Origin of the sequence: Microvirga rosea, assembly GCF_020595095.1 — a bacterium.
Taxonomy (GTDB): Bacteria; Pseudomonadota; Alphaproteobacteria; order Rhizobiales; family Beijerinckiaceae; genus Microvirga; species Microvirga rosea.
Genome location: NZ_JAJDOP010000001.1, coordinates 624,062 through 681,174 on the forward strand (window position 1 = coordinate 624,062; position 57,113 = coordinate 681,174).

At 60.4% G+C, this 57,113-nt stretch carries 52 protein-coding genes and 2 tRNA genes (2 of these 54 running past the window's edge); 30 read left to right on the forward strand and 24 right to left on the reverse strand.

Features of this window, described 5'->3' with window-relative positions; all coding sequences use genetic code 11:
* Positions 1-52 carry the 3' end of a cytochrome b gene (locus tag LJD17_RS02980; protein WP_227382607.1) on the forward strand. 488 nt of this gene lie to the left of the window's left edge, so 52 of the gene's 540 nt are visible here — the last part of the coding sequence; its start codon lies off the left edge, out of view; its stop codon occupies positions 50-52.
* A gap of 63 nt (positions 53-115) precedes the next feature.
* On the opposite strand, the gene LJD17_RS02985 is transcribed toward LJD17_RS02980, so the two are convergent.
* From LJD17_RS02985 to LJD17_RS03000, 4 genes are all read right to left on the reverse strand, one after another.
* Positions 116-421: an antibiotic biosynthesis monooxygenase family protein gene (locus LJD17_RS02985; protein ID WP_227382609.1), complete on the reverse strand. Its 306-nt coding sequence runs from the start codon at positions 419-421 to the stop codon at positions 116-118.
* 127 nt (positions 422-548) lie between these two features.
* On the reverse strand, positions 549-2,897 hold the full coding sequence (locus LJD17_RS02990; RefSeq protein ID WP_227382612.1) for a calcium-binding protein: 2,349 nt from the start codon (positions 2,895-2,897) through the stop codon (positions 549-551).
* A gap of 516 nt (positions 2,898-3,413) precedes the next feature.
* Complete coding sequence (gene polA / locus LJD17_RS02995) at positions 3,414-6,452, reverse strand: DNA polymerase I (RefSeq protein WP_227382614.1); 3,039 nt, start codon at positions 6,450-6,452, stop codon at positions 3,414-3,416.
* Positions 6,453-6,588: 136 nt separating this feature from the next.
* Positions 6,589-7,167, reverse strand: a complete 579-nt coding sequence (locus tag LJD17_RS03000) for a hydrolase (RefSeq protein WP_227382615.1) — start codon at positions 7,165-7,167, stop codon at positions 6,589-6,591.
* An 86-nt stretch (positions 7,168-7,253) separates the two neighbouring features.
* Between LJD17_RS03000 and LJD17_RS03005 the strand changes: the two genes are divergently transcribed.
* Positions 7,254-7,874 carry a TetR/AcrR family transcriptional regulator gene (locus LJD17_RS03005; protein ID WP_227382617.1) on the forward strand — a complete coding sequence of 207 codons (621 nt, stop codon included), beginning with the start codon at positions 7,254-7,256 and terminating at the stop codon, positions 7,872-7,874.
* A gap of 6 nt (positions 7,875-7,880) precedes the next feature.
* On the opposite strand, the gene LJD17_RS03010 is transcribed toward LJD17_RS03005, so the two are convergent.
* Entirely contained in the window at positions 7,881-9,089 is a 1,209-nt protein-coding gene (locus LJD17_RS03010; RefSeq protein ID WP_227382620.1) for an ROK family protein, read from the reverse strand.
* A gap of 230 nt (positions 9,090-9,319) precedes the next feature.
* Between LJD17_RS03010 and xylF the strand changes: the two genes are divergently transcribed.
* The 4 genes from xylF to LJD17_RS03030 all read left to right on the forward strand — a co-directional run bounded on the left by xylF (position 9,320) and on the right by LJD17_RS03030 (position 13,558).
* Positions 9,320-10,366 carry a D-xylose ABC transporter substrate-binding protein gene (xylF, locus tag LJD17_RS03015; protein ID WP_227382621.1) on the forward strand — a complete coding sequence of 349 codons (1,047 nt, stop codon included), beginning with the start codon at positions 9,320-9,322 and terminating at the stop codon, positions 10,364-10,366.
* 170 nt (positions 10,367-10,536) lie between these two features.
* Positions 10,537-11,838 carry a sugar ABC transporter permease gene (locus LJD17_RS03020; protein WP_227382622.1) on the forward strand — a complete coding sequence of 434 codons (1,302 nt, stop codon included), beginning with the start codon at positions 10,537-10,539 and terminating at the stop codon, positions 11,836-11,838.
* An 11-nt stretch (positions 11,839-11,849) separates the two neighbouring features.
* Positions 11,850-12,629: an ATP-binding cassette domain-containing protein gene (locus tag LJD17_RS03025; protein ID WP_227382623.1), complete on the forward strand. Its 780-nt coding sequence runs from the start codon at positions 11,850-11,852 to the stop codon at positions 12,627-12,629.
* 176 nt (positions 12,630-12,805) lie between these two features.
* On the forward strand, positions 12,806-13,558 hold the full coding sequence (locus tag LJD17_RS03030) for an SDR family NAD(P)-dependent oxidoreductase (protein ID WP_227382626.1): 753 nt from the start codon (positions 12,806-12,808) through the stop codon (positions 13,556-13,558).
* A gap of 7 nt (positions 13,559-13,565) precedes the next feature.
* Here LJD17_RS03030 and LJD17_RS03035 read toward each other — a convergent pair whose 3' ends face one another.
* The 4 genes from LJD17_RS03035 to LJD17_RS03050 form a co-directional block, all read right to left on the reverse strand.
* Positions 13,566-14,885: an AmpG family muropeptide MFS transporter gene (locus LJD17_RS03035; protein WP_227382627.1), complete on the reverse strand. Its 1,320-nt coding sequence runs from the start codon at positions 14,883-14,885 to the stop codon at positions 13,566-13,568.
* A 77-nt stretch (positions 14,886-14,962) separates the two neighbouring features.
* On the reverse strand, positions 14,963-15,808 hold the full coding sequence (locus LJD17_RS03040) for an SGNH/GDSL hydrolase family protein (protein ID WP_455029919.1): 846 nt from the start codon (positions 15,806-15,808) through the stop codon (positions 14,963-14,965).
* Complete coding sequence (locus LJD17_RS03045; protein WP_227382630.1) at positions 15,718-16,881, reverse strand: OpgC family protein; 1,164 nt, start codon at positions 16,879-16,881, stop codon at positions 15,718-15,720. Before LJD17_RS03045 ends, LJD17_RS03040 begins: the two co-directional genes overlap by 91 nt.
* Before the next feature lie 204 nt (positions 16,882-17,085).
* On the reverse strand, positions 17,086-17,913 hold the full coding sequence (locus LJD17_RS03050) for an SIR2 family NAD-dependent protein deacylase (protein ID WP_319799666.1): 828 nt from the start codon (positions 17,911-17,913) through the stop codon (positions 17,086-17,088).
* Between the two features lie 146 nt (positions 17,914-18,059).
* On the opposite strand from LJD17_RS03050, the gene LJD17_RS03055 reads away from it, so the two are divergent.
* On the forward strand, positions 18,060-18,665 hold the full coding sequence (locus tag LJD17_RS03055) for an NUDIX domain-containing protein (RefSeq protein WP_227382632.1): 606 nt from the start codon (positions 18,060-18,062) through the stop codon (positions 18,663-18,665).
* Between the two features lie 3 nt (positions 18,666-18,668).
* Here the strand turns inward: LJD17_RS03055 and LJD17_RS03060 are convergent, their stop codons facing one another.
* From LJD17_RS03060 to LJD17_RS03070, 3 genes are all read right to left on the reverse strand, one after another.
* On the reverse strand, positions 18,669-19,589 hold the full coding sequence (locus LJD17_RS03060; protein ID WP_227382633.1) for a DUF533 domain-containing protein: 921 nt from the start codon (positions 19,587-19,589) through the stop codon (positions 18,669-18,671).
* Between the two features lie 86 nt (positions 19,590-19,675).
* Complete coding sequence (locus tag LJD17_RS03065; protein ID WP_227382634.1) at positions 19,676-20,212, reverse strand: hypothetical protein; 537 nt, start codon at positions 20,210-20,212, stop codon at positions 19,676-19,678.
* 205 nt (positions 20,213-20,417) lie between these two features.
* Positions 20,418-21,530 (reverse strand): S-(hydroxymethyl)glutathione dehydrogenase/class III alcohol dehydrogenase, encoded by a 1,113-nt coding sequence (locus LJD17_RS03070; RefSeq protein WP_227382635.1) that lies wholly within the window; start codon positions 21,528-21,530, stop codon positions 20,418-20,420.
* Between the two features lie 156 nt (positions 21,531-21,686).
* Between LJD17_RS03070 and LJD17_RS03075 the strand changes: the two genes are divergently transcribed.
* Entirely contained in the window at positions 21,687-22,331 is a 645-nt protein-coding gene (locus LJD17_RS03075) for an MBL fold metallo-hydrolase (protein WP_227382911.1), read from the forward strand.
* A 10-nt stretch (positions 22,332-22,341) separates the two neighbouring features.
* On the opposite strand, the gene LJD17_RS03080 is transcribed toward LJD17_RS03075, so the two are convergent.
* The 4 genes from LJD17_RS03080 to LJD17_RS03095 form a co-directional block, all read right to left on the reverse strand.
* On the reverse strand, positions 22,342-23,433 hold the full coding sequence (locus LJD17_RS03080; protein WP_227382637.1) for a thermonuclease family protein: 1,092 nt from the start codon (positions 23,431-23,433) through the stop codon (positions 22,342-22,344).
* Positions 23,426-24,145, reverse strand: a complete 720-nt coding sequence (locus LJD17_RS03085) for a hypothetical protein (protein WP_227382639.1) — start codon at positions 24,143-24,145, stop codon at positions 23,426-23,428. Before LJD17_RS03085 ends, LJD17_RS03080 begins: the two co-directional genes overlap by 8 nt.
* A 135-nt stretch (positions 24,146-24,280) precedes the next feature.
* On the reverse strand, positions 24,281-25,519 hold the full coding sequence (locus tag LJD17_RS03090) for a YeeE/YedE family protein (RefSeq protein WP_227382641.1): 1,239 nt from the start codon (positions 25,517-25,519) through the stop codon (positions 24,281-24,283).
* A gap of 123 nt (positions 25,520-25,642) precedes the next feature.
* Positions 25,643-26,881, reverse strand: a complete 1,239-nt coding sequence (locus LJD17_RS03095; RefSeq protein WP_227382643.1) for an MFS transporter — start codon at positions 26,879-26,881, stop codon at positions 25,643-25,645.
* Between the two features lie 195 nt (positions 26,882-27,076).
* Here LJD17_RS03095 and LJD17_RS03100 point away from each other — a divergent pair, with 195 nt between their 5' ends.
* From LJD17_RS03100 to minE, 6 genes are all read left to right on the forward strand, one after another.
* Positions 27,077-28,003, forward strand: coding sequence for a DMT family transporter (locus LJD17_RS03100; RefSeq protein WP_227382645.1), 927 nt, complete (start codon positions 27,077-27,079; stop codon positions 28,001-28,003).
* A gap of 69 nt (positions 28,004-28,072) precedes the next feature.
* The gene (locus LJD17_RS03105; RefSeq protein WP_227382647.1) at positions 28,073-29,704 is read left to right on the forward strand and encodes an SUMF1/EgtB/PvdO family nonheme iron enzyme; all 1,632 of its coding nucleotides are present in this window, start codon (positions 28,073-28,075) and stop codon (positions 29,702-29,704) included.
* A 16-nt stretch (positions 29,705-29,720) separates the two neighbouring features.
* Positions 29,721-30,206: a DUF4399 domain-containing protein gene (locus tag LJD17_RS03110; protein ID WP_227382649.1), complete on the forward strand. Its 486-nt coding sequence runs from the start codon at positions 29,721-29,723 to the stop codon at positions 30,204-30,206.
* A gap of 112 nt (positions 30,207-30,318) precedes the next feature.
* Positions 30,319-31,032: a septum site-determining protein MinC gene (gene minC, locus LJD17_RS03115; protein WP_227382651.1), complete on the forward strand. Its 714-nt coding sequence runs from the start codon at positions 30,319-30,321 to the stop codon at positions 31,030-31,032.
* Positions 31,033-31,054: 22 nt separating this feature from the next.
* A complete protein-coding gene (gene minD / locus LJD17_RS03120) occupies positions 31,055-31,870 on the forward strand; it encodes a septum site-determining protein MinD (RefSeq protein WP_227382653.1) in 816 nt (271 codons plus the stop codon).
* The gene (gene minE, locus LJD17_RS03125; RefSeq protein ID WP_227382655.1) at positions 31,867-32,130 is read left to right on the forward strand and encodes a cell division topological specificity factor MinE; all 264 of its coding nucleotides are present in this window, start codon (positions 31,867-31,869) and stop codon (positions 32,128-32,130) included. The genes minD and minE overlap by 4 nt, the downstream gene beginning before the upstream one ends.
* A 57-nt stretch (positions 32,131-32,187) precedes the next feature.
* Here minE and LJD17_RS03130 read toward each other — a convergent pair whose 3' ends face one another.
* The 4 genes from LJD17_RS03130 to LJD17_RS03145 form a co-directional block, all read right to left on the reverse strand.
* Positions 32,188-32,631, reverse strand: a complete 444-nt coding sequence (locus LJD17_RS03130) for a hypothetical protein (protein WP_227382657.1) — start codon at positions 32,629-32,631, stop codon at positions 32,188-32,190.
* A gap of 153 nt (positions 32,632-32,784) precedes the next feature.
* Positions 32,785-33,552 (reverse strand): sulfite exporter TauE/SafE family protein, encoded by a 768-nt coding sequence (locus LJD17_RS03135; protein WP_227382659.1) that lies wholly within the window; start codon positions 33,550-33,552, stop codon positions 32,785-32,787.
* 185 nt (positions 33,553-33,737) lie between these two features.
* A complete protein-coding gene (locus tag LJD17_RS03140; protein ID WP_227382662.1) occupies positions 33,738-35,153 on the reverse strand; it encodes a hypothetical protein in 1,416 nt (471 codons plus the stop codon).
* A 37-nt stretch (positions 35,154-35,190) separates the two neighbouring features.
* Positions 35,191-36,396, reverse strand: a complete 1,206-nt coding sequence (locus LJD17_RS03145) for a TAXI family TRAP transporter solute-binding subunit (protein ID WP_227382664.1) — start codon at positions 36,394-36,396, stop codon at positions 35,191-35,193.
* A 362-nt stretch (positions 36,397-36,758) separates the two neighbouring features.
* Here LJD17_RS03145 and LJD17_RS03150 point away from each other — a divergent pair, with 362 nt between their 5' ends.
* Positions 36,759-37,790 (forward strand): cysteine synthase A, encoded by a 1,032-nt coding sequence (locus LJD17_RS03150; RefSeq protein ID WP_227382666.1) that lies wholly within the window; start codon positions 36,759-36,761, stop codon positions 37,788-37,790.
* 27 nt (positions 37,791-37,817) lie between these two features.
* On the opposite strand, the gene LJD17_RS03155 is transcribed toward LJD17_RS03150, so the two are convergent.
* The gene (locus LJD17_RS03155) at positions 37,818-38,798 is read right to left on the reverse strand and encodes an aldo/keto reductase (RefSeq protein ID WP_227382668.1); all 981 of its coding nucleotides are present in this window, start codon (positions 38,796-38,798) and stop codon (positions 37,818-37,820) included.
* A gap of 281 nt (positions 38,799-39,079) precedes the next feature.
* On the opposite strand from LJD17_RS03155, the gene LJD17_RS03160 reads away from it, so the two are divergent.
* From LJD17_RS03160 to LJD17_RS03200, 9 genes are all read left to right on the forward strand, one after another.
* On the forward strand, positions 39,080-39,409 hold the full coding sequence (locus LJD17_RS03160) for a hypothetical protein (protein ID WP_227382669.1): 330 nt from the start codon (positions 39,080-39,082) through the stop codon (positions 39,407-39,409).
* 141 nt (positions 39,410-39,550) lie between these two features.
* Positions 39,551-40,231, forward strand: coding sequence for a TerC family protein (locus LJD17_RS03165; protein ID WP_227382671.1), 681 nt, complete (start codon positions 39,551-39,553; stop codon positions 40,229-40,231).
* A gap of 341 nt (positions 40,232-40,572) precedes the next feature.
* A complete protein-coding gene (locus LJD17_RS03170) occupies positions 40,573-42,372 on the forward strand; it encodes an adenylate/guanylate cyclase domain-containing protein (protein ID WP_227382673.1) in 1,800 nt (599 codons plus the stop codon).
* A 37-nt stretch (positions 42,373-42,409) separates the two neighbouring features.
* Entirely contained in the window at positions 42,410-42,706 is a 297-nt protein-coding gene (locus LJD17_RS03175; protein ID WP_227382674.1) for a hypothetical protein, read from the forward strand.
* Between the two features lie 2 nt (positions 42,707-42,708).
* Positions 42,709-43,920, forward strand: a complete 1,212-nt coding sequence (locus tag LJD17_RS03180) for a YcaO-like family protein (RefSeq protein ID WP_227382677.1) — start codon at positions 42,709-42,711, stop codon at positions 43,918-43,920.
* Positions 43,917-44,642, forward strand: a complete 726-nt coding sequence (locus LJD17_RS03185) for a TfuA-like protein (RefSeq protein ID WP_227382679.1) — start codon at positions 43,917-43,919, stop codon at positions 44,640-44,642. The genes LJD17_RS03180 and LJD17_RS03185 overlap by 4 nt, the downstream gene beginning before the upstream one ends.
* A 232-nt stretch (positions 44,643-44,874) precedes the next feature.
* A tRNA-Arg gene (locus LJD17_RS03190) sits at positions 44,875-44,951 on the forward strand.
* 568 nt (positions 44,952-45,519) lie between these two features.
* Positions 45,520-46,047, forward strand: coding sequence for a site-specific integrase (locus LJD17_RS03195; protein WP_227382681.1), 528 nt, complete (start codon positions 45,520-45,522; stop codon positions 46,045-46,047).
* 76 nt (positions 46,048-46,123) lie between these two features.
* Positions 46,124-47,074 carry a hypothetical protein gene (locus LJD17_RS03200; RefSeq protein ID WP_227382683.1) on the forward strand — a complete coding sequence of 317 codons (951 nt, stop codon included), beginning with the start codon at positions 46,124-46,126 and terminating at the stop codon, positions 47,072-47,074.
* A gap of 14 nt (positions 47,075-47,088) precedes the next feature.
* On the opposite strand, the gene LJD17_RS03205 is transcribed toward LJD17_RS03200, so the two are convergent.
* The gene (locus LJD17_RS03205; protein ID WP_227382685.1) at positions 47,089-48,570 is read right to left on the reverse strand and encodes a serine protease; all 1,482 of its coding nucleotides are present in this window, start codon (positions 48,568-48,570) and stop codon (positions 47,089-47,091) included.
* A 121-nt stretch (positions 48,571-48,691) separates the two neighbouring features.
* On the opposite strand from LJD17_RS03205, the gene LJD17_RS03210 reads away from it, so the two are divergent.
* Positions 48,692-48,958 carry a helix-turn-helix domain-containing protein gene (locus tag LJD17_RS03210; RefSeq protein ID WP_227382687.1) on the forward strand — a complete coding sequence of 89 codons (267 nt, stop codon included), beginning with the start codon at positions 48,692-48,694 and terminating at the stop codon, positions 48,956-48,958.
* A gap of 608 nt (positions 48,959-49,566) precedes the next feature.
* Here LJD17_RS03210 and LJD17_RS03215 read toward each other — a convergent pair.
* Positions 49,567-49,815, reverse strand: coding sequence for a DUF6894 family protein (locus LJD17_RS03215; RefSeq protein WP_227382689.1), 249 nt, complete (start codon positions 49,813-49,815; stop codon positions 49,567-49,569).
* Between the two features lie 307 nt (positions 49,816-50,122).
* Entirely contained in the window at positions 50,123-51,070 is a 948-nt protein-coding gene (locus LJD17_RS03220) for a lysozyme inhibitor LprI family protein (protein ID WP_227382691.1), read from the reverse strand.
* Positions 51,071-52,164: 1,094 nt separating this feature from the next.
* On the opposite strand from LJD17_RS03220, the gene LJD17_RS03225 reads away from it, so the two are divergent.
* From LJD17_RS03225 to LJD17_RS03245, 5 genes are all read left to right on the forward strand, one after another.
* Entirely contained in the window at positions 52,165-52,710 is a 546-nt protein-coding gene (locus LJD17_RS03225) for a recombinase family protein (RefSeq protein ID WP_227382912.1), read from the forward strand.
* Positions 52,711-53,140: 430 nt separating this feature from the next.
* Positions 53,141-55,003 carry a hypothetical protein gene (locus LJD17_RS03230; protein ID WP_227382692.1) on the forward strand — a complete coding sequence of 621 codons (1,863 nt, stop codon included), beginning with the start codon at positions 53,141-53,143 and terminating at the stop codon, positions 55,001-55,003.
* Positions 55,004-55,598: 595 nt separating this feature from the next.
* A tRNA-Arg gene (locus LJD17_RS03235) sits at positions 55,599-55,675 on the forward strand.
* A gap of 562 nt (positions 55,676-56,237) precedes the next feature.
* On the forward strand, positions 56,238-56,825 hold the full coding sequence (locus LJD17_RS03240; RefSeq protein WP_227382693.1) for a TetR/AcrR family transcriptional regulator: 588 nt from the start codon (positions 56,238-56,240) through the stop codon (positions 56,823-56,825).
* Between the two features lie 35 nt (positions 56,826-56,860).
* Positions 56,861-57,113 carry the 5' portion of a YciI family protein gene (locus tag LJD17_RS03245; RefSeq protein ID WP_227382694.1) on the forward strand. Its footprint extends 35 nt past the window's final position, so 253 of the gene's 288 nt are visible here — the first part of the coding sequence; the start codon lies at positions 56,861-56,863; the stop codon falls past the right edge of the window.

Consider the following 57,113-nt stretch of genomic DNA (forward strand, 5'->3'; position numbering starts at 1 on the left):
TATGCGGCGGGACGGAACCTTGGATCGTATGCTGCCTCGACTCGACCGATAGATGGCTCCCGGTTTTCTCCGTAACAGGCGGACCATAATTCCTGACAGGCGCAAAGCCATTTTATCACGAGGATACGAGGTCGAACGTGCCGACCTTGGCTTCCCGCACTGTCATGCCTTCGCATTGACGGTCCAGATCGTCGTAAACGGTTGCGGCAGACTGCTTGAACTTGATGAACGCATCGCGTGTCGTCCAGCGATCAATGGTCAGATACCGGTCCGGGATCAATTCGTCCCGTACCAGCTCCGTGCCGACATAGCCGGCTGCCTCCCGGAACAGGAGGGCCCAATCGCCATCGGGCCCATAAGCCTTCTCAAAGGTTGCACGATGAGAATTCGAAACGACAAACTCCCAGATGATGACGTGCATTCCGACGCGTCTCCTTCGTCGCCGTTTTCCTGCGAAAAGACAGGGAGGCACCTTAAAGAACGAAGCACAAAAAGTCAGGGCGCCCCGAAGGGCGCCCTGAGGGCATGAATATCGATCAGGTTGATCGTCAGATCACGAAGAAATCCTTATAGGTCATCTTCAGGCCCTGCGACAGCGTTGCAACAACATAGGCCTTGTGAGACCCGATGCCATCGTCGTCGTAATAAAGGACGCCCTTCTTGTTGTCGTAGATAAGACGATCATCCTTGTCGTGCGCCTTGGTTCCAACATGGAACATCTTGCTGGATAGCTGGGCCGGCTTATTGATCGTGCCTTTCGAGCCGACCTTGAAGTACTTGTTTTCCAGGTAAATGGAGTCGTCCTTCACACTGAAATCGACGATTTTGTCGGTATTGCGTGCCGTCTTCGGATTGGTATCGAACACGAAGATATCCCGGCCGGTGCCGCCGGTGAGGCGATCAGCACCGAGCCCGCCATGGAGCCGGTCATTCCCGCCATATCCGTTCAGGACGTCGTTGCCGGCGCCGCCATAAATAATATTGGGGCCGTCATTGCCGTTGAGGATATTGTTGCCGGCATTGCCTGTCAGAGTGATCGCGGCACTGCCGGATCCCGTGATGTTTTCGATGCCGACCAACTTGTTGAGGTCGTAGTTGATCGTAACGACCACCGTGTCCACGTCGCCGCTTCCACTGTCGTGTACGAAGTCGCTAGCGTTGTCGACATAGTAGGTGTCGTTACCGGCGCCGCCATCCATATCGTCGGCTCCGCCGCCGCCATTCATGACATCGTCGCCGCCGCCGCCGACCAGCGTGTTGTTGTTGCCGTTGCCGACGAGATTGTTGCTCAGGCCGTTCCCGGTCAGAGTGATCGCGTCCGGGCCGGTCGCAATCATGTTTTCCACATAGGCTTCGAGGACATGGGAAACAGAGGTGTTGATCGTATCGACGCCTCCATCCGCAGCACTGCTTTCCTGAACCGCGTCGCCGGCTTGGCTGACGACGAAGGTGTCGCTGCCCGCTCCACCAATCATCACGTCATTGTCTGTGCCGCCATCGAGGTAATCGTTGCCGGCTCCGCCGTCGAGCCTGTTGGTTCCGGCAGCACCGACTAGATGATCACCGAAGGCCGAACCGTTGATGTTCTCGAAGTTCTTATAGGTATCGCTGGCCGCATCGCCCGCCGACCCGCTCTGGCCCTCGGCCTCGTTGGCGAGATTGACGGCAACGCCGGCGGATGCGCCCTTGAAGGTAAGGGTATCGATACCCTCTCCGCCATCAAGCGAGTCGCCCGTATACTCAGATGGAGCATAAATGTCGTTGTGGCTGGTGCCGTTCACAGTCACCTTGCCCGTGCGGGCGTCAACGATAGTCGAGGAGATGATGCTTGGCGCAATGCCGTCCGTGATTGCCGGGTCATGCCATGATATGGAGAGACGCCCGTCTGCCATTTCGGAGATGACGGGAGTCGTTTGAGAGCCGTGGCTGTCGATCGTCGCACGATTATTCACCTTCATCGGATTGCCGGCTGCGCCGTCCGCGCCAATGACGCGAACGAAGACGTCGCCGTCATCCGTCCCGTCTTTGGCGATATAGGCAACTGCAAACCCACCGTCCTTTAAGGCGGTGACACTGGCGCAGTCGAAGTCGGAGTTCGGCTTCGCGCCCGCGACGGTGACGACGATGTCCTGGTTGTCCTGATCCTTGAGCGGATTGCCCGATGAATCATAAAGGTGAGCTTCAATTCCCGCAGCGCCTTTCTCGGTGATGATGGCGAACGTCCCGTTCGGCTGCCCGGTTTCAGGATCATTCAGGGCTACGACATCCGCGGAGGTCGCGCCGGTAATAGCTGTGGGCTTCACGGTGCTGGCGCCGTCATTGACGATCGCAAGCGACACAGCGGTGCCATTCTTCCAGGTCACAACATGCTTTGTGTTGCCGAGCCAGGCTACATCCGGGTTGCCGACCGAGGATCCTTCGGCAATGTCGACAGCGGTACCAAATTGGACGAGACGGATTGACGTCTTACCGGCAACCTTCTCGACATACGCCGTCGCCCAGGCATTCTGAGAGCCATCGGCGCTGATCTCGGCATCGTCGTAGACTGCGGTATCCGTCAGCGTGACTGCGTTGCTGTCGTCGCTGCCGTCGAATGTAAACTTTTGCGACTTTATGGTTCTCCCGGTGACCGGATTTTTCTCCGACCATTGAATCACAAAGCCGCCATCGGGATCATAAGAGTAAACATCGGAAAATTCCTGGTCGAGGGTCGACGCCTCGACGAAACGAATATCACCGTCCGCCGTCCCCTCGCCGTCATAAAGCTGGTAAGCGATCTGCTTGTTCTGACGCCAGGTCACCACATAGCCACCCGTGGCGAGCATCGTGACGCTGTCGCGTCCGACAGTGGTATCAGTGTCGATGGTATTCTCAGTGCCCCAAATTTTGAAAGTCATCTCTAGGATCTCCGGGAGGTCGAATGAAGGGAAAAGCGAGTGACTTGGTGCACTCGGCATGGGCGTGAAGAGCGGCAATGTCCAAGTGGCCGATATTCAAAATGATGCTAAGTATTCCTTTTGGAAACACGAAGGATTTTGCATCGCTTCACAAGCAACAGAAGCTACGGAACCATCAGTCAAATCTGGATAGGCTATAAAGTCGGCCCTAAAGGCTCACAACTCTCTGTTCAGGGAGGTAGGGTGACTGCGGCACATTACGTAGCGGCAGATACGTGACTGCCTTTTCTCGGATTTTTCGTGCTATAGAACGAAAATAACCGCAGCGTCTGCTTTCAGCGCCTGACAAAGCGCAAGACGCCATGTGCGCCAGGACACGGTTGCGCCGATGTCTTGCGGCGAGCGGGACGGCCGAACTTGGTCCCGTGCGTCTTCGCGCTCAAGATCAGGCGGATAATATCGAACGGCGCAAGTTCACATTCCTGCCGTTGGGTCAACGATGGTGACGCGCGTCCCTCAATGAGCCTCGTCCCAGTTCTGCGCGGCACGGGCTTCGACGGCGAGGGGAACCTTCAAGGTCACCGCCGGGAAGGGGGCCTCCGTCATGACCCGGGAGATCACCGGCAAGGTTGCGTCGATCTCGTCATCGGGGGCTTCGAACACCAGTTCGTCGTGGACCTGCAGCAGCATGCGCGCGGACAGGCGCTCGGCCTTGAGCGCATCCTCCATGCGGATCATGGCGCGGCGGATGATGTCGGCGGCGGTTCCCTGAATGGGCGCGTTGATCGCCTGCCGCTCCACGGCCGCGCGCTCGGAGGGGTTGCCGGACTTGATCTGCGGGTAATGGCAGACCCGTCCGAACAATGTCGTCACATAACCCTTCTCGCGGGTCGTTTTCTTGATGTCGTCCATATAGGCCCGGATGCCCGGGAAACGCTCGAAGTACTGCTTGATGAAGGCTGCCGCGTCCGCATTGGGGATGCCGAGGCGCACGGCGAGGCCGAAGGCGGAGATGCCGTAGATGATGCCGAAATTGATGGTCTTCGCCTGCCGGCGCAGATCCGACGTCATCTGGTCGAGGGGCACACCGAACATCGCCGAAGCCGTGGCGGCATGGATGTCCTGTCCCTTGGCGAAGGCTTCCTGCAACTGCGGGATGTCGGCCATGTGCGCCAGGATGCGCAGTTCGATCTGGCTGTAATCCGCCGAGATGATCTTGGAGCCTTCCGGCGCCACGAAAGCCTTGCGGATCTTGCGTCCCGCCTCCGTGCGGATTGGAATGTTCTGAAGGTTCGGTTCCGAGGACGACAGGCGCCCCGTCGTGGTCGAGGCGAGCGAGAAGGAGGTGTGCACCCGTTTGGTCTCGGGGTGCATATGCTCCTGCAGCGTATCCGTATAGGTGGATTTCAGCTTGGCGAGCTGACGCCATTCGAGGATCTTCTCGGGCAGCACGTGGCCCGCCTGGGCCAGTTCATCGAGCAGGGTCGCCGGGGTCGCCCATTGTCCCGAGGGCGTCTTCTTTGCGCCCGGCAATCCCATCTTGCCGAACAGGATGTCGCCGATCTGCTTTGGAGAGCCCAACGCGAATTTCTCACCGGCGATCTCGTGAATCTCGTCTTCGAGACGGGCGAGGCTCTGGGCGAAGTCGCCCGACAGGCGGCTGAGAATCTGCCGGTCCACCGCAATCCCGCGCATCTCCATGCGGGCAATCACGTCGACCAGGGGGCGCTCCAGGGTCTCGTAGACGGTGGACCGATGCTCCGCTGCGAGACGCGGCTTCAGCATCTGCCACAGGCGCAGGGTCACATCGGCGTCTTCCGCCGCATAGGCCGTGGCCTTGTCGATTTCCACCCGGTCGAAGCTCACCTTGTTGCGGCCCGTGCCGGCCACATCCGTGAAGCTGATGGGCGAATGGCCGAGATGGCGGCGTGAAAGCTCGTCCATGCCATGCGGGCCCTTGCCCGCGTCGAGCACGTAGGAGATCAGCATCGTATCGTCGAACGGTCGCAGATCGATGCCGTAGCGTTTGAACACCACCCAGTCGTATTTCAGGTTCTGGCCGATCTTGAGAACGGACGGATCCTCCAGCACGGGCTTGATGGCTGCGATCGCATCGTTGAGGGGAATCTGACCTGGGACGAGGCCGCCGCCGAAAAGGTCGGAATCGTTCCGGTGCTGCAGCGGCACATAGGCTGCCTTACCCGGCTCGAGCGCGAGCGAGAAACCCACGAGGTCCGCGAGATTGGCATCGAGCGCGCTCGTTTCCGTGTCGACGGCCAGAAAACCCTGGCTCTGTGCCTGCTCCATCCATTCCTTCAGTCGGTCGAGGCTCGTGACGGTCTCATAAGCATTGACGTCGATTGCCTGCGAGGAAGCCTCCGTCGCGCGCCTGCCGGCGAGCTGTGACGGAGTGCCAAGCCCGTCGACGGGTTTGCGCAGAGCGCTCGTTTCGGGAAGATCCAGCCCGGCAAAGGGATCGACGTCGCCAGACCCACCGCCTGCAAAGGGCACCTCGTTCTGTCCCGCCACGGGGCCGCCGCTGCGCTGCCAGGTGATTGCTTCGCCGCCCGGCATCAGGCGAGGGTCGGGCTCGATCTGCGTGGGGTCCACATCGTAGAGTTCGGCGACCCGGCGGGTCAGGGTGCTGAACTCCATGGCCTTCAGAAAGCCGATCAGTGCCTTCGGATCGGGCTCCGGCAACCGTAGCGCATCAAGCGCCACCGGAAGCGGGGCTTCGCAATCCAGCATCACCAGCTTCTTGGAGAGGCGTGCCGCCTCGGCATTGTTGATCAGGGTCTCGCGCCGCTTGGGCTGCTTGATCTCCTGGGCGCGCTCCAGAAGCGTTTCGAGGTCGCCGTATTCCTTGATGAGCTGCGCGGCCGTCTTGAGGCCGATGCCCGGGACGCCCGGCACATTGTCCGAGGTGTCTCCCATGAGCGCCAGCACGTCGCCGATCTTCTCGGGCGGAATGCCTTCCCACTTCTCGGTGACGGCGGCAACGTCGAGATTTCGCTCGGGGCGATAACCCGGCTTGCCCTTCTGGCCCGATTCGAAGTCATAAAACAGCACGAGCGGGTCGACGAGCTGCATCAGGTCCTTGTCGGAAGAGACGATCAGCACGTTGGCGCCCCGGGCCTTGGCCTCCTGGGTGTAGGTAGCGATCAGATCGTCCGCTTCGTATCTCGCCTGCTCGATGGGCTCGAGGCCGAAGGCCCGGATGGCCTCGCGCATGAGAGGCATCTGCACCTTCAGATCCTCGGGTGCATCCGGTCGATGGCCTTTGTAATCCTCGTAGAGTTCCTTCCGGAAGGACCCTTCCGATTTGTCGAGTACGATGGCCAGGTGCGTCGGCATGAACCCGGCCGCCCCGTCGCGCACGAATTGGAGAAGCTTCGAGACGAAAAGACGAACCGCCCCCGTTGGCATCCCGTCCGAGATGCGACTGTTGTACTTCGAGTCCTGGTTCATGGACTGGAAGTAGGCCCGGAAGATGAAGGACGAGCCGTCGACGAGAAACACGTGATCGCCGGCGGTAACGGGACGGGAGGAAGCCATTGGGTCTCGAAGGTGAAGGTCTCTTGTGAGAGAGAAATAAGGGCTTTGCGACCCGAAAGCTACGGCTCCGTCACTCGAGCGGCGTTTTCTTGCACCTTCCGGTGAACGGGTGGCCGGAGGGGCCACCCGAGCAGGATCAGGCCCCCAGCGCGGCAATGAGGTCCTGGGTCGATCGTACCCGTGCCACGCGCGGTAGGGTATTGCGCACGGCAAACTCATGCAGGTCGGGCCCGATGCTGCTCGATGCGTCATGAGCGACGAGCGTCCCATAGTTGAGCTGCCAGGCGTCCCGCGCCGTCGATTCGACTCCGAAATTCGTCATCAGGCCACCGATGATGACGGTCTCAACGCCCCGTCGGCGGAGCTGAAGATCGAGCTCGGTGCCGAAGAACGCGCTCCACTGTCGCTTCGTCACGACGATATCCGGTCGGAGCGCCGAGATCTCCGGCGGAAAGGTGCTCCAGTCTTCAGGCAATCCTCCGTCTGGAAGGATCATCGGGACGTCGGTCATGCCCCGAGGTCGATCGGCATAGCCTTCGGAGAACGTCACGCGCACCAGAGCCAGGACGCCGCCCGCCCGAGCCAGGCTTGTGGCAAGGGAGGCGGCGTTGGCGATGACCTGCTCCCGGGAATGAGGCGTCAAGGGCTGGGCGAGGGTGCCGTTTTGCACGTCGATGAGAATCAGGGCCGTGCTGTGGGGATCGAGCTTCAGCATGAGAGAGCTTTCCGGTATCGAAGGAGGAGAGAGCCTATCCCGGGCAGTTAAACATGAGGATAGGCTCATGTATTGGATATATGAGGATGTCCTCACAAAAAGCAAGCGAGAAGGTGGATCCAGGGGTGCGGGCGCCCCAGCGTCGCCGCGGCCGGGAACGGGTGGCCGCGCTTTTGAAGGCGGGCGAGGAGGTCTTCGCGGAAAAAGGCTTCGACGCCGCCACCATGACCGAAATCGCCGCCCGGGCCGGAGCCTCCATCGGCTCGCTCTATCAATTCTTTCCAACGAAGGAGCTGCTTGCCGATTCGCTTCAGAGTGCGAACGGGGAGGCGTTGTCCCAGATGCTGGGCGCCTTGGGGGACGTGGTGCGGGGTTTGAGCCCCGCGGAACTGGTTGACCGCCTGTTCCAGGACCTTGCCGGTTTTCTCGTGGCTCATCCGTCCTTCGTGGTCCTGTCCGACCGGCCTGCCGGCGACAAGGCTCAGAAAGCGGAGCGCCGGCAACGCATGCGCGGCCAGATTGCGACACTCCTCATGGCGATGGACCCACCTTTGCCATCCGGACGTGCTCAACGGTTGGCGGTGATCGTGCTTCACCTGATGCGGGTTTCGGTCGCCATCAGCGGCGAGGCCGAGCTTCCGGTTCGCGACGATGTCCTGCGCGATCTACGGGCGATGCTGGTTCGTCAGATCGAAGACGGGGCGTGATGGATTCTAGGCGGCCCTGAGCCGGGCGAGGTCCTGATCGAGTTCGCGCAGGGCCTGCATGACGACCCCCTCGGTCAGAAGATCCATGGAGGATTCGACCACCTGGATGGTCGTCAGGGAACGGAGGGCCGGAATGGTCTGATGTTCCAAAGCCGCTTCGAAGGAGGGGCTCAGGAGATCCATGGCACGCGTGCCGGGACCGCAAATCACGATATGATCCGGCTCGAGGGTCTGGATCAGGATGCTGGCGGCATCGCCCAAAACCTCACCCGCTTCCCGGAACAGGTGGAGCAAGGCCGTATCGCCCGCGCGGGCCTGGGCCACGAGGGCGCCCATGGCGTCCTCGGATGGGATCAGAATCGTCGGTGCCGGACGGTGGTCGATGAGCTGGGCATCGCGGTGGAGCGCATAATCGGCCAGGAAGGCCTCGATGCAGCCGCGCCCGCCGCAACGGCATTGGGGCCCGCTGCGCCGCAGGCGCACATGGCCGAACTCGCTGCCGCCCGATCGCGCTCCACGGTAAAGCTCGCCTTGAACGAGAAATCCGAGGCCGACACCGTCTCCGATCATCAGGCAGGCCGTCCGGCCGACGCGCAAGGCCGGATCGCGCTGGGCAATGGCGAAGGCCATCGCGCTTGCGTCGTTTTCGATCAGTACGGGCTTCCCGAGCCGCTGCCCCAGCCCTTCGGCAAGGGGCAGGTCACGGGTGCCGAGAACCGGGCTCCACGCGACAATCCCTTCTTTCGTATCCACATAGCCCTGGCAGGCGAGACCAACGGCTTTGACGTCCGGTGCGCCGGAATCTCTCGCGAAGGCCGTGATGGTTTCCGACAGCACGTCCATCAGCGCATCGGCCTCAAGATTGCGCAGGGGCCGCTCCACATGGCGGCTCGCCCGGTTGCGCCCGGCACTGTCCACGAGGCGAAGCTCGATCCGGTTGAACCCGGTCCATACCCCGATCACGAAACCCAGGCTGTCGGCAAAGAACAGGCGCACCTTCGGGCGCCCGCGGATCAGGCCGGAAAGGGCCTCGCTGCCTTCCTCGGTCACCAGGACGCCTTCATCCAGCAGGCTTGCCGTCAGTTCGGAAACGCTGGCCGGGCTCATGCCCAGATGATGGCCGATTTCGACCCGGGCAAGCGGTCCTTCCCGGCGCAGCGTATCGAGCAGGCGGCGGCGGGCGACTTCGCGGGGACTGAGGGAGCTACCGGACATGCAATCATATTTGTTCGTTTGTCGAATAAAACAATTCAAAAAGAGCACCCGTTCGACCAAATGATAAGCTCTTTCCCGCTTGAAAGCCTCCCTGGTCAGGATATTTATTTCCCTGCTCGAACAATACACGTGGCGAGCATGCGCGTGGAAGGCCGCCTCCAGAGACCGGAGGGGCGCCCCGCCATGACAATGAGGGCGTTGCGGGGACCGCTGCCCCAGGAGGGAATTTCATGTTGTCCAAGAAGCATCTACTCGTCAGCCTTGCGGCTCTCGCGCTATCGGCGAATGCCGCCTTCGCCCAGGGCAAAGGCCCGGTGGTCGGCGTAAGCTGGTCGAACTTCCAGGAAGAGCGCTGGAAGACCGACGAAGCCGCGATCAAGGCGGCGGTTGAAAAAGCCGGCGGCACCTATGTGTCCGCCGATGCGCAGTCGTCACCCGCCAAGCAGCTGACGGATATTGAAAGCCTGATCGCTCGCGGCGCAAAGGCGCTGATCGTCCTGGCGCAGGATTCAGACGCCATCCGCCCGGCCGTCGAGAAAGCGGTTGCCGAGGGAATTCCGGTGGTCGGCTACGACCGCCTCATCGAGATTCCCCAAGCCTTCTACCTGACCTTCGACAATGTCGAGGTCGGTCGCCTGCAGGCCCGCGAAGTTCTGAAGGTCAAGCCGGAAGGCAACTACGTCTTCATCAAGGGCTCCGGTGCCGACCCGAACGCCAACTTCCTGTTCCAGGGCGCGATGGAAGTGCTCAAGCCTGGCATCGATTCCGGCAAGATCAAGAATGTCGGCGAAGCTTATACGGATGGCTGGCTTCCAGCGAATGCGCAGCGGAACATGGAACAGTTCCTGACCAAGAACAACAACAAGGTCGATGCGGTCGTCGCCGCCAACGACGGCACGGCGGGCGGCGCCATCGCGGCTCTGGCCGCGCAGGGGCTGGCAGGCTCCGTGCCGGTTTCGGGCCAGGATGCGGACAAGGCCGCTCTCAACCGCGTCGCGCTCGGGACCCAGACCGTCTCCGTCTTCAAGGATGCCCGTGAACTCGGCCGCAACGCGGCGGAAATCGCCCTGCAGCTTGCCGGCGGCAAGAAGCTGAACGAGGTCCAGGGCTCCATGTCATGGAATCTCGGGCCGAAGAAGCAGAACATGACGGCGATCTTCCTCAAGCCCGTGGCGATCACGAAGGACAATCTCGACGTGGTCATCAATGCGGGCTGGGTGACGAAGGACGTGGTGTGCCAGGGCGTGAAGCCCGGATCCGTCAAGGTCTGTAACTGATCTAATCCATCATTCCGGGCCGCCGGCAGGCGAGACCGGAACCCATGACGCGCTGATCCTGTCCAGGGTGATGCCGCGTGAGCCGGGCGTTCCGAGAACGGCCACGGCAATGGGTTTCCCGTCTCCGCCTCGCGGGCCCGGAATGATTTTTCCATGAAGCGAGCGATGTCATGACAGCACCCGCCACCACGACTGCTCCACCCCAGAGTTCCTCGTCGGAGGGATCTCTCCTGTCGAAGCTCGAAATCGATGTCCGCATGCTGGGCATGCTCGGAGCGCTCGCGGTCATCTGGATCGGGTTCGACATTCTCTCGGGCGGACTTTTTCTCACGCCGCGCAACCTTTGGAACCTTTCTGTCCAAACGGCCTCCATCGCGGTCATGTCGACCGGCATGGTGCTGATCATCGTCACGCGCAACATCGATCTCTCGGTCGGCGCCATCCTTGGCCTTGTCGGGATGATCGTCGGCGTGGTTCAGGTGCAATGGCTCCCCGGATGGCTGGGTTTCGAGCATTGGCTGACCGCGCCGATCGCCGTGCTGATCGCCATTGCGGTCGGCGGAGCCATCGGGCTCTTTCAGGGTTGGCTCATCGCCTATCTGGGCATTCCGTCCTTCATCGTGACCTTGGGCGGCCTTCTCGTCTGGCGGGGCGCCGCCTGGTGGGTGACCGCGGGACAGACCATCGCGCCCATGGATACCCGCTTCAAGGCTTTCGGCGGCGGTGTCGAGGGGGCGCTCGGCGCGAACGCGACCTGGGTGATCGCCGCCATTGCCTGCGGGTTGATCGTCGTGGCGCTCGGCTTTGCGCGCCGTCGGCGGATCCGTTTCGGTTTTCCGGTCCGTCCGGGCTGGGCGGATGCGGTGATCGCCGTGCTGGCCTGCGGCGCCGTGCTGGGTGCGGCCGTCATCGCCAATTCCTATCCGCTGCCGGCCGGAACTGCGCGGCGATGGGCGGAAGCCAACGGCATCGCCTGGCCGGAAGGCGGGCTGATCATTCCCCATGGCGTCGCATTGCCGGTTCTGATCGCGGTCGTGGTCGGACTGTTCATGACGTTTCTCGCCAAGCGGCGGCGTTTCGGGCGCTATGTATTCGCCATCGGCGGCAATCCGGAGGCGGCGGAGCTGTCGGGCATCAACACGCGCTGGACCTTGATGAAAGTGTTCGGCCTCATGGGTCTCCTATGCGGGATCTCCGCCTGCATCTCCACCGCGCGGCTCAACGCAGCCACCAATGCGGCCGGGACTCTCGATGAGCTCTATGTCATTGCATCTGCGGTGATCGGCGGAACATCGCTCGCCGGCGGCATCGGCACCATCGCGGGTGCCATGCTCGGCGCCCTCGTGATGCAGTCCCTGCAATCGGGCATGGTGTTGCTGGGAGTGGATACGCCGCTGCAGAACATCGTCGTCGGCGCGGTTCTGGTGCTGGCCGTCTGGGTCGACAGCCTTTATCGCCGGCGCATCAAGTAAGGGAGCGCATCATGCCAAACACTGACACGGCCCCTCTCGTCGAGATGCGCAACATTTCCATCGCCTTCGGCGGCATCAAGGCCGTTGACGGCGTCTCGGTCGATCTCCGTCCCGGCGAGGTGGTGGGGTTGCTTGGCCACAACGGAGCCGGGAAATCGACGCTGATCAAGATTCTGTCCGGTGCCTACAGGCCCGATGCGGGCGAGATCTATGTGAACGGACAACACGCCGATATCGGCTCTCCGCGCGACGCCAAGCGTTACGGGATCGAGACGATCTATCAGACCTTGGCCCTTGCCGATAACATCGATGCCGCCGGAAACATCTTCCTCGGCCGTGAGGTCCTGACGCCCTACGGCACTTTGGACGATGCGACGATGGAGGCGGAAACCCGCAAGGTAATGTCGCGCCTGAACCCGCATTTCCGGCGGTTCAAGGAGCCCGTAAAGGCCCTGTCCGGCGGACAGCGGCAATCCGTGGCCATCGCCCGTGCCATCTACTTCAATGCACGTGTCCTGATCATGGACGAGCCGACCGCCGCCCTCGGTCCCGCCGAGACGCAGCAGGTGGCGGATCTCGTGCTTCAGCTGAAGAAGGAAGGAATCGGCATCTTCCTTATCAGTCACGATATCCACGACGTGTTCGGCCTTGCGGATCGTGTGAGCGTGATGAAGAACGGCAAGCTCGTCGGCACCGCGAGCGTTTCCGACGTGACCCAGGACGAGGTGCTCGGGATGATCATTCTCGGCAAATGTCCGGCGGGCGCGACGCCGGGGCCTGGAGCGAGCTGAGCACCGTGAACATGTCGGGCGAGAAAAGAAGCCGAGCCCGAAAGCCGACCTGTTGACGGCGGCGCATGCTCGCCTTCACCCTGATCCCGGTCACAGCCCAACGATCATTCCAGATCGGGAGAACCCGGCCGAACGGGGGATGATCCCGAAACGTTTTCTTGAAAAAGGTTCAATTCATGACCCAGACCGTCTACGGTTCCTTGAAGAACAAGACCGTCCTTATCACCGGCGGCGCCAGCGGCATCGGCGAGAGCATCGCAACGGCGTTCCATGCCCAAGGATCCAAGGTCGCGGTTCTGGACTACGATGCCGAAGCCGGGCAGGCGCTCGCCAGGCGCATGGGCGAGCGGGTCCATTTCGAGCATAGCGACGTGCGCGACATCCCGGCTCTTCAGGCAGCGATCCGGCGCGCGAGCGAGGCCCTGGGGCCGATCACGGTCCTTATTAACAATGCGGCGCGGGACGACCGGCATACGATCGATCAGGTGACGCCGGAATACTGGCGCGAGCGCTTTGCCACCAATCTGGATCACCAATTCTTCGCGACACAGGCCGTTCTGCCCGACATGGAAAAGGCCGGCGGCGGCTCGGTCATCAACATGGGCTCGACGAGCTATCTCGTCAGCGATGATTCCTTCGCGGCCTACAAGACGGCGAAATCCGCCGTGGTCGGTCTCACCCGCGCCCTGGCGCGGGAACTCGGGCCGAAGAACGTCCGCGTCAACTCCATCGTACCGGGCTGGATCATGACCCAGCGCCAGATCGACCTCTGGCTCACGCCGGAAGGCGAACAGGAACTCCTGAGGCGCCAGTGCGTGAAGCGCAAGCTCGTGCCCGAGGATATCGCGAAGGTGGCTCTCTTCCTGGCCTCGGAAGACGCCGACGCCATCACGGCGCAAAGCTACCTTGTGGATGGCGGATGGGTGTAGCGGCGCATCAGGCGCGGGATTGCGCCGGCGCGGGAGCCTCCTCCGGCACGCCCGCGTCCCTTTGAAGGGTATCCCGCCGCACCACGAAGCACAGGATGATCAGCGGGATGCCGATGGCGGCCGTGGCTGAAAACAGCAGCGGATAGCCGTAGGCGTCCACCACGGCGCCCGACGCCCCGCCGATCAGCTTGCCGGGAAGCGCATAAAGAGAGCTCAAGAGGGCATATTGTGTCGCCGCGAAGCCCGGCGCCGTCAGCCCCGACATATAGGCCACAAGAGCCGAGCCTGCGAAGCCGCCCGCGAAATTGTCGATGCTGATGGCCAGGATCAGCAGATCGAGCCGCGCACCCTCCATGGCGAGCCAGGAAAACATCAGGTTCGAGGAGGCGGCGATGAACGAGCCGATCAGCAGCGTCCACCAAAGGCCGAGACGCGTGACGGCGATGCCGCCCGCAAAAGCGCCGGCGATGCCGATCCAGACGCCGTAGAGCTTGGACACATTGGCGATATCGGCCTTCGAGAACCCAAGGTCGATGTAAAGGGGATTGGCCATGACGCCTGCCACGAAATCAGGCAGGCGGAAGCAGGCGACCAAAGCCAGGATCGGGATCAGGATCAGGCCCTTTCGCCTGAACATCTCCGTCAGAGGTTCGAGAATGGCGGCCGCAAACGGAAGGTGCTGTCGAGGAGCGCTCTCATCGGCCCGGGGAGCGATCATGGTGGCCGCAAGCCCAATCGTCATCAGCGCCGCCATCGTCAGATAGGCACTGCGCCAGTTCACGAACTCGGCAATGTAAAGAGCGCCGGCGCCGGCGCAGATGAGCGCGAGCCGATAGCCAAGCTGGAGGCTCGCCGCCATCATGCCTTGCCGTTCCGTCGCCGCGGCGTCGATCCGCCAGCCATCGATCACCACGTCCTGGGTCGCCGAGGAGAAGGCGACCAAAAGGGCGGCCATGATCGTAATGGACAGGTGGGTCTGCGGATTGCCCAGGGCGATGCCCACGAGGCCGACGGCCGTCATGATCTGAGAAAGTGCCATCCATCCCCGACGCCGACCGAGGATCGAGGAAAGAAGCGGAACGTCATAGCGGTCGACGATCGGGGCCCAGAGGAACTTGAACGAATATGCGAGCGCGACCCAGCTCAGCATGCCGATCTCGGTTCGCGAAATGCCGGCCTCCCGCAGCCATGCGGACAAGGTGCTGAACACCAGCAGGAAGGGCAATCCGGATGAAAATCCGAGCGGCAGCATCAGGGCCACGCGGCCGTCCGTGAGGAGCGTTCGGAGCGAAAGCCGACGTTTCTCTGCCGATGTGGGTTGTGCCATGGATCCTGCCGTTACGGAAAAGGCGGCTTATGCGGAAAGCCGAGCTGCCATCGTGATGGGCGGACGTTGCAACGCCGTTAACGCCGGCCGGCCGCTGCGAGGGCCGTCCGATCCGTCTGCGCGACAGGGCGCACCACCATCGACGCGATGTCGCTGGCGACGCGGCTGGCGAGGCAATCGTAGCCCTTGTCGCTCATATGGAAACTGTCCGACGACAACATGGAGCGGAGATCTTCGGTGGAGCGCTCGCCCCACTGCTTCATCATCGCATACCGGGAAAAGACCGGCACACGGCGTTCCTCGCCCACCACGCCGACGAGCTGGACGAACCGCTCGTACCGGGCAGGATCGCGGATTGTCGGAAAATACTGCTGATCGAGGAGGATCAGCTCGGTCCCGCTCGTCTTTGCGGCCGAAATGCCCCGCTCCAGGAGGGCACGAAAGCTGCCTTCGGCGACACCGGCAACCGCGTCGTTGGTGCCGACCTGCCAAATGACCAGATCGTAGCCTCCGGCCCTGAGCGCCGCTTCCAACCGCTCGACCGTCATGGTCGCGGTCTCGCCGCCGATCCCGGCATTCACGACAGTCACCGTCTCGTGCCAGACCTCCGACAGATCAGCCTGCAGCTGAGCCGGATAGGCTCGATCGGGCCTCGATGCGCCCACGCCTTCGGTTGAAGAGGAGCCTATTGCCAGAATCCGCACCGGCTCGTGTCGGTTGAGTTTTCGGGAGATGGCGCTCAACAATCCCTGCGGCCGGAAGACCGACCCTGCCGACCCGCACGATTTCTCAGTCGCATAACTCGGGACCGGCATGATGGAGAAGGCCAAGCTCAGGACGGCAAGCGTCCCGGCGAGACAGGCGACAGCGCGAGACCTCGTGTACGACCGTTTTGCGGGCCGTCCGCGTTGAATTTGTTCCATTCCAGATATCGCGCCAGTGCCAGAAGACCAATCACCCCGATGATGGTGAATACCATGCCGATGATGTGGGGACTAGCGGAGGATTTGACGGAGGCGAGCGTCATGATGACCTGCCCCAACGCACTCAGAAGAGAGCCGGCCGCAAAGATCACCAGCCCGTTACGGCCAAGCCGTTGCAGATCCGGCCCCAAAAAGGTCTGCCCAAGCTTGTCGCCAATCCGCCACTGGGTCAGCAAATAGGCGATGGCGAGGAAATGGACCAAGCGACCAAGGCCAAGATCGTATTTCGGCAGGTCGAGCTGCGTGAATGCCGCGTCCCGCAGGCCCGGGGCCAGACCGAACATGTCCATGACCACGAAAAACGCGCTTACTGCAACGGTCAGGGCGCACATCATGCAGGTACGGGTCAGCGGGATCGGTCGCAAGACGAATGCCACGCCGGTGACGATGCCGAGGGTGAAGAGAAGCTGCCAGGCAAACGGATTGAAGAACCACGTTCCAGGCTCCGGCCAACTTGGCAGGGCGAGGACGCCGCTCCGGGCGAGAGCATAAATCCCGAGAGAAACGGCAAGGGCGACGAGCACATGAATTCTTGCCAGTACGAGTGCCACCGGCGCCCACAGCATCAACGCGATATACAAAGGCAGGATATTGAAATAGCCAAGCTGGTGGCCCAGCACGAGAATTCCCGTCACGCCTTTCGCCGTATCTCCAAACACGGCGCTGCGGCCATCCGCCTCGATGAGGCCGATATCGTCGCTGAGTTCGTATCCGATCGAGAAAAGCGCGATGGCTCCGGCGGTCAGAAGAAGGTGCATGCGGTAGAGTTCAAGGGATCGCCGCAGGCATCGGCGAACAACGCCAAGGACGTCTCCTTGCGGGATTCTGCGGTAATACACCAATGCCAGCGAGAGTCCCGAAATGAAGATGAAGGCCTCGGCCGAGTCCGAAAAGCCGAAGGTTCGAGGCGTGATGTTCTCGATGATGTTGCCGGGAATATGATTGACGAAGATGATCAGGAGGACGAGGCCTCGCCACAGATCAATCGTCCCATTGCGTCCTGCTGCATCCATCAATCGAACGTCCCTTTCCTTCTTGGAAAACGCCAAGGTCGCGATCTGGTTCGCGTACCTGCGCGGTCAAGCGCCACGATGTCTGCTAATCGAACAAACCTTGTCAGAATCTTATCGTGAGCCAGATCGCGAGAATTTCCAGACACACCGCATTCACATCTCGATGATCGCGAAGGCGATCCATGCGGATGCCGATGCAACGGTTCATCGTTCTCCTGCGTCCGCTTTCGCGGAAACAGTGCGACATAGCTTGTCCAGGAACATTTCGAGGGCGTTTTCAGGAGCGCAATCCGGCTCAGTCAGAACCCGCAATCCCCACTGCTCCAAGACGGCCTGCTCCACCGGATTGGGGCGGAGCATGAAGACGTAGGAGGGCGGGCGATCCTTTTCGAAACCGGAGCCTTTCCACGTTTTCCAGAGTCGGTGCAGGAGAAACCTGATGTTGAGATCTGTCAGGCTGTACCCCACGAAGAGAATTGTCTTTCCGAGCGCATCCGATCGAAATTTGATGTCGAGGGGTGATTCGAACGACAGGCGATCAAGGTAATCGGTTTCGGCGATGACGATCGATTGGTCGTCATCGAAGTCGCCGTGATATTTGACGATCTGCGGCACGCCGTCACGAATGCGCGCAATGTCCTTCGCATCGACGATCTTCACGAACGGCTTGCCGTGGAGCGAGAAGGCAGCCTCGAGGTTGCGGTCGAAATTTGTCGTGTAGATGATCGGAAAGTCGAGCTCGCAGATCAGGGCATGAACGCGGGAGGCCTTGAGCTGTTCGTCCGGCAGCGTCCATTTCCGGTCCATCCAGCTCCGCAAGGGCCCGATGCTGCCCTTCGTGAGACGGTAATATTCGGCCAGCGTCAGGTGGTTGACCTCCGTTTCCGCGAGATCCTCTCCGTCGATGTGCAGTTCCTGCGCGATGTGTTCGGTCAGCGTCCGCCAGGATGGAAGCCCGACCGTCATCGACACGCCGGCCCCGGCGAAAAGAATGGCTTGGCGGTTACGGATGGCTTCTGCCAAATCGTCCACGGCGTCTGTCTCCCGACTGTTCGTCAGGCCGATAACGCATCGGGTGGTTTTTGGGCTCCCCATGGAACGGAAGGCTGAGGAAATGCCTCTTCCCACGGGACAACGCAGAGGGAAATTCCCTCGGCTCGCAACCTCAGGAAACCAGAATGTCGCAAAACCGGATCACAAAAGCCGAATCTGTCTACAAGGGCCGGAGAAACCTGCTGCTTCTCACGCTTGAGAATTCTGACGGAGACACCATGCAGCGGGAGGTTCTGGAAAGCCCTCCCGCGGCTGCCGTCCTGCCTTATGATCCGGTCCGGCGGACGGCCGTGCTCATCCGACAGTTCAGGGCTCCCGCCCTTCAGGCAGGTTGTCCGGCCGATATTCTGGAGGCCATCGCAGGGCTCATCGATCCGGGAGAGACGCCGGAAGACGGGATCAGACGGGAGGCCACGGAAGAGGCCGGCCTTCGCTTGGGCAGCCTCGAGCATGTCGGCGCGACCTGGGCTTCACCTGGGTATTCCACCGAGCAGGTCCATCTCTTTCTCGCGCCCTATTCAGAGACGGACAGAACAGGCGTGGGTGGAGGCTTGGCGGAGGAACACGAAGATATCGCGGTTTGCGAGTTCCCCATTTCCGATCTGCCGCGGCTCATTGAAAGCCAGGCGCTCTGCGACCTGAAGACGATGACGCTCGTTCAGGCGCTCGCCCTTCGCCACGCAGAATTGTTTCCTTCGGAAAGCATCCGGGTGCCGAAGGAACAGGCGTAAGGCTCAGATCGCGCCTGCAGCCGCCGCATCGATCTGGGCCACGACGCGGGGATCGAGCCCGAGGGCCCCGGAAAGGTGTGCCAGGAAGACCCGCTCCTCCACCGTGTTCGGCGTGATGATGCGACGGGCTGCCGTATAAACCTGGATGGCTGCTTCCGGAGTCTTGACGGCGGCTGCGAGCTCCGCTGCCGTTGCCGGACGGGCCAGCTCCGCCTCGATAAGGTGAACGCCTTCGCCATCGATCCCGGCATTCTTGAGGGTCCCGAGGATCCGGGTGCGCTCGCCTTCATCGATGCGCCCGTCGGCGGCCGCTGCGGCGATCATGGCGCGCAAAACCAGGAGTGCGGTGTTCTCGGCCTGCAGGGACGGAGCTGCCGTCGGCGCAGGAGGCAGGAGGGCTGCCGGTTCAGAGGGCCTCGGCAGAGCTTCGCCTTCAAGGACAGGGCTCGTGTCCCCACCCTTGTTCATGAAACGGCTGAACAGGGCCGCGCCCTTGGCTTTTGCCTTCTCGGTCAGCTTGCGACCCGTTTGCGAGTTCAGCGCGGCCTTGGTGACACCCACCATCACGGCATGCACGGCGGCATTGCCCTGGGGCGTCTTGAGGTAGTCCTGCGCCCGGCGGAGGAGCAGGTCCGTGAGATCGCTCGGCGGTGGGGCCGCCGGGGGCTTTTCCTGTTTCGGCGGAGCCGGGGGTGGTTCGCCCTCGGCCTGTTGCGCGGCCGGTGGCGGAGGCGGGGAAGGGCGATTGGCCAGATCGATCAGATCGCTCAGCAGGCTTCCGGCCCCGAGGGGGTTGGCCGGGGGTGGCTTTGGCGCCTCCGCAGGCTTGGGGGCGGCCGGAACAGGCGCAGGCTGACTACCTGAGGCTGCTGGCGTCCCGGCCGGCGTCCCAAGGGCATCGAGAAGTTTCTTGGCATCGAACATGGATGCTGCCCCCCACGAATCTTTTGAATTTACCTGGAAATTGCTTTCCCGCGCAAACAATCGCCCGGTTTGGTGGCTCCTTGCGATCAGAAGATCGTCGAGAACACCATGGTGATGAGACTCCATACCGTCATGGCACCCATCGCCAGATAGGCCCATTTGGGCATGCCGCCGGCTGCGCTCGCTGTACGGGAGTTGGTCTCGACGGCATTGATCAACTGGGTCTGGACCTGCTGCCCCTTGAGCACGAGCAGGGTGAGGCCCTGAATGGCTTCAGCCTGAGCATTGAGCAAGGTCGTCATGTGCGGCTCCCGCGTGTGCGGGTCCGACGATGTCTCGTTCAGATGCGCCAGGCATTCGCCGATCTGGCCGATCGCGCCGCGCATCACGTCAAAGTTCTGGCTCTGCTCTGCAAGCAGCACCCGCGCCTGGGTCAGCGGATCCGGCATATTCTGCTGGGCAGCCTGGGAAAGATGCTGCATCAAACCCGCCTGGCCCTGCGAGATCGCGGCCCGAACGGCCTTGCCCGCATCCGAGGCGAGGGCCGCCTGAGTCATGCCGACGGCCTTGCTGACCAATTGGTCGGCATTGGGTCTAAGAAGAGGTTCGCGGGTCTGTTCCATGGGGCCAGCTTCGGGATGAAAAGATTCGGGTGGAAAGCGCTCTCATAGCTCAAATGATCGACAAGAGCTATGCTCTATCATTCCAAAGCTGCAAATTCCTTTGCGTTACCTCGCAGGCGGTGCGCCAGAACACTTTTCGAACCGAAAATATGCCTAGTACCCGCCAGCGAAGCTTGGCCTTACTGTGGCGTAGCGCAATAACGTCTTAATAAACCACTACCGAGCGGATCGACTTGCCCTCGTGCATGAGGTCGAAGGCCGTGTTGATCTCCTCGAGCGGCATCTTGTGGGTGATCAGATCGTCGATGTTGATCTTTCCCTCCATGTACCAGTCGACGATCTTCGGCACGTCCGTGCGGCCCCTCGCGCCACCAAAGGCCGTGCCTTTCCAGACGCGGCCGGTTACGAGCTGGAACGGTCGCGTGGCGATTTCCCGGCCCGCTTCGGCGACGCCGATGATGATGCTCTCGCCCCACCCGCGGTGACAGCATTCCAGGGCTTGGCGCATGACATTCACGTTGCCCGTGGCATCGAAGGAGAAGTCCGCGCCGCCGCCCGTGAGATCGACGATGGCCTGCACGACCTTGTCGTTTCCGATCTCGCTCGGGTTGATGAAGTCGGTCATGCCGAATTTTTCGGCCATCGCGCGCTTGGAGGGATTGATGTCGATGCCGATGATCCTGTCGGCGCCGACCATACGGGCGCCTTGGATCACATTGAGGCCGATGCCGCCGAGGCCGAACACCGCCACATTGGCGCCGGGCCAGACCTTGGCGGTATAGATCACCGCGCCGATCCCGGTGGTGACGCCGCAGCCGATATAGCAAATCTTGTCGAACGGCGCGTCCTCACGGATTTTCGCCAGGGCGATCTCCGGCAGCACCGTGAAATTGGCGAAGGTGGAGCAGCCCATGTAGTGGAAGACCGTATCGCCATCGCAGCGAAAGCGGCTCGTGCCGTCCGGCATCAGCCCTTGCCCCTGGGTGGAGCGGATCGCCGTGCACAGATTCGTACGCCGCGACAGGCAGGATTTGCATTGCCGGCATTCGGGTGTGTAGAGCGGAATCACATGGTCCCCGGGCTTGAGGCTCGTGACGCCCGCGCCCACCTCGCGGACGATCCCTGCGCCCTCGTGGCCGAGGATCGCCGGGAACTTGCCCTCCGAATCGAGCCCCGAGAGCGTATAGGCGTCCGTGTGGCAGATGCCGGTCGCCATGACCTCCACCAGCACCTCGCCCGCCTGCGGACCTTCAATCCGCACGGTTTCGATCGTGAGGGGCTTTCCTGCTTCCCAGGCCACGGCTGCTCTTGTTTCCATCGGGTGTCTTTCCTGTTGGGCTTTCGGCGGTGACTATGCGAACCAGGATAGCGCAAGGTCAAGGCAAGCAAGCGCACCCCGAAGGGCTTTCAAGATCCCGTCCGGCCCCCTATGTGGTTTCCTCCCGTTGCTCAAGAGGATCCTGTCGTGTCAGACATGCGCGCCGCCATCATTCCGGTCACGCCGTTCGAGCAGAACTGCATGCTCCTGTGGAACGACAAAACCAAGAAGGGCGCCGTGATCGATCCCGGTGGTGATTTGGAACGGATTCGCAAGGTCATCGACGAGAGTGGCGTGACCGTCGAAAAGATCATCCTGACCCACGGACATATCGACCATGCCGGTGGCGCTGCCGAGTTGAGGGAACAGCTGGGGGTTCCGGTCGAAGGACCGCACGAGGCGGACCGGCCTCTGCTAGAGCGTCTGCCGGAACAAGGGCGCGTTTATGGACTTGCTGGCGTGCGTGCTGTGACGCCGGATCGTTGGCTGAACGAAGGCGACACGGTCACGATCGGCGGCCTTGTGCTCAACGTCCTGCATTGCCCGGGCCATTCTCCTGGAAGCGTGGTGCTCGTTTCGCCAGAGGAGCGTTTTGCCCTGGTGGGGGACGTACTCTTCAACGGCTCCGTCGGGCGCACGGACCTGCCCGGCGGTGACGGCGCGGCCCTGATACACGCGATCAAGACCAAGCTGCTGCCTCTTGGCGACGATGTCACCTTCATTTGCGGTCATGGACCGATGAGCACCATCGGTCAGGAGCGGGCAACCAACCCGTTCCTTCAGGAAGGAATGCTCGCTTAGCGAGCGGGCATTACCGACTCCATACGCCGATCCGGGCCTGGCGGGCGTGTTCCGCGGCGGCTTTCAGTTCATCTGTCGCCTGCGGGGTCGCCCGGCCACCGCCATTATAAAGAACCACCTTCGACAGGTCCTTGTCGGCGACTTGGCAGCGATGGGTGTTGCTTCCGCTCACGGGGCTGCATGTCACCTCACGCCCCGACAGGTAGCGGGCCAGATCCTCAGGCTTGCCGCCGCCGGATGCCCATTCCACACCGAACAGGTGGACCACGCGTCCCTGAACGGACAGGGTCGCTGTATCGATCACCTCCGGCACGCCTCGGAGCGCGGCGGTTTCCTCTCGCACAGGACTCGCGACGCTGCCGGTTTGAGAGATCTCCCCTGCGTCGCCCGAACGGCCATCGTTGCGAAGAACAGCGAAAACGCCCAGCGCAACGAGAAGCGCCGCCGCGACGCCTCCCATCGCGAGCGGTCTCCTGGCCCATCGCCGGCTCTCTGGAGAAATCTCGTCCTTTCCCGGCAGATCACGCCGCATACGCTCACGCAAGATGCGCAGGTGCTCAGGAAGTGTTCGCAGATGCTCCGTCCGCTGAAGCACCGAGTGTTTCCAACGAGGCGCTTCGCGCTGAAACCACGCATTGATCGTTTGCCAGTCGAAACGGGTCGATATGCGCGCATCCCCGCTTGAGGATTCGGTCGGCCGATCGGTGGCGAGTTGCAGCCAGTCGCGCCTCATAGGTCGTTCCTCAGCAACCATCACCGGAGAAGCGTCATCTCCGGTCTGGTCTTGTTCGTTTTCGAACAGGGCCGGTCTGGTCCGGCGAATCTCGGACAGGACGTCGCGAACCACCATTTCTGCTTCCGCCTCACCGGTCCCGGTCAGGCGCACCTTTCCGCTCTCGTCGAGGACGGTCAGTGTCAGAATCCCGTCATTGTCGGAATACCGGAGCGTGCTTTCCACGATCAGCTCAAGCGGCTGGCGCGCGTCCTCCGTCGGGTGAAATGACGCTATTTCCCGGCGGATCAGGGCGCGGAGGTGGTCCCGCGTCGCATGAGGGTCCATTCGTTGCGAGGCCGTCGCCATATCACCATCGAACTCATTCATCGTCGGAATCCTCGGGTGTCATGATCTGATCATCAGGGCCTTGATCGAGCACCATGCTGCTCTCGGCCGAGATGAGAGGCTGGTTGTCGACGAAGCTCACGATCAGCTGGAGGGCGCCGGTGCCCTGGGTCCGTCGGCCGCGCTTCGGATGAGCGGCCGTGAAGTCGAAGATCGACTGCACGGCGCAATCATTCCCTTGGGCCTCGCAGGCAACCTGAACGGTGTCCGGCTGGGCCGCGTAGCGACGTTCCGGCCAACGGCGGATGAAGCGCCGCTTCTCGCGCATCAGGTTGCGGAGACTGACCAACCGGCCGTGAAACAAAACCCGTGGACCATAGAATTCCGCGTTGGCTTCGAGGTTGTCCTCCGTGGCGGCGGACCAGGATTGAAGATAGCGGATCGTGAGATTTCTCGCCGCCTCCGTCCGATCGGAACGATGTGGCTCCTTGGCCACCACTGCTGGGCCGCTATCCGGGCGCGCCGCCTGTCCGGGTGAGACCTGTGGCGGGGGCGGAGCATCCTGTTGCGCAGCCGGAGGCGGCGGCGGCTCCACGGGGGCCGGAGAGGCTTGAGGAGCCGGAGGAGGCGGCGCGGTCAGGTCGGTGGGTGGGTCGACCCAGGAGCGGCCTGCTTGAGAGAACGCTGGAGAGACGCTGGCGGCAGCCGCCACGACGAGACTCAGGCTCCTCAGAAAACGCAAACCGGCTGCCATCACTGCTCTCCTTCCGCCGGGTTCTTATGAACTAGGCGGGTAGGAAAGCGGCTGGGACGAGCCTAGGTTCCCGAGAAGCTGCTTTGCTAAGCCAAAACGGGATGGACAAGCTGCAGGATGAGGGGGAGCTTGTTCCTAGCAGCCGGTGAGAGCCGGGGTCCGTTCCACCTCAAGGCCGAAGAAGGGGCGTATCGTCGTGCCCAGCACGTTGCCGACAAAAGCCGCCACCAGCCAGACCCAGCCGTGCAGGCTGCCCGATGCGATGCCGGAGAAATAGGCGCCGATGTTGCAGCCATAGGCCAGACGGGCACCGTAGCCGAGAAGCAGGCCGCCGACGATCGCCGCGATCGCGGAACGCAGGGGAACGCGCCAGACGGGAGCGAAGCGGCCCGCGAGGGCGGAGGCCAGCAAGGCTCCGAGCACGATACCGATATCCATGACCGACGTAACGTCGTTCAGGATGTTGCCGTTCAGCGCGGCTTGCTGGGCCGGAGACGACCAGTAGGGCCAGCTCGCCACCTGAAAGCCGAGGCCCGCCGCGATCTTCGAGCCCCAGAGGGCGAAGGCCGAGGTGATTCCCCATGGGCGGCCCGCAAGGGCCAGGGTCGCAAAATTCAGGAGCGCGAGGGCAACGGCACCCGCGACGAGCGGCCAGGGGCCACGCAGGAAACGCGCCAAGCCCGTCCGCGGGGCGGCGCCGGCGGTCACGAGCCGGCCATGACGCCGCCGCTCGAACACAATCGTCACGATCGCGATGGCGGCGAACACGGCGAGTTGAATCGCCAAGCCTGTCCAAGGTCCCGCAACCTCGATGATCGATATTTTCGGCAAGCTCGGCAGGGCCGTCCACCAGTGGAGGTGAGCAGCGCCGATGGCGGAGCCCGCGACGAACGCCGCAAGGGTGATCAGCATGCGCGTCGAGCCGCCTCCCACCGTGTAAAGCGTTCCCGAAGCGCAGCCTCCGCCGAGCTGCATGCCGATTCCAAAGATAAAGGCTCCGAAAACAACGGAAACTCCCGCCGGCGACACAAGCCCCGAAACCGGCTGCCCGAACAGCGAACCTGCCGCCAGAACGGGAAAGAACAGGAATGAGGCGACCGCAAGCATCACCATCTGGGCGCGAAGCCCCTCGCCGCGTCGATCCGCGATGAAGACGCGCCAGGCGGACGTGAAGCCGAAAGCCGCGTGATAGAGCACGAGGCCCATGGCCGCCCCGAGAACGTACAGGAGGGCCTGCCGCGGATTGACTACGGCCCCGATGAGGGCGGCCCCTGCAATGATCCCTGCACCGGCGATCAACGAAGCTTGGGAGTTGATCCCCCTTCGTGAGCCGGCACGCAGGGTGGAACCGGAAGCGACAGCCGAACCCGACATGAGATTTCCTGACCAACGGCGCCGATCCCGCTTTGGAGGCGCTAGGATGAATTCACAGAACCGAAGATGAGCCGTCTATAATTCACATTCAAGTGCGAATTCTAAAATAGTTAAACGTAAATTTCATGTGTTATGCTTGCCCTGCACCGATGACGCAAGAGGAGCAAGCTTCGTCAGCCACAGACCGATCCCGAAGGCGATGGCCAGCAGGCCGCCGACGAGGCCCGTGACGCCGGTCCAGCCCCATGTCGACCAGAACAAACCGCCGAGGGTGCCGATGGCGCTAGAGCCGAGATAGTAGGCGAAGAGATAGAGAGCCGACGCCTGCGCTTTCGCCGTGTGCGCACGCTGCCCCACCCAGCTGCTTGCAATCGAATGGGCACCGAAAAACCCGAACGTCACGGCGACGATCCCCAGCAAAATCAGGACGAGATTGTCAAACAGGGTGATCATCAGGCCGGAAAGCATGACGACGATCATCGCCCACAACACCTTGCGCCTCCCGAGGCGCCCGGCCAGATGACCCACGAAGGTGGAGCTGAAGGTGCCGACCAGGTAAACCGTGAAGATCGCCCCGATGGCCGAGTGGCTGAGAGAATAGGGCGACGCCATCAGCCGATAGCCGAGGTAGTTGTAGAAGGTCACGAACCCTCCCATCAGCAGAAAGGCTTCGGCGAAGAGAGCACGGAGCCCCGGTTCTCTCAGATGCAGCACAAACGAGCGGAGGAGATCGCCGAGGCTGGCGCGGCGCGGCAGAAAATGCCGCGATTCCGGCAGGCTGCGCCATGCCGCCACCGCAGCCGCGAGGCCGAGCGCGCCGATCACCCCTATGGCGAGCCGCCAGGAGGCCCAATCGGTCAGAAAGCCCGTGATGACGCGCCCGGCCAAGCCACCGATGGCATTGCCGCCGATGAAGAGGCCCATGGCGAGGCCGATAGACTTCGCATCCACCTCCTCGCTCACGTAAGCCATGGCGATGGCCGGCAGCCCGCTCAAGGTTGCACCGATCAGCAGGCGGGTCACGAGCAGAACGTGCCAGTTCGGCGCCATGGCGGAGACGAGCGTCAACACGGCCGAGGAGAACAGGGCTGCGACCATCAGGGGCTTGCGGCCCAGCACTTCCGACACCGATCCGGTGACGAGCATGGCGAGGGCGAGCATGCCCGTGCTCAAGGAGAGCGAGAGGCTGCTGACGGCGGCGCTCACCTGAAATTCCTGGGAAAAGACCGGCAGCAACGGCTGGACGCAGTAGAGGATCGCGAAGGTCGCAAAGCCGGCGGCAAAGAGGGCGAGGTTCAGCCTCCTGAAGGCGGGCGTGCCGCTTTCGAGCCGATGCGACTCCTCTCCTGGCGTGTCGGACATGTCCTCTCCCCGGCGTCTGGCATAGGCTCATATAGCAGGACGTAAAGAAAACCTTGGCGCAAACCATTCCATATGCGCATGGAGCGCCTGTCGCCTTTGCGCTTCTCTTTCGGGCCGAACCAAGGCTCATGGCAGGTATGATCGGTCGTTCACATCGCCCGAACACCGGCCGCTTCCCCCAGGTTTGAGATCTTCATGGCTGCTCCTTCGATCACCCCACGGGCCGCGCCTGCCGCGGATGCGGCTGGGCGCGCCTCCGCGTCTCAGCTCCGGGGCACCATTCTGCTGGTGACCTCCACGGTCTTTTTCGCCTGCGCCGACGTCATCACGAAGGAGCTCGCGGGCCGCCTGCCGGCCGTCGAGGTGGCTTGGTTGCGCTATGTCACGTTTGGCCTGATGACGGTCTTTCTGCTGATGGGAAGCGGCGGCGGAACGGCGCTGCGCACCCGTCACATGGGCCTCCAGGTCCTGCGCGGTCTCGGCATGGTGGGATCGGCCCTGCTGTTCACTGCCGGGTTGCCTTACCTGCCTGTCGCGGAGGCGACGGCCATCTACTTCATCTCGCCGATCCTGATCATGGCTCTCTCCATTCCGTTCCTGGGCGAGGTGGTCGGCTGGCGGCGATGGAGTGCCGCCTTTGTGGGCCTTGTCGGAGTGCTGATCGTCATTCGCCCCGGCACGAACGCGTTCGAGGCCGCCGCGATCCTGCCGCTCCTGGGCGCGACGAGTTGGGCCACGGCCGCGGTCGTGACAAGAAAGATGAGCGGTCGCGATTCCGCCGTCACCACGCTCGCCTATTCGGCGCTTGTCGGGACCGTGCTGCTCACCCTGCTGCTGCCCCTGTTCTGGGTCACCCCGGGGCTGCCCGAGCTTGGTCTGGGCTTGGCCATGGGCGTGTTTTCAAGCATCGGGCATTGGCTTGTGATCCTGGCCTATCGGCAGGCCAACGCGTCCACCATCGCGCCGTTCTCCTATGTCCAGCTCCTGTGGGCGGGGATCCTGGGCTATTTCGCATTCGGGGCCGTTCCCGATTCCTGGACCGTGGTCGGCGCCGTGATCATCGCGCTCAGCGGTCTCTACACCGCCTATCGCGAGCGTGTCCGCGCGGCCTCCAAAGCCTGATGGCGATTGGCTCAATTCGCGTAAGGGTGTAGGCTCTCCTGGCCTCGATCGTGCTGTCGGGAGAAATGAATGCCCGGAGAGAGCACATCGCATGTCGCCGGGAGCCAGCGCCGTCTTGCGGCCATTCTCGCGGCGGACATCGCCGGCTACAGCCGCCTCATGGGAAACGATGAGGAGGGTACCCTCGTGCGGCTCAAAAGGCATCGCCGTGAGATCGTCGAGCCGACCCTTCAGGAGCATTACGGCCGTCTCGTCAAAACCACGGGCGACGGCTTCCTGGCGATGTTCGACAGCCCGCTGGAGGCCGTTCGCTGCGCCATCGTGATCCAGCAATCCATGGCGGCCCGCAACACGTCGCTGCCGCCGGACCAGTGGATCCGCTACCGGATCGGCGTCAATCTGGGGGATGTGATCGTCGATCCCGACGATGTTTACGGGGAGGGCGTGAATATCGCGGCGCGGCTGGAGAACCTCGCCGATCCGGGCGGTGTGCTCATTTCCGGCGGCGTCTATGAGCAGATCAAGAACAAGCTGGTCTGCGGCTACCAATCCATGGGCGACGAGAAGCTCAAGAACATCACCGATCCCGTGCGGATCTATCGTGTTCTTCCCGATCCCGCATCCGTCGCGCGGGCCGCCCGGCATCACTGGATCTGGGTCTCGAGCGGGGCTGCGGCCTTGCTGATCCTGGGCGGTGTCGGCTGGTCGATCATGAAACCCGAGCCCTCCGTGGGAGGGCGACAGGTTTCGATGGCGGAACGGCCCGCTGCGGGGCCGCCCGGAGCGATGCCGGCCGAACCGTCTCAGACGGATTCCTCATCGGCCGGCGGCGGCTCGACGGCGGCATCGTTGCCTGGAATGCCGCCGACGCCCCCGGCCTCCGGAAGCGCTCTGCCGATACCGATCCAGCCGATCCCCCCGAGCGCAGGTCCTGGATCGAAAACGCCGCCGTCCGTCGTGGCGGCAATTCCGCCTCCCGCCAAACCGGGCGAGACCAGCTCCGGCTCAACATTCCGGGACTGCCAGGGCTGTCCCGAGCTCGTCCGTATTGCCGGAGGGAGCTTCCGGATGGGGAGCGATGAGGATTCCTCTGAAAAGCCCCTTCGTCTGGTCCAGGTCGCTGCCTTCGCGATCGGGCGTTATCCGGTCACGGTAGCCGAGTGGAACCAATGCGTCGCCGCAAAGGCTTGCGCGGACGTGGCCCGAGGCGACAATGACGATCCGGTTCGCAATCTCAGCTGGCTCGATGCCCAGCAATATGCCGGATGGCTCGCTCAGAGCACGGGCATCCCCTATCGCCTGCCCAGCGAGGCGGAATGGGAATATGCGGCGCGGGCCGGGTCCAGCAGCCGTTACTGGTGGGGCGAGAAAATGGCCCCGAAGATGGCCAATTGCAAAGGCTGTGGCGATCCCTACGACACCCATGCGCCTCTGAAGGTCGGGAGCCTTTCGCCCAATCCCTTCGGCCTTGCCGATGTCAGCGGAGGCGTCGCCCAATGGGTCGCGGATTGCTGGCACCCGACCTATCAGGGCGCCCCCACGGATGGATCGGCCTGGGCGGAGCCGAATTGTCGCGAGCATGTGCTGCGCGGAGGATCCTGGCGTAATGACGCCAGCTACGCCCGTTCGGCAAGCCGCTCTCATTACGACACGGGCGTGCGCTATCCGGCCCACGGATTACGGATCGCGCGATCATTGTAGGGAAGGGGAGAGAAACATGCAGGCCTTGCTTCAGCGGCGGATCACCGCCTTCGCAATCCTGGCAGGCTGTCTTCTCCCGGTCGGAAATTCCGCGCAGGCGCAGAGTCCGGCGCCATCGGACGCGGTCCTCTACATCATCTATCCTCATGACGGGCAGCGGATCAGAGGATCGTTTCCGGTGCGCTTCGGCCTGCGCAACATGGGCGTGACCCATGCGGGCGACACGACCCCCAATACGGGACATCACCATCTCCTGATCGACGTTCAGGAAGATATCGATCCGGGCGAACCGTTGCCGACCGACAGGCAGCACCTGCATTTCGGCGCAGGACAGACCGAAACCAGGCTGGAGCTGCCGCCGGGACGGCACACTCTCCAATTGGTGTTGGGCGATGCGGAGCATAAGCCCTTCAAGCCGATGCTGACCTCCAAGAAGGTGACCATCACCATATTGCCGCCACGGATCCGCAAAGCGCCTCAGACAAGCCGCGCCGAGCGCTGAGGATCGTCTGCTTCTCTTTAATTTCTCATCATTTGCGGCCCGGAATGCGTTCTTCTTAACCGGCTGTTAACCATAAAACGACGAAATCAGGGCATACAAGGAATCTGATTTCGTGACCATCGCCGTTCGCACCCGTCCCTCCCTTCGCTTCCGTGGCAGATCATTTCTGGCCCTGGTCCTGGCGCCGGTCGTTCCCATGCGGGATTGGCTCGAAGACCTGGACGAGGTTGCCAAGGGGTCTCCCGGCTTTTTCGCGAACCGGGCGATCATTCTCGACGTCTCGGCCCTCAAGCCTTCCAAGTCCGAGCTGAAGTTTCTTCTCGCCGCCCTGAAGATGCGTGACATCCGCATTATCGGGTTGGAAGGTGCCGCCCCCCAGGTTCTCGATGCCGACATGCCGGCTCCCGTGAACGGCGGCCGCTCGGCTGCGGATATCGACGTTCCTGATCTGGATGCGATGCCGATCCCGGTGGCGTCCTCCCCCGAACCCGCCGCCAATTCCACGCTCCTGATCGAAGGCTCGCTGCGTTCGGGTCAGTCGATCCTTCATACGGATGGCGACGTCACAATCCTGGGATCCGTCGCCTCCGGTGCCGAAGTGGTGGCCGGCGGTTCCATTCACATCTACGGCGCCTTGCGCGGTCGCGCCATTGCGGGCTGCACCGGCAACAGTCGCGCCCGCATCTTCTGCCGCAAGTTCGAGGCCGAGCTTATCGCCGTGGATGGGCTCTACAAAACGGCCGACGACCTGGGGCCGAAGTATCGCGGTCAGCCGATCCAGGTGAACCTGGATGGCGATGCCATCATCCTGAAATTGTTAGACTGACAGACAGAAAAGAGAGACGACAATGGCCAAAGTCTTGGTCGTAACATCTGGCAAGGGCGGCGTCGGAAAGACCACATCAACGGCGGCTTTAGGCGCTGCGCTCGCCCATGGCGGTGAAAAGGTCGTCGTCATCGATTTTGACGTCGGCCTGCGTAATCTCGATCTGGTGATGGGGGCGGAGCGTCGCGTCGTTTTCGACCTCATCAATGTGGTGCAGGGCGACGCGAAGCTGAACCAGGCTCTGATCCGCGACAAGCGAATCGAAAATCTGTCCCTGCTTCCCGCTTCGCAAACCCGTGACAAGGATGCGTTGACTGAGGAAGGCGTCGCACGGGTGCTGGCTGACCTGCGCGAAAAGTTCGACTGGATCGTCTGTGACAGCCCGGCCGGAATCGAGCGGGGTGCCACTCTTGCGATGCGCCATGCCGATGTTGCAGTCGTGGTCACCAACCCCGAAGTCTCGTCCGTTCGCGACTCCGACCGCATCATCGGCCTCCTGGATTCCAAGACCGAGAAAGCGGAAAAAGGCGAGCGGGTTGAAAAGCACCTTCTGCTCACCCGCTACGATCCCGTGCGCGCCGAACGCGGAGAGATGCTGAAGGTCGACGATGTGCTCGAAATCCTCTCCATCCCGCTAATCGGCATCATTCCGGAAAGCGAAGAGGTGCTGCGGGCCTCCAACGTCGGCTCTCCGGTGACGCTGAACAATCCCACGAGCGCGCCGAGCAAGGCTTATTTCGATGCCGTCCGGCGCCTCAAGGGTGAAACGGTGGAGATGTCGATCCCGACCGACAAGAAGGGCCTGTTCGGGAAGCTGTTCGGACGGAGGGCCGCATGAACCTGATGAGTTTCTTCCAGCGCCGCACGTCCGCGCCCGTGGCGCGGGAGCGGCTGCAGATCCTTCTGGCCCACGAACGGGGCGTCGTCGGCGGCAAGTCGGATCTTGTCGCTGTCCTGCGAGAGGAGATCCTGGCGGTCGTGCGCCGTCACGTGACGATCGAGCAGGAAGGCGTCCAGATCAAAATGAATCGGGGCTCCGACATGTCGACCCTCGAGATCGAGGTGGAAATTCCTGCTCCCGTCTCTGCGGGAGCATAGAGCCAAAAGAAAGGGCGCCTCAGGCGCCCTTTTTGTTCCGCACTCTTCTTATGGCAATTATGCCGCCGAGGACGATTCCGCCTCGCTCGCCGGAGACGCGGCTTCCTGCTCGCCTCGCTGCTGCGGATAGCTCCGCGGAAGATTTGACACCGGGCGGCTCGGAGCCGCAGCCGTCGTGCGACTGGTCGCCGACTGCAAATCCCCCTGAACGCTTTCCAACAGCGCCGCGACCCATCCATGGCCCGCTCCCATGCTTTCACGCAGGGCGGTCTTGGCCACATCGATCTTTGCCGACACTTCCATGAGATTGCGGGACTGCAACGTGGCGAAGTCCTGCTCGATGGTCCGCAATTCGCGCAAAAGCTCGTCTCTCAACGAACTTTGCTCCTCCGAGGTGATCAGCGGAGAGGCCAGCATGCCGCGAAGCGCGGCCCAGCGCAGTCCGAGAGCGCTGACGGATTGAGATCCATCGAGCCCGGCGAGATTTTTCGAGTCAGCCACGGTGTTGTCCCTTTTTATGTGACGTCAGAATCATCGAGCGTGAGCTTGTGGCCATGGTTGTGGCGTGAATCGGGCAGGCGGATGGAAATGATGATGAGGGACGCACAATTTCAGGAAAGGATACATTATCCGGATCGGGGCTGTGGATGGCTTTCACCGCATGAAGAAATAAAGCGTCAGAAGAGCTCCCACGGCGATGACCAGCCAGCGGATCACCGGTGCCGGCAGCCGCCGTCCGAAGGCGACCCCCGCATATCCGCCGATGACGGATGCAGCGCCGACGATGAAGGTCTCATGCCAGCTGACGAGCCCCGCCGCGATGAACAGAACGACGGCCACCAGCTGAATGACGGTCGAGCAGAGGTGCTTGGCCGAGTTGATGAGATGAAAGTCCTCCCCTTCGGTGATGGCGAGGGCCGCGAGCATCACGATGCCCATCCCGGCTCCGAAGAAGCCGCCGTAAGTCGCCACGAGGAACTGGAACGTCAATCCTCCGATCCAGGCGCGTCTGCTCGGATGCTTGCCTTCGGCCTTGCCGATGGAACGCGCGAGCGCCACAATCTGAGGGCTCGCCGCGAACAACAGGGTGGCAAACAGCAGAAGCCAGGGCACCAGCAGCCTGAAGGCCGCATTGTCGGTTGTCGTCAGGATGAAGGCTCCGAGCAGCCCGCCGGCAAGACTGACGGCTCCAAGAGCCGCGAAACGTCGAAGATTGGCCGCCAGCTCCCGGCGATAGGCCCAGGCACTGGCGAGGTTGGCCGGCGTGACGGCCACCGCGCTGGTGGCGTTGGCCGTGATCGGTGGCAATCCCGCCGCGATCAGTGCGGAGAACGTAAAGAAAGTGCCGCCGCCGGCGATGGCATTGACGAGGCCTGCTCCAAGGCCGGATGCGGCAAGGAGCGCCGTGGTTGCAAGGTCCATGATAACAGATGTTCAAAGGCTGTCCGGAAAGGACCGCAGGGATGGATCGATTCGGCAGCATAGCCATGTCTCCCGCCCGAGCCCATGCGGCGAAGGTCGAGCATCGATCCTCATCCCCGGACGGTTCGGCGCCCGGATCATGATCCTGCTTTCAGACGATGTGCCGGACGTTCGCGCCAGACCGCTCACTTCAGAGCATCAAGACGCACGCTCGCCTGTTGGATCCCTTGCGCGAGCGCACGATTATAAAGATCCCGCGCCCTCGCCGCATCGCTGCGGATCCCCACGACACCCCGCTCGGACAAAACCTGGGGATCATAGGTTTCGGCAAGGATGAAGGTCGCCCGGGCACTGCCCGCTTCTCGTGCCCGCTCGAGCAGAAGGCGGGCCCCGCTCACGTCGCCTTGCCGGAAAAGCGCGTCTCCTCGCAGGGTCAGGCGCTCCTCGGGCGAGACCGGCGGTGTGGGGTTTTTGTCTGCCTCTGGCGTAGCCGGAAGGATCTGCGCGGCCGGCTGAGGCGCAAGGGAGTGCTGATCCGAAGGTGCTGGCAGAGGCGTCGCCGCTTTCTCTCCGAGGGGGAACGTTGCGGCGGGCATCGTGATGGATTGAGAGAATGGATCCTCGAGCTTGGTCGGCTGGAACCAGCTCATCCCGGTCTTTTCCAGTTGGACGATCAGGGGCGGCGATCCCGAGTCGTCGAGCGCTCTCAACGCACGCGGCCCCTCAACGCCCATCGAGAGCCGGCTCGGAGCCCCGTCGACGGCAGGCCTCTTTTTCCGGTCCGGCGTCTCTTTCACGTCGGCGGAACTTGCTGTCGAGGGTGGCATCCGGCTCCGTTCCTCCTGGAGCGCATGGAGATTGTCCGTCACATGGGCGAGTTCTTTTTCGGCCGCGTCGGCCCGAGCTTTTTGCTGCGCCAAGGCTTCTTGCACGGCTGCCATGTCGCTCGCGGCGGAGATCGCCTCGCGTTCATGCAGGTTCTCAAGGGCATTCAACTGATTGGTAACGGCGACGAGATCGCGGGCGGACCCCTCCGCCCGCTCCCTTTCCTGTTTCAGGACCTCTTGCAACGCAGCGACCTGGAGCGCCGCCGATGACGACGGGCCGTCCGTGGCCTGGCGGCCCTGATCCTGGGGCGATGGTTGCGGGTCGATGGCGCGCTCAAGATCGAGCGTCTGCAGCGCAGGCAAAAAATCAGGATGACGCAGCCAGTCGATCAGGATGGTCGCAAACGTGCCCATTTCGATCGCGGTTTGAAGCTGCTGTTCCGCCACATCGAAATCGTTCTGTCGGATCAGCGCTTCCAGATGAGCTGCCATTCTCTTGTGCTCCGGCAGAGTCACGATGAGCGGCAGCAAGGTCGCGATATTCTGGCCCGTAACGAGGGTCTGGGAATCTTGCGCGGCGTTGAGCCCTGCCTGCGGCCGAACGAGAGGAGGCGGTTGTGATGGCGGGTTGTCCGCCTTGAGCGGGTCCGGGGAAACCAGCGCGTACATTCCCATCATTCCCGCGGCGAGAAGCGGCGCTGCCCCTATGGGCGATTTTCTCTGCAGCGCTCGCCTCGCGATGGATGAGGAATTCGGATGGTCGCGTCCTTGCATGTCGGACCTCCTCGCTGGCCTTTGGCCTTATGTCAGTTCAATCCTGCCGCGTGGTGCGTCGCGCTGCCTTCTGCCGGTCGCTCTGCCAAGCGAGAAACTCCCGGAAAAGATGCTCCCGTTGCGCGGCGGGCACAGAGGTTCCTTTGCTTGTCAGGAAAACTTCGAAGCTCTTGAGCTGATCGGGTGATCCGTTTTTCGCAAGGGCGATCTGATCCAGCCAATCCTGGGCCGGCCGCATCCGCTCCCAGCCCGGAACGTCGGCCGCGAGGTTGACCTCCTTCCATTTCGGGTGGCGCCCAGGCTGGAGAAAATCGTCGAATTTCGAGAAGAACGCATTCACGAACCGCTTCACACGGCCATAGCGTTCCGTGCTCTCCGGCCAGTTGAAGACGGCGAGCAGGCTGCCGACTGCAAGGGTATCGACAGCTTTTCCTGCGTCGATCAGCCGGGGATAATCGGCATTCGTCAGCCGTGCCGGGAAATAGGTTTCGGCGATTTCGCCCTCAAACGGAATCGGGAGCAGGTGGAAACGTCCATCCGCCTGAAACTCCGCCATGGCCCGCACGGGTCGCCCGGCGACGTAAACGGCAGCTTGGATCTCTCCGGAGCGGAGGCGCTCATAGGAGGAGCCCTGATCGAAGGTCGTAAGTTCCGGCTTGATCCCCAATTTCGCGAAGATGATCTGGGCCGTCAGATTGGTGCCGCTGCCTGTCTTGTCGATATTGACCTTCTTGCCGTCGAGCTGCCGGATATCCGTGATGTCCCGGCTCGTCAGAATATGAACTTCTTCGTTGTACAGACGGGTGATGAAGCGCAGCCGTTTGACCGCTTCGTTCTGGAGGTTCTCCGCTTTCAGCTGCTCCCGCGCGTCCATCTGCACGATGCCGATATCCACGCCGCGCAGAAACATGATGTCGCGCAGATTCTGCAGAGAACCGCGCCCGATGATCGGCAGGACCCGGAGGTTTTCGTCGTCGAGCACATTGGCGAGATCCGCGGCAATGCGAATATAAGTGCCGTCGGCGCCACCCGAGATGATGCCGATCGTCCCTGCGTTGGCGCGGGTGACGGCTGTCGGTGAAGTGTCAGTCGCATAAGCTCCGGCCGCACCCGACAGAAGAGCCGCGGCCGCCAAGAGAGTCCGCGATATTTTCAGGAGAAACGATGGGCGCCTCAGCGCCTCAGACTTCCGATGTTTTGACTTCCAAGACTGGATGAAGAAATTCCGGACTTGCTCCGACATCGAAAGTCCTCCCTGGACTGCCTGAGGGTCGTTCCCGAGTTGCCGGCCAGGGATTTGAACAATGGTATTGTATGGGCATTCAAGCCAGCCAAGAGCGACCAAGGCAAATCATCGTAGAACCATCGGTGAAGCGGTCAATACAGTTCAATGCAGAACAAAATAATCAAAAAGAGCTAAAGATAACTACAAAGTAATAAAAGATGTATTTATAATCCTGATCATCTGGTTTATTTGCTGATTGCCAGAGTTTATTCGTTGCCTCTGCTCTCCGTGCAACCTTGGCACGCAGGCCCGAGAGGGCTGGAGGAGGGCACCCCGCATCCTGTACAAGACCGTATCGGCAACCAAGGAGACATGAGAGGATGATTCATCGTGGCATCGTGGAGGCGATCGGTAACACACCACTGATCACGCTGCGCAGGGCATCCGAGATGACCGGTTGTCGAATCCTCGGCAAGGCAGAGTTTCTGAATCCGGGGCAGTCGGTCAAGGATCGTGCGGCGCTGTTCATCATCCGGGATGCCGAGAAGCGGGGCCTGTTGCGCCCGGGCGGCGTGATCGTGGAAGGCACCGCAGGAAATACCGGAATCGGTCTTGCGCTTGTGGGCAACGCCCTGGGTTACAGAAGCGTGATCGTGATTCCGGAAACGCAGGCCCAGGAAAAGAAGGATATGCTGCGGCTGTGCGGCGCGGAGCTCATCGAAGTGCCGGCGGTTCCCTACGCCAATCCCAACAACTACGTGAAGGTCTCCGGACGTCTGGCCGAAAGGCTGGCGGCATCCGAGCCCAATGGCGCGATCTGGGCCAACCAATTCGACAATGTGGCGAACCGGCAAGGGCATATCGAGACCACCGGTCCCGAGATCTGGGAGCAGACCGAAGGGACGGTCGATGGTTTCATCTGCGCCGTCGGAACCGGAGGAACCTTTGCGGGCGTGGGCATGGCTCTCAAGGCGCGGAACCCAAAGGTCACGATCGGCTTGGCCGATCCCATGGGGGCCGCCCTTTACAGTTACTATACGGACGGGGCCCTGAAGGCCGAGGGCTCGTCCATCACGGAAGGGATCGGCCAGGGCAGAATTACAAAGAATCTCGAGGGGTTCACGCCTGACGTCGCGTTTCAGATCCCGGACGAGGAGGCATTGCCGATCGTTTTCGATCTTCTGGAGCACGAAGGACTTTGTCTCGGCGGGTCTTCGGGAATCAACGTCGCCGGCGCGATCCGGCTGGCGAAGCATCTCGGCCCCGGCCACACCATCGTAACGGTGCTCTGCGACTACGGCACACGTTATCAGTCGAAACTCTTCAATCCTGATTTCCTGCGCTCCAAGAACCTGCCGGTTCCGGCCTGGCTCGAACGGACGGGTCCGCTCGATCCAGGCCTTGTCTCGTGAGATGTCGTGCCGGGGCGCTCGGGCCGATCAGCGTCCGAGTGCCTGCATCTGCGGTGCCGCGTAGCGTGTTCCCGCCGCCGCACCGGGCGGGAGCACCCGGTCGATCCGGGCCATGTCGTCTGGGCTGAGAGACACCTCGAGGGCGCCGAGGTTGTCCTCAAGGTAGCGCCGCCGCTTGGTGCCGGGAATCGGGACGATGTCGTTCCCCTGGGCCAGAACCCATGCAAGGGCCAGCTGCGCGGACGTGCAGCCCTTTTCCTGCGCCATCAGGTCGATCTCGTGAACGAGGTCCAGATTCTTCTGGAAGTTGTCTCCCTGAAACCGGGGAGTGTTGCGGCGATAATCGTCGGGCTCGAGGTCATCGACGCTCTTGATCTGCCCTGTCAGGAAGCCGCGGCCGAGCGGCGAATAAGGCACGAAGCCGATGCCGAGCTCGCGTACCACCGGCAGAATGTCGGTTTCGGGATCGCGGCTCCAGAGAGAGTATTCCGTCTGCAGCGCCGTGATCGGATGGACGGCGTTCGCCCGACGGATCGTATCCGGGCCGGCCTCCGACAATCCCAGATAGCGGACCTTTCCTTGGCGCACGAGATCCGCCATGGCGCCGACCGTATCCTCGATCGGGGTCTGAGGGTCCACCCGGTGCTGGTAATAAAGGTCGATCACCTCCACACCGAGGCGCCTGAGGCTCGCGTCACAGGCTTGGCGGACGTAATCCGGTTTTCCGTTGATCCCGAGATAGGCCCCATCCGGGGCGCGGACATTGCCGAATTTGGTCGCCAGCACGACTTGACCGCGCCGGTCGCGGATGGCCCTGCCGACGAGCTCCTCATTTTGTCCGACCCCGTACATGTCTGCGGTATCGAGGAAGGTCACCCCGAGCTCGATTGCGCGATGGATCGTGGCAACGGCTTCGGATTCATCGCGGCCCCCGTAGAAGTCGGACATCCCCATGCATCCGAGGCCCAGGGCAGAAACTTCAAGATCGCGAAGCCGACGATATCGCATGGCGGGTCTCCGAAAGGTCATGGGGTGAAAGGAAGCGTGGCTGTGACGGCTTGAAGAGGCGGCGATGGTCGCGAGAGGCCGCCCGCCTTCAACCTGCCGGAGGGGAAGATGATCCTCTTTGCCTCCCGGTCAAGCGGTGCATGGGCGATCTCGTGCCGGAAACCGGCGCGCGGATCTCCGGGACATGAGCGTATTTTGGGATTGAATTGCCCATCGGCTTCTAATCGGGTAGCAGCATTCAGCCCTCAGGCCGAAAGGTCTTTGCCGCATCGGATCGAGCAGTGCCGCAACCATGCAACCATTCCAGGCTTGGCCGCTGCCTTCAGGCGCTTCTCCTGCTTGTGTGCCTTTCGTGGGCGCACTTGGTCGCATTCGACGACAGCTCCCTGGCCCAAGCGGCCCTCGGCGTTGCGGTCGAGGAAACGCTCGGCGAAGCCGATACGGACTTCGGGGATGACGGTGACGAGGTCAGGACACTGGTTCCGGTAAGGGGGGCCGTCCTTCCGTCGATCGGGCTCCGAGGGGGCACGCACCTTGCAAGAGCTCAGGTCGCCGCCCGTGCTCCTCACCTGCTGGCGACTTGGCGGGCGACAGGTCCTCCGCGAGCCTGATTCACCACGCAGGGAACGCCTGCGGTTTTGAACCGAGTTTCCGCTACGCCTCGAGCGAGGCGGGCTCGTGCCGACACTCTTCCTCATCTTATCTCCCAGGCCGGGCCTTAACAGGCCTCGCCGTTGTGCAAGTTCTCACTTATGGAAACATTCCTCCCCTCGCTCCTGAAGGTCCTCGGGATCATCTGGATCAATATCATTCTTTCCGGAGACAATGCGGTGGTGATCGCCATGGCATGCCGGGGGCTTCCTCCGACGCGTCGGCGCGCCGGCATGGTGCTCGGCGCCGGCGTTGCGGTCGGCCTGCGCATCCTCTTCACCGTTCTGGTCATTGCTCTTCTGTCCACGCCTTTCCTGAAAGTGATCGGCGGCGTTCTTCTGCTTTGGATCGCCGTGAAGCTCCTGGCCGGAGACGACGAAGAAGGATCCGTCAAGGAGACGGATCGCCTTTGGCATGCCGTCTGGACGATTGCCGTTGCCGATGCGGTCATGAGCCTCGACAACGTGCTGGCGATCGCCGCCGTCGCCCAGGACTCGACCTTCCTGCTGATCCTGGGACTGGCGATCTCCATCCCCCTCATCATCGCCGGAGCCGCAATCATCATGGCGTTGCTCGATAAATTCCCCCTGCTCGTCTGGGCTGGCGCCGCTCTTCTCGGATGGGTCGCCGGCGAGATGGTGGTGTCGGATCCATGGGTCGTCGGCAAACTGGGTCACGAACTGGCGCACAGAGCCGAGATCCCGGCAGCGATCGTGGCCGCTGCCCTTGTGGTCGCGGTGGGATACGGCCTGCGTCGGCGCAACGCCGAAGGCGAGGCTTGATCATAGGAGGACCAAAGAATGCTCGGACATTCCATTCCAGAGGCCGTCATGTTCTGGTTCAATGCCATCGTGACATCCGGAGCCGTTGCGTCGGCTTGGCTCAATCTGTTCCTGAATCTGGACAAGCTGATCTGACCGAACACTCTCCGACACGTCCTTGCGCCCGCACGAGCATGAGTTCGCGGGCGCAGGACGATGTCGGATGAGGCCGAGCTCACGGCCCCCGCGTGCTTCGACGGTCGAGCGACCGTGAAGATCCAAGACCTTGCGCGGGTTAAAGGAAAAGTTGAAAATCCCTCCTCCAATGCGTCCCGTTCGGTCAGAAACGGCAAAGGGCTGCAATGGACAAGGGCAATGCAATCCATCGCCTCGCAGCCGTTCTCGCACTTGATGTCGCGGGATACAGTCGTCTCATGCAAGTCGATGAGGACGGCACTCATCATGAGCTCAAGCGGCACCGGACCGAACTCGTCGATCCTCTGATCTCAAGCTTTAGTGCCCGGATCGTGAAAAATACCGGCGACGGGCTTCTGGCGGAATTTCCAAGCGTGATCGATGCCGTCACCTGTGCCTTGGCGATCCAGCAGGGCATGATCCGCCGCAAGGCCGTAGACCCTCCGAACACCATCGTCTTTCGGGCTGCCGTCAACATCAGCGATGTTATCGTCGAACGGGACGACATCTTTGGCGACGGTGTCAACGTGACCGCGAGACTCGAGGCATTGGCCGACCCCGGGGGTATTTGTATCTCGCAGGCCACATTCGAGCAGATCCGCGACAGAATGGCGGTCCGCTTTACCGACATGGGCGAGCATCATCTCAAGAATATCGCCCGCCCCGTGAGGATCTTCAGCGTCTCGCCCGACGATATTGCGGCCCTGCCCGATGCGTTGGCGTCGTTTTCAAGGGCAGGGCACGTTTCGCATGTCCTGTCCGCCGGCCGGGCCAAACACTCCTCGGTGGCCGTTCTTCCTTTCGTCAATCTCAGCCAGGATCCGGACCAGGAGTATTTCGCGGACGGCATTGTCGAAGGCATCGTGACGGCGCTGTCTCTTTTCCGGAATCTCTTCGTCATCGCCCGCGAGTCGTCCTTTTCCTACAAGGAGCGTCATCTCGAACTGGCGAGCGTTGCGTCAGATCTTGGCGTCCGCTTTCTCGTGACGGGAAGCCTTCAACGGTCGCACGGCCGGGTGCGGATCGCTGCTCGGCTTATCGATACAGAATCGGGAGGAACGTTGTGGGCCGAGCATTTCGACGGTGAGTTGTCGGATATTTTCTCCCTCCAGGACAGCATCACCGAACGGATCGTGACTGCCATCGAGCCAAGGATCGTCTTCACGGAAATAGAGGGTGCGAAGCGAAAGCCGACGGAAAGCCTTGACGCCTATGATTGCTATCTGCGTGCTTTGGCGTTGCGCATCGCCCTGTCGGGACCGGCAAACGATCAGGCGCTCCAGCTCTTGAAGCGGGCCCTTGAGCAAGATCCCAATTATGCTCCCGCCCTTGCCCATGCGGCGGCATGCTATGCCGCGAAGAAGGATCAAGGCTGGGGCATTCTCACCGCGGCGGAGATCGAAGAAGGGCTCCGATTCGCCTGGTCGGCCATCGAAGCAGACATCAATGATCCTGTGGCGCTCTGCCTGAGCGGGCATGCGATCTCGGCATTTACCGGAGATTTCGACGCCGGTTCCGCATGGATCGACCGATCGATCAAGCTCAATCCGAACTATGCGGAGGGCTGGATGCGCAGAAGCATGGTGCGTGTCTACCTAGGGGATCTCGCAGGCGCGCATGAATCCGCCGAACGGGCAATGGCGTTGAGCCCGCTCGATCCAAAAATCTATCATCCTCTGTGCGCCAAAGGATATGCGTATTTTTTTGAGGAGCGTTTCGCTGAAGCCGCGCAGATGGCGCATCGCGCCTTGCTCGGCAGACAGAAACCGGAAATGGCCTTCCGTATCCTGATCGCTTCTCTCGTAAAGGAACAGAAGCTCGAACGAGCCAAAATAGTTACTGAGGAATTTCTCAGGCGATATCCGAATTTCCGCATTTCCGAGTGGCGCGCTCGGTCGAAATTTACCTCCGACGGAAGATTTGATACGATGGAATTCATGCTCAGGAGTGTTGGAATTCCTGACTAAACATAGGTTTCCTCACCACGGGCGATGAGGCGATCCCATGGCTGAAGCTCCACTGTCGGAATTGTCGGACGAGTCGTTGTTCGTACGGATACGGGGACGGATCTATATGATTCCTTCCGCACATCTGGAGAGCTATCGCGTCCAGAAGTTTGAGAAGATCAAAGGCGACCAGGTGGACCAGATTCTGAGGAACGCCCCTGAGGTCGGTGAGGCCGTCATGATCAACGTGGTGGTTGTGGCTGACGCCGACATTCAGCCTCCGCCCTACGGCGCGCGCAAAGCCCGAAAAGGCGTGAAAACAGGCGCGAAGCGTTCAGGAAGCAAGAAGGCCTAGGGTTGCGGAGCAGGGCGGAAGGCGACAAGCGCTACGTCCAGGGAACTCACCGGGTCGAGGATCCTTCCGAGACGCTTGCAAGGCTGTGGCCCACGCTCGATTGCCTGGGAATCACCCGCGTCGCCGATATCACGGGACTCGATTACATCGGCATTCCCGTCGCGGTCTCCATCCGCCCGGAAGCGCGAGGTTTGTCCGTTCAGCAGGGAAAAGGCCTGACGCTGGCTGCCGCGAAGGTCTCCGCCATCATGGAATCGGTGGAATCCTATTCCGCACAATCCCACCGACATCCCACCGTGTGGCGAAGCCCGGCGCAACTTGTCTCCGGGAGCCACGTTCTTCCCAGGCATCTTCTTCGCAGGCGTCTTACAAGAACAACCCCGATTCCCTGGATTGAAGCCCACGATGTGCTGCGGGAACGGGCTGTCCTTGTCCCCGAAGAGCTAGTGACGACCGATTTCTCCTGGCCATTGCCGCAGGGGCATGGATGGTTTCTCGCGAGCAGCAACGGACTGGCGGCGGGAAACACGCTTCAGGAGGCTCAGCTTCATGCCATCTGCGAACTGGTCGAGCGGGACGCTCTGACCCTATGGCGCCATCGCGCCCCCGAGGCCCGCGCGGGAACCCGGATCGCCCTGAACGAGATTGACGATCCCTATGCCGACCAGTTGCTGCGCCGCTACCGCGCCGCCAGTATCAGTGTCGCTCTTTGGGATACCACTTCGGACATTGGCATTCCGAGCTGCTTTTGCATGATCGACGATCAGAAGGGGAGGCCGCCTTTCCTGGGCTCCTTCGCGGGTGGCGGGTGCCACCCCTCCGCCGGCGTCGCCATGTGCAGGGCTCTTGCCGAGGCCGCTCAGAGTCGGCTCGCCTTCATCCATGGAGCTCGTGAAGATCTGCCCTTCGAGAGGTATTTTCTGATCGGATGGCACGAAAGCCTGGGGGCCCTGCTGGCGACCTGGAATGATGCAGCCGGCACAAGGTGTCCGATCCAAACCTCGTCCTTTGCCCGGTCCAGCATGGGGGCCGATCTCGACGAGGTTCTCCGGCGCCTGGGTCGAGCGGGAATCGACAGCGTCGCGATGGTGGATCTGACGGATCCCCAAATCGGGATCCCCTGTGTCCGCGTGGTGATCGCCGCGCTTGAAGGGATGCATCGCCATTCCGGTTTACGAGCCGGTCCGCGCCTCAGGAGAATGTCCTGCCGATGACCATGATTGTTTTTGGGGGGCCGAGCCTCTCGAAGGTCGATCTGTCCGAAAGCCCAAACGTGAGCATCCGCCCGCCGGCGGCCTGCGGCGACATCGTGAATGTCTTGGGCGAGGAGCCGGTTGCCATCGGGCTCGTGGACGGGGTCTTCGAGACCATGGCGTCCCCTTGGCACAAGGAAATCCTCTGGACGATGTCTCGAAACGTTGCCGTGTTCGGCGCATCGAGCTTGGGAGCCCTCCGGGCGGTTGAGCTGCGCCGGTTCGGAATGATCGGCGTCGGGCGAATCTTCGAGGCGTATCGGGATGGGACGATCGAAGGGGACGACGAGGTAGCGCTGCAGCACGGGCCGCCCGAGCTGGGATATGGCGCCTTGTCGGAGGCGCTGGTGAACATCCGTGCGACGCTCGCGGAAGCGCAAAGCCAATCCGTCATTGGAACGGATGAAGCCTCCACTCTGCTCATGCACGCAAAGGCGCTCTTCTACAAAGATCGTACATGGGATGCTCTCCTGAGCGGCGATCGCCGTTACCCGGTGAAGGCCGCGAGCCTCGACCGATTGGCCGGTTGGCTGCCTCAGGGAAAAGTCGATCTTAAAGCTGAAGATGCACAGGAACTCATCCGGGTGATGGCAAGATGGAAGCCTGGCCGTTGCCAGCCTCGGGCCATGATCTTTCCCGACACCTTGCACTGGCAGAAACTGCTTGAGCGCGGGGCACGATGAAATCCTGTCCAAGATGCCCGGGAGTGTTCGGGAAATCGCCCCCAAATCTCTCCACGCTTTACTGGGCTTTGAGCATTATAAAATAACAAGATCTGCCAGCCCGGTTCTTGCATTGGCGGACCGGAGGGCAAAAAAGCCGACGCTGAGACCCTGCCGAGCTCTGCCGGCCCCACCTCAGAGGTTGCCCTCTTGCATCTAATCGGGTAGTGGAATTGAAGGCTCATCGCCTCAAGCACCCGTAGCTCAGCTGGATAGAGCGTTGCCCTCCGAAGGCAAAGGTCACACGTTCGAATCGTGTCGGGTGCGCCATCTCAAATCCTTGCTAGACAAGGGTTTCACGAGGTGCCCAGGTCTCCAAAATAGCCCCTGAACGTCAGTCCGTCACAGCGTTGTCACAGCTGAACGGAAATGACCTATGGCCTCTATCCGCAAACGCGGCTCATCCTGGCAAGCCCAAGTCCGTCGAGAGGGCTATCCACCCATTACGAAATCGTTCCTAACGAGAGCCGATGCCGCTCTGTGGGCAAGGACGCTTGAGACCACCCTCGACCGAGGAGACCTTCCAATCCAGACTCGGGAACTCAAGGGGATAACTGTCGGGGATCTACTGGACCGCTATGAACGAGAAATCACACCCAGGAAACGAGGCGCGAGGTTCGAGCGCTCCAGGATCCGGAAGCTCCGTGCGCATGACCTCGCTAAGGTGTCCCTGCAGCGTCTCTCTGGAGCTATCGTAGCCCAGTATCGGGACGACCGGCTCAGAGTGGTGATGCCAGCCTCCGTGCGTCGGGAACTAGTCATTTTACGTCATGTGTTTGAGGTCGCTCGGCGTGAGTGGTCAATTCCAATCTCGCGAAATCCCATTGGCGACATCAAGATGCCTACTGACTCGCGTCCCAGGTTGAAACGTTTGATTGATGGGGATGAGGCCAAACTGCTCGGTGCGCTCAACTCTCGATCAGCGTGGTATCTCCGTCACCTTATTGCACTGGCGATTGAAACAGGGATGAGGCGAGGGGAGCTTCTATCCATCCTTTGGAGGGATCTCGATGAGGCGGCAAGAACTCTGACGCTACGCACGACCAAGAATGGCCATCCACGCACTATCCCACTAACGGCCGAAGCTTTGAGAGTCTTAGGTGAAATACCGCGAACCACGGAGAGGGTCTTTCCAGTGACACCCAATGCGGTCCGCTTAGCCTGGGAGCGTCTGGTCACAAGGGCGGGCGTTGGTGATCTGCGGCTACACGACCTGCGCCACGAAGCCATTTCCAGATTTTTCGAGATGGGTCTCAGTGTCCCCGAGGTTGCCTTGATCTCTGGCCATCGAGATCCTCGGATGCTTTTCCGATATACCCATCCTCGTCCTGAGGACATTGCCCAGAAACTCGCGGCAAACTCCTAAGTTCTGAGCTCGCCTCCTGGCCACGCTCGGCCTCTGTGGTATCTTGCAGACTGTTCGCGGAGGCCAGGAGCGCACGGTGGCGGAAGTCGTCGCTAGACAGGGGGCAGTCCAGTTCACTGAATGTGGCGGGGTTGGCCTGATCGTTGAGCAAGAGGGGCATAAGTATCTCGCCCGTGGATGGACACTGACACCGGAGTTCAAAGCGACGGTAGGGCTCATATTGGATCACGGGCTCACATGTGTAATCCGAACGAAACACCCAAGCCCCAAGCACCTGAACACTCACCGTGGCGTGGATTATGTTGGCTTCAGCCGCTCCTCGGAGGAACGATGGGTCATCGTGCTGGACCAATACTCGGGCCGACCCTCCATTGACCGTGTCACAGTGGAGAAGGGCTATCGAGACGTCCTTGCCAGTGCGGAGATTCCATTTGAGTGGGAAACCTCCGGAGGTCAGAACATCTTCGTCGAGATTAAGTACCTTCGCGAACTGCTGTCGATCCTGACAGACGAGACCATCGATGCCATCGAAAGGGAGCGTGGGCGATTACCAACAACATACCGACGGGATAGGTCGAGCGTCATCGTCTCCGAAGCTGCCCTCCAAACCGTATTGGCTATGGGCTTGAGTGAAGGGCGTTTCGGGGAACTCTTTGGTGCGGTCACTAAGGTAATCGAGCACCCCCGCTGGGGACGTAATGAGGGAGGGGCCACCCCCTACAAGCGGGATGTCCCAGATATGCTCCTGCTTACTAGAGATGTGATGTTCATCCTTGAACTGAAGAAGGGGCAAATAAGCGCCCAGTCTGTCCATCAGATGTGTCGCTATCTCGATAACCCGCAAGCCATACTTCTCGCTGGAGGACGCCGCCTTCAAGGCATTGTAATCGGATACCACCTGTCGCCACGTCTCGATATTGGAGCTTTGCTGAAGATCCATGCGTCAGCTCCGATCAGAGTGCTGACCTACTTACATCCCACTCCTGGAGACCTCCAACTATCAGAAGTCCTCAGTAGTGAGGCGTGACAGGCGTGAAACACTCATTCGCAACGGATCAGGACACTCATAAGTTTAGCCTGATCAGCAATATCGGCAGGAGGAACCGTTTGGGTCGCCGTCCCTTGGTCTATCGTGACACGGTTACTCTCCAAAAAGCTCAATGCGATTGTTCCTTTGATCGCGAAATTTACGTTCTGAGGGATGTCCCCGTTTGTCGCCAGCATCACGTTCAGGGCGTTCAGTTTGGCGGAGACAACACCAACCACGTTCCCATTCTGATCGAATAGAGGACCTCCGGAGTTCCCGGGCTGAACAGGAGCGGATACCTGAAGGTAACGACTGTCGTCTCTCAGCCCCGAGAGAGCGGTGACATTGCCAAGTGTAAAGTTCCCCGAACTGGAGAGCAGAGTGTTAAGGGGATAACCGAAGGCCGCGACGCCCTCACCCAAGCGGATGCCAATACGAAAGGCAGCAACCTTGGATGGCTTGAGGCTAACCTTCAGAAGCGCGAGGTCATTTGCTTTATCTTGGGCAAGGACTCTTCCCGAGGCCATGTCGCCATTTTCAGTCTTCACGCCGATGGAAGAGCAGTTGTCGACGACATGAGCGTTGGTAAGGATGTGGCCGTCCTGCGAGACGAAGAAGCCTGTACCAGATGATGATCCTTTTTTCTCAGGCTCCTCCTTAGGGCCTTGAGGTGATGCAGGGATAGCACTTGGCGGAGCGATGGGCTCTGAGGGTCGCGCAACCGCGACGGCTTCCCGTGGTGGGGCGGTCATCGTGGGCGGTTCTGTGAAAGGTGCTCCCGTCATCGACGCCCAGAAGGATCCCGAAACTAGCGTTGCGACCCTCTCCATGTGGAGACTGTATTCGCTGTTTTTCCAGAGCAGGAGAAAACCAAGGATGCCATCACCGTCCTGGTGATAGCGCATATATCCATCCAATCCGTTTGCGGTTGAATATGAGATTACGAAGAAATCCGGCTTATTGACCTTGAAGTGGATTTGCCCGCCCTCAGACACGATTTCGTAGGCCGTTCTGCGGTAGTTGGCTTCTAGGCTTGTCCTCGGGAAGTGCGAGTAACCAAGGGACGTCCGTTGCAGAGGATCCTTCCAGAGTGTACCTGCTGCAGTCCGTTCGGCAGTGAGCCCCAGTCCCAAAGGAACCCAGATAGGATGGCCTCGTGTAGGATGGGAAATCGAGCGAAAGTTCCAAGTCTGGAGCAAGGGCAGTGCGTTATTCAGTAGCTGTTTGACTTGGTCCTCATCAATGACCCCGGTTGGAGACCTACCCGTTTCCCTTTGGAATTGTTGGATTGCCTCAAAGAGGCGGTTGCTGAGATTCACGTTGGGTACGGCGGGCCAGTATCCATTGGCCGTAAGCAGCACTTGGAGCTTGATACGCTCATCGACAGTAAATTGCGTAAAGGCTCGTTCCGCGTCGGCGTAACCTTGAGGCCGTGACTGCGCCGATGTTGCCCCGATGGAAGCCATCAAGAACAAAATTGCGAAAAGCCAACGCATAAAACTTAAAACTCCAGCCCGAACCTGTCTAGAAAATGGCATAGGTTGTAGAACGGAATCTATAGGCAGTATGGGTTAACTCGGCTCCGGTGAGTTACCGGACGGGGGTTTGAGGAGAGCCATGGACAAACCGGAGGTAATTGCCATTCGCCTGAATAGCCTCCGTGAGGCGTTAGGCTTCAAACAGGCTAGGGCCTTCTGTCAATTCGTGGGAATCACGGATCAAGCCTGGAACCATTATTCGTCCAGTAGACGGCGCATCTCACTCGATGAAGCTATGAAGATCGTCAACAAGACCGGTGTTTCATTGGATTGGATCTATCGCGGCATCGAACACATCTTACCTGTCCACCTTGTGGAGAAGCTTCGCGCCGTAAGGTTCTCCTGACAAGCCCCATGATCGCGATTGGCTCGATCTGAAGGCCCCTCGCAAATCTCCAGGGAAGTAGCATAGATGGCCCAAATAGACTGGGATCAGATTAGGCGCGTGAAGTGGTCCCACATGGAACCTCCTGCGGACTGGAAGGAGCAATCCCTTAGGCCGATTTCGGTGGAAGGTCTTAGCCTCTTCGCCCTTGATCACAAAGGAAACCTCTACTGGGATGGGCACCCTGTAGAGACACGGGTGAGACTTACCCGACTTCAGGCTTTCTGGGCCTTCGTTGTCTCCGTTTTCGCCATAGCGGGCGGTTTTGGAGGAGCCGTACAGGGATGGACCGCATACAACGATTGGGCTTGCAAGGTCGGCTGGTGGTCTCCCGTGTGTCCAGCGAAGGCTTCCAACTAATTCGCTGTCCAGAGACGTCCCGCATTACGAGATCGGTTGCGCCCTCAGAGATTCCAGGGCGTTCCCTGCTACCCAAGGTCCAACAACATCAACAAGACCTTTAGCTCTGTTTTTGAAGGCGCTCCGGTCCCATGTCCTCCTGGGGATTCAATTGGTTACAGGAGTCCCAAGCGCCCGCTGGCCCACTGCTGGGCATGTACATGTAAGTGTCAGTGCGGTTGCTGTGTGAACGGGACAGCCTCCAGGAATGGAAACTCCAGGATAATCTCACCGGCCTCGTCATTTACCTCAATATGGCAAGACGCCCAGTTTACCGGTTTGGTGAACTTAGTGGCCATGAGGTCCTGAGCCATCGCCTTAGTCGCCTCCCACGCCTCATCCGCATTTGGGAACTCCTGTCCCTCAGGATCAAAGACTGTGTGTTCCCCGATATGCACGTTGAAGAAATAGCGAGGCATAAATTCACCCTTGACTGTTCGGGTTGAGCTGAAAGCCAACTAAGTCGGGAATCGTGTGTTCCGGGCCTCGCCAACAGCGACGATTTCCTAAGGGAGGCCACACGGCCACATCAGGTCCAACAACACCAACAAGACCTTTAGCCGCGTTCTTGAAGATATCTCGCCTTGCATGTCCCCCGGGTGCAACATGGTCAAGATGGGCCCCAAACGGAAGCACCACGTCCTCCGGTTCGGCAGTAGCGGAAGGGAAACCTTGGGCCACCTAAACTAGTGCCACGGCAATCTTGAGCGTGTTCGCAGCAAGGATTCAAAGATCCCCTTCCTCTCTCTCAAGCCACCACTGGAGTTGATCGGACCTTTGCCTTACTAGCTCTTGCTTTGCGGAGGCCCAAACCAAGGGGTACATTGATCCCCCCTCCACAAGAGCAGCATGTAAATTAGCCTCACTGTCGGAAAATAATTCCCATTTACTCTGACAGTCAGCCAGAAGTTGCTTATTTATATCAGGGAGAGCCTCAACTTTGCTGTATTTTTCCTTGAGATTCTCTAATTCGGCCTGAAGCGCATCACCAGCGTGGATGTTCATTTCGGTTTGCGTCAAAGGCACCTCGCCTCTGAGCTGTTGACTGACGTACCAATCCGTCGCTTTTAAGAAAGCCTCCGCTGCCTTCAGAAATCCATTGATCTCAGTTGTTTCATATGCGGCAGTGCGAGGGATTTCGTGTGTCAATATGTGACGTACCTCAAAGAGCCGACCCAGTGTTGTAAACATAAGATCGGTGTCGTCGATTATAGGCACTGGCTGTGAACCTTTTACTTCCACAGACAAGCGGTCACACACTTTCGGAAGCGCTTCGCGATATCCAGGTAGAAGCTTCTCAAGAACGGAGGTTACTTGAGTGATGTCGTTTACTGAAATTGAATGGGCGATAATGTCGCCAAGAGATAACCGTCGACCGTGAAGGTTCGTAGCAAACCAAAAATCAATCTTAACATTTTTGAATAAACTCTCGGCACGATCAAGATAAGGCGACCCAGTGTCGATGATGTCTCGAACTGTCTCTCTCGAAAACACTTCCAAGATAGTCGCAATCCGCATTGGGACGAAGTCGGAGAATTGCTCGACCGTCGAGGAAGCTTTCTCCCAGTGATGTTTGAGACTTTCGAGGTGGTAAATAAGTTCAAACCCTAGTCGCGAGCGTCCCCTACGTTCCTTCCAATCGACGATTTGTTCGACGTGGCTCGGCCTAACCATCTATTCAGTCCTTCGACGCTTGGAACTAAGCTCTCTTTTCGCAAAGCTGAAAACGATCCGGAGGATCGCTAGCCCTCTATGTGCTGTAACCTTTCATCTGACTAGGGTCCATAAGTCTCGGTTATTATCAGCTCCAGATTTTCGCGCTGGAAGGATTGCTCGTATGTCACCGTTGTGATCAGCAATTCATTATCCCCTCCGACCGATACCCTGCTCTCGCTAACTCCGTCGTTATCGGCCTGACAGTGGAAATGGACTATCAGACCGTCGAAATAGAAGCGGAAGATAGGTACTGACCTCTCAGGCCCATCACCGATTGCAGGAATTGTTTTGATCTGCCTCAGAGGAGTGAGGTTATGCACAATTCCAACTGTCGAAAGTTGGGTGAGTTGGATTGGATAAAACGACAACGGATTGGGGTCATTATGAAGCAACATGTAGCGCAACGACTCCAAATCTTGCGGACGTATTTGTACCTCTGAAAATTCCGGACGACTGCTCGCCGCCGCCCGCCACAAGAGGCTTAGAAAAAACAAGCGGAGACGCCCAGTATCTATGTTCCGGATACTACGAAGCCCCCAATGGGGGGGAAACGATGAAGTCGCCTCGGTGGTGAGCTTTCGCATAGCCCCCCATCCGCTCCACACCAATTTTTGTTTTCGCAGCTCGCTAACAGCCCAGGTGTCAAGAGCTGTTAAAATGTTCTCTCCAGCCTGGATGACGAGTTCGCTATCGTACCAACTATCCCAACGCCTGATGGGTATCCTATTGGGCCCAGACTGAATGAGTCCCGCTCCCGGAGTCTCAGGTCGAGTAAGCGCCTTTGGGATAAGGTGAGATTTCACGAACTTCCCGCGAAGCCCCGTCAGCTTACATACACCCTGTGCCACTTTTGCATTTCCTCCGTTCAAACGAATCTCTTCGCCGCCCAATCGAAATACTGTCGGGCGCTACAATGATTACAAGCCATTAGACCTTGGCCGTGTGGCATAGCCGTTTGTGGATGAAGTTGTCCGCCACTGAAGTGGATCTTGATTTTTGGCATAGACTCTGCCGTTATATCTTAGAACCTAATGGCGGACATGCACATGACGATGTTGGTAGGCTACGGGCGGACAAGCACTCTCGATCAATTAGCCGGTCTGGAGGCTCAAGAGCGCGATCTGAAGGCACTCGGATGCGGCAAGGTCTTCCTAGAGCAAACCTCCTCCGTTGGTCCTCGAAAGACATTAGATGCGGTCCTGGAGTACGTCCGAGAGGGTGACGCTCTGGTCGTGACCAAGCTGGATCGCCTCGCCCGCTCCGTGGTCCACCTGGGACAGATCATTGCCACCCTAGAGGCCAAGAAAGTCGGTCTGAGGATCCTTGACCTTGGGATCGACACCAACACCCCGACAGGGCGGCTCATGCTCAATGTTCTGGGCAGCGTCGCTCAGTTTGAACGGGAAATGATGCTGGAGCGTCAGCGTGAGGGGATCGCCAAGGCCAAGGCCGAGAAGAGGTACAAGGGCCGAGCCCCGACCGCCCGTGCCAAGACGGAAGAGATTAGGGCCTTGGCCTCCCAAGGTGTCTCCAAGCGGGAGATTGCCAAGCGACTTGGTGTGGGTGAACGGTCCGTCTTCAGGGTCTTAGCGACCTAGGGATACCGAGACCCTACTTACGCCTGGAGCGAGGGCTTTCAAGGTGTGACTGGGAGCTATGTGGCCCACATAATTCCACAGCTCAGTTAAAGACAAGCAGGTTTGGGAGCCTGTGTAAACACCCACACACCTATACACATTCAAATGTTTAAGAGTATAAGTGTAGTACAGGCTAAGAAACTATTTTACTAAACTTGACTTGCTTTTAGAATCACCATAGTAGAGGTCATGAAAATACACTAGGATGATCGCTTCTTGTGGCCATTCAAGGTGACATAGGATGTGTTTCTCCTCATGTCGAATATCATCATGACCGCTAACAAGGATACGGCTCCTATAAGGCTAAACATTGGACGCATGAGCTGTGTCCAATGATCCTTTTGAGTTTGATGCAAAAGAGCCTATTGGGGACACTCAAGCAGACAATACTATGATTGCAGAAAGAGAATGCCTTAATGAACTTGTCGATGTGGTAGAAATTCCAGATAATTATAACAATGTTACTACCACTTTGAGTATCTCAGATCCTCTTGTTCAAGGGACAATGAATGGTCTCAGGACCACCTTTGATCACCGTGGTTTGTCTCCAACACATGAGATGTGGACAGCCCTGGAAGCTGCAATCCAAGTCATGGCGAACATGGCCCAGGGAAGCTGTGATCCGGTCTACTTTGTCAGCAGCCTTGATCCTGGTGTTGGGAAGACCACAGCGATGATCCATTTCCTGAGGGAACTGGTTCAATCCAAGGATCACAAGGGTATCTCGGCTCTGATCTGTCTTGGAAGACTTGAACAGATTGAGACAGTGGTCCGAGAAATTAGCCTTCAAGATCAGGACTTCGCCGTGCTGACGGCTAAGGACAATATTGACCTGAACTCCTTAGGCTGTGGTTGTCCTGAGGAAGGCCGTGTCCTGTTCACAACTCAGGCCATGGTTGAGGCTCGTTGTGTCTACAAGTCCTTCAGTGAGGTGAAGGCGCTTCAGTTTAGGGGCCAAGTCAGACAGGTCAGAATTTGGGACGAAGCGATTCTCCCAGGGCGGGCCATTGCCGTTAGGCGAGACAGCATTGCCTCTCTTCTCTCCACCTTGAGAGGTTCCTATCCTGGGCTCACAGACGCCTTGGAGGAGCTCTTCGTTCATCTTCGTGGCCTAGTCGACAAGACAATCATTGATGTCCCATCGTTGGACGTGACCTTCGACACCCGATTGAATGACGTTTCTAAGTTCGTCATTGATCAACCGGAGGACCAACGTAAGGCGGTCCAGGATCTATGGTCCCTCATGGGTCACAAGGCGGTCGTGCGGGTTGATGGTCACAAAGGTCCTACCCTTGTCGATTACCGGACGACCCTCCCTGAAGACATCAAGCCAATCCTGGCCCTCGATGCGTCTGCCCGAGTGAGGGCAACCTATGATCTTTGGGAAAGAGGACGTGGTGACCTCATCCGGCTCCCATCTGCCACGAAGCGGTATGACAACCTCACGATCAATGTTTGGGATCATGGAGGCGGTAAGTCGGCCTACAGGGGCAGTGGAGACCAGATCGTCAAAGGCGTCCTGAGCGTAGTTGCAACGAAGCCCAATGAGGACTGGCTTGTCGTCCATCACAAACACAAGCCCGGTCTTCTGGATCTGCCCCTTGAGGTGAGCAAAGGGCTTTCTGGGAATCATAAGGTTCGCTTCCTCAACTGGGGAGCCCATGACGGCACCAATGAGTTCAAGGACGTGTCCAATGTGATCCTGGCAGGGACATTGTTCCCTTCGCTGTCCCATTATGAAGGGCTCGCTCGGCTGTCCTCAGGTCGCCCGGCGTCCACAGGTCTCCTGACCGATCAAATGATCAGAAACACGACGTTGGGAGAACATAGCCATATGATCCTGCAAGCCCTGTGTCGGAGCAGTGTTAGACAGAACCAGAATGGGGAGTGTCCTCCTGTCACTGCGTATCTGATCGCGAGCCCGCGCAGTGGGATTAAGGGCCTCCTCCCTAAGGTGTTTCCAGGGGCGCATATCGTCACTTGGGAGCCCGTTAAGAAACAACCTCAAGGGAAGGTGGCCGATGCTGTCGGCTATGTGCGTAACTGGTTTGAGGACGATCCCAACGGAGCATTGGCTTACAAAGAGGTCCAGCGGGCAGTCGGGATCAAGGACCGATCCAACTTCAGGACCACCATTCGCCATCACAAGATGTTCCAGGTGGCACTGGAAGAGTTGGGCTTGGAGGAATGGGGGACGGGCAAGTACCTCACTCATCTTCGGAGGATACCTGTGGCGTTCGGAGTTGCAGCGTAGGTCTGGGTCGGACAGGATTAGTGAGATCTGACGTCCTCTCCTGGCGAAATCAACAAAAGAGGCTCCCGAAAGGGAACCTCAGTTTTCCAGAGGGAGGAAAGGAAGCTATCCACCTGTGACCAGTCTCGGCCCGCTTCTCAGGTCGGTCAACTCAACAAGTCTTTCTGATTGTGAAGAGACGGCCATCCTATCGATCAACAATAGTCTTCACGTCAGCGGCGGGTCAGGGCCTTCCATGCGATCACAGGAGCGATCAGAGGCCATCCAAGGGCCGCGATCAAGATATGCATGAGGCGGACCCCATGGGGATCTTTGATACCCGTCGAAACCACAAGAAGTCCTATCGCTCCCGATAGATAAGTAACAGCCAAACTTGTCACCCGACGCCCCTCTAAGTCGCTGATTGCAGGACCGGCTACATGGGGAATTCTGAGGCGACTATGTGGTGGACCGTCGCTCTCTCAGATAGGAAATTCCTGTCACAATCCTGTCACAGCGAGAGGCATTTTGGGTGTGATTTTTGCCTTTCCCAGGTCGTAACAAACTGATAGAGGGAGCTGTGTAACGGATTGAAATTCAAGCTGTTCCGGCCAAAGCACCCGTAGCTCAGCTGGATAGAGCGTTGCCCTCCGAAGGCAAAGGTCACACGTTCGAATCGTGTCGGGTGCGCCATCTAACTCCCCAAAATGCCTGTAGAAATTTGGCGCCTCCACCAGCGGTGACGCTCCACCTGCCGCGGGCTTTCGCCCTCGAGCCCGTTCGATCAAAGATCGTCTTTGCGGATTCTCTCGGCAGATTCTCTCGGGGCAAAGCCGCATCAGCTTGACTGCCGGGGAGCCCGAGACGGGACCGGCAGCGAATCCCGCTATGGCCCGCTTCTTCGCCTTTGACGTGATCCGGACCGGACACGGTCAACGCGCTACCTCACGACGGACGACCCGGAAACCTTGCGGCAGCTTACCTGATGATGAGGGTGGACCAGGGAGTATTTCCCTGAATCCGGGAGAGAACTCTCAAAGTGACCGGCTACCCCTTGACGGATGTAGGACAGGCGTCCTAGAAGTGCTTTTAGGTCAATCGTCCTAGAAGCCTTCGCCTGTCCGCCGGACCGCCTCATGTTCCTGCAACTCATCAAGCTTTGGTCAGCCGGGAAGGCCATGCCCGCCAGTCCGATCACTCGGCGCTCGGCCTCGGGCAGACCGGCGAATACGGCACGCCACGGGAGGCGGTTGACATGAGTGCTCGGACAACCCGCGGCCAGATCATCGAGGCGGCCGATCTTCTGTTCTATCACCAGGGGTACGACCACACCTCGTTTGCGGACATCGCAGGGGCCGTCCAGATCTCGCGCGGAAACTTCTACCACCACTTCAAGAGCAAGGACGAAATCCTCGAGGCCGTGATTGCGCTGCGTCTTTCCAACACCCAAAGGATGCTTGATCGATGGGAGGCCGAAGGGCAGCTCCCCGCCGACCGGATCCGCAGCTTCATTGGGATCCTCATCATCAATCGCACGAGGATCATGCGTTACGGATGTCCTGTCGGCACGCTCTGCACCGAGTTGGCCAAGCTCGATCATGTCGCCCAAGCAGAGGCGAACAGGATCTTTACGCTGTTTCGCGACTGGCTGTGCCGCCAGTTCGCGTTGCTCGGCCTCGAGGCAGAGGCCGACTCATCGGCCATGCACATTCTCGCATGGAGCCAAGGCGTCGCGACCCTTGCCAATGCCTTTCACGACGAGGTCTTCCTTCGCCAGGAGGTCGATCGGATGTACGCCTGGCTGGAGGCCTGTGGCCAGAGAGCCGGCACACTTTCCGCGTGATGTTCTTCCACCAAAATCCGAAGGAGCTCGATTCCGTGTTCGTCGTTTTGCTCAGGTTTTCAGCCAACAAAGCTCAAGCCCCCCAATTCATGGAAGGCCACAAGGCGTGGATCCGGCGCGGCATGGAAGACGGTATCTTCCTCGTCGTCGGCAGCCTTCAGCCCAACGCGGGCGGGGCTATCCTGGCACATGATACCTCGCTCTCGGAGCTTGAGGCCCGCGTCAACCGGGATCCCTTCGTCGTGGAAAACATCGTCAGCGCAGAGATCCTCGAGATCGCGACGTCCC

Coding starts and splice junctions, on each gene's coding strand:
- LJD17_RS03210 (WP_227382687.1), top strand. CDS start 48,692: ATGGACAAACCGGAGGTAATTGCCATTCGCCTGAATAGCCTCCGTGAG.
- LJD17_RS03080 (WP_227382637.1), bottom strand. CDS start 23,433: ATGAATGAGTTCGATGGTGATATGGCGACGGCCTCGCAACGAATGGAC.
- LJD17_RS03100 (WP_227382645.1), top strand. CDS start 27,077: ATGGCTGCTCCTTCGATCACCCCACGGGCCGCGCCTGCCGCGGATGCG.
- LJD17_RS03005 (WP_227382617.1), top strand. CDS start 7,254: ATGTCCTCACAAAAAGCAAGCGAGAAGGTGGATCCAGGGGTGCGGGCG.
- LJD17_RS03170 (WP_227382673.1), top strand. CDS start 40,573: ATGGACAAGGGCAATGCAATCCATCGCCTCGCAGCCGTTCTCGCACTT.
- LJD17_RS03030 (WP_227382626.1), top strand. CDS start 12,806: ATGACCCAGACCGTCTACGGTTCCTTGAAGAACAAGACCGTCCTTATC.
- LJD17_RS03075 (WP_227382911.1), top strand. CDS start 21,687: ATGCGCGCCGCCATCATTCCGGTCACGCCGTTCGAGCAGAACTGCATG.
- LJD17_RS03230 (WP_227382692.1), top strand. CDS start 53,141: ATGATTGCAGAAAGAGAATGCCTTAATGAACTTGTCGATGTGGTAGAA.
- LJD17_RS03215 (WP_227382689.1), bottom strand. CDS start 49,815: ATGCCTCGCTATTTCTTCAACGTGCATATCGGGGAACACACAGTCTTT.
- LJD17_RS03000 (WP_227382615.1), bottom strand. CDS start 7,167: ATGCTGAAGCTCGATCCCCACAGCACGGCCCTGATTCTCATCGACGTG.
- polA (WP_227382614.1), bottom strand. CDS start 6,452: ATGGCTTCCTCCCGTCCCGTTACCGCCGGCGATCACGTGTTTCTCGTC.
- LJD17_RS03205 (WP_227382685.1), bottom strand. CDS start 48,570: ATGCGTTGGCTTTTCGCAATTTTGTTCTTGATGGCTTCCATCGGGGCA.
- minD (WP_227382653.1), top strand. CDS start 31,055: ATGGCCAAAGTCTTGGTCGTAACATCTGGCAAGGGCGGCGTCGGAAAG.
- LJD17_RS03090 (WP_227382641.1), bottom strand. CDS start 25,519: ATGTCGGGTTCGGCTGTCGCTTCCGGTTCCACCCTGCGTGCCGGCTCA.
- LJD17_RS03060 (WP_227382633.1), bottom strand. CDS start 19,589: ATGTTCGATGCCAAGAAACTTCTCGATGCCCTTGGGACGCCGGCCGGG.
- LJD17_RS02985 (WP_227382609.1), bottom strand. CDS start 421: ATGCACGTCATCATCTGGGAGTTTGTCGTTTCGAATTCTCATCGTGCA.
- LJD17_RS03085 (WP_227382639.1), bottom strand. CDS start 24,145: ATGGCAGCCGGTTTGCGTTTTCTGAGGAGCCTGAGTCTCGTCGTGGCG.
- xylF (WP_227382621.1), top strand. CDS start 9,320: ATGTTGTCCAAGAAGCATCTACTCGTCAGCCTTGCGGCTCTCGCGCTA.
- LJD17_RS03185 (WP_227382679.1), top strand. CDS start 43,917: ATGACCATGATTGTTTTTGGGGGGCCGAGCCTCTCGAAGGTCGATCTG.
- LJD17_RS03070 (WP_227382635.1), bottom strand. CDS start 21,530: ATGGAAACAAGAGCAGCCGTGGCCTGGGAAGCAGGAAAGCCCCTCACG.
- LJD17_RS03065 (WP_227382634.1), bottom strand. CDS start 20,212: ATGGAACAGACCCGCGAACCTCTTCTTAGACCCAATGCCGACCAATTG.
- LJD17_RS03055 (WP_227382632.1), top strand. CDS start 18,060: ATGTCGCAAAACCGGATCACAAAAGCCGAATCTGTCTACAAGGGCCGG.
- LJD17_RS03135 (WP_227382659.1), bottom strand. CDS start 33,552: ATGGACCTTGCAACCACGGCGCTCCTTGCCGCATCCGGCCTTGGAGCA.
- LJD17_RS03105 (WP_227382647.1), top strand. CDS start 28,073: ATGCCCGGAGAGAGCACATCGCATGTCGCCGGGAGCCAGCGCCGTCTT.
- LJD17_RS03110 (WP_227382649.1), top strand. CDS start 29,721: ATGCAGGCCTTGCTTCAGCGGCGGATCACCGCCTTCGCAATCCTGGCA.
- minE (WP_227382655.1), top strand. CDS start 31,867: ATGAACCTGATGAGTTTCTTCCAGCGCCGCACGTCCGCGCCCGTGGCG.
- LJD17_RS02990 (WP_227382612.1), bottom strand. CDS start 2,897: ATGACTTTCAAAATTTGGGGCACTGAGAATACCATCGACACTGATACC.
- LJD17_RS03140 (WP_227382662.1), bottom strand. CDS start 35,153: ATGCAAGGACGCGACCATCCGAATTCCTCATCCATCGCGAGGCGAGCG.
- LJD17_RS03195 (WP_227382681.1), top strand. CDS start 45,520: ATGCCTACTGACTCGCGTCCCAGGTTGAAACGTTTGATTGATGGGGAT.
- LJD17_RS03240 (WP_227382693.1), top strand. CDS start 56,238: ATGAGTGCTCGGACAACCCGCGGCCAGATCATCGAGGCGGCCGATCTT.
- LJD17_RS03150 (WP_227382666.1), top strand. CDS start 36,759: ATGATTCATCGTGGCATCGTGGAGGCGATCGGTAACACACCACTGATC.
- LJD17_RS03045 (WP_227382630.1), bottom strand. CDS start 16,881: ATGGATGCAGCAGGACGCAATGGGACGATTGATCTGTGGCGAGGCCTC.
- LJD17_RS03040 (WP_455029919.1), bottom strand. CDS start 15,808: ATGGAACAAATTCAACGCGGACGGCCCGCAAAACGGTCGTACACGAGG.
- LJD17_RS03035 (WP_227382627.1), bottom strand. CDS start 14,885: ATGGCACAACCCACATCGGCAGAGAAACGTCGGCTTTCGCTCCGAACG.
- LJD17_RS03025 (WP_227382623.1), top strand. CDS start 11,850: ATGCCAAACACTGACACGGCCCCTCTCGTCGAGATGCGCAACATTTCC.
- LJD17_RS03155 (WP_227382668.1), bottom strand. CDS start 38,798: ATGCGATATCGTCGGCTTCGCGATCTTGAAGTTTCTGCCCTGGGCCTC.
- LJD17_RS03095 (WP_227382643.1), bottom strand. CDS start 26,881: ATGTCCGACACGCCAGGAGAGGAGTCGCATCGGCTCGAAAGCGGCACG.
- LJD17_RS03010 (WP_227382620.1), bottom strand. CDS start 9,089: ATGTCCGGTAGCTCCCTCAGTCCCCGCGAAGTCGCCCGCCGCCGCCTG.
- LJD17_RS03165 (WP_227382671.1), top strand. CDS start 39,551: ATGGAAACATTCCTCCCCTCGCTCCTGAAGGTCCTCGGGATCATCTGG.
- LJD17_RS03020 (WP_227382622.1), top strand. CDS start 10,537: ATGACAGCACCCGCCACCACGACTGCTCCACCCCAGAGTTCCTCGTCG.
- LJD17_RS03225 (WP_227382912.1), top strand. CDS start 52,165: ATGTTGGTAGGCTACGGGCGGACAAGCACTCTCGATCAATTAGCCGGT.
- LJD17_RS03145 (WP_227382664.1), bottom strand. CDS start 36,396: ATGTCGGAGCAAGTCCGGAATTTCTTCATCCAGTCTTGGAAGTCAAAA.
- LJD17_RS03220 (WP_227382691.1), bottom strand. CDS start 51,070: ATGGTTAGGCCGAGCCACGTCGAACAAATCGTCGATTGGAAGGAACGT.
- LJD17_RS03175 (WP_227382674.1), top strand. CDS start 42,410: ATGGCTGAAGCTCCACTGTCGGAATTGTCGGACGAGTCGTTGTTCGTA.